The organism is Streptomyces sp. NPDC058198 (genome assembly GCF_042882605.1).
Taxonomy (GTDB): domain Bacteria; phylum Actinomycetota; class Actinomycetes; order Streptomycetales; family Streptomycetaceae; genus Streptomyces.
The window spans coordinates 327231-380988 of record NZ_JBHVVP010000005.1 but is presented as its reverse complement, the minus strand read 5'-3'; the positions used below and the strand labels follow the sequence as shown (position 1 = coordinate 380988).

Annotated in this window: 57 protein-coding genes, 1 tRNA gene, 1 pseudogene and 1 riboswitch (2 of these 60 only partly in view); of the genes and pseudogenes, 34 read left to right on the top strand and 25 right to left on the bottom strand. The window is 69.2% G+C overall.

The features are described from left to right. Together ACFVWW_RS20670 and ACFVWW_RS20665 are read right to left on the bottom strand one after the other, a co-directional pair. Positions 1-289, bottom strand: partial view of an isochorismatase family protein gene (locus ACFVWW_RS20670; RefSeq protein ID WP_384185038.1) — the 5' portion only. Its footprint begins 329 nt before the window's first position; the window shows 289 of its 618 coding nt (coding positions 1-289); its start codon is at positions 287-289; the stop codon falls past the left edge of the window. A gap of 166 nt (positions 290-455) precedes the next feature. Next, positions 456-1784, bottom strand: a complete 1329-nt coding sequence (locus tag ACFVWW_RS20665) for a nicotinate phosphoribosyltransferase (protein WP_384185035.1) — start codon at positions 1782-1784, stop codon at positions 456-458. Between the two features lie 186 nt (positions 1785-1970). Here ACFVWW_RS20665 and clpS point away from each other — a divergent pair, with 186 nt between their 5' ends. From clpS to ACFVWW_RS20625, 8 genes and pseudogenes are all read left to right on the top strand, one after another. Then, positions 1971-2276: an ATP-dependent Clp protease adapter ClpS gene (gene clpS / locus ACFVWW_RS20660; protein WP_384185032.1), complete on the top strand. Its 306-nt coding sequence runs from the start codon at positions 1971-1973 to the stop codon at positions 2274-2276. Continuing rightward, positions 2276-2854, top strand: a complete 579-nt coding sequence (locus tag ACFVWW_RS20655) for a DUF2017 domain-containing protein (protein WP_386877677.1) — start codon at positions 2276-2278, stop codon at positions 2852-2854. The genes clpS and ACFVWW_RS20655 overlap by 1 nt, the downstream gene beginning before the upstream one ends. Positions 2855-3264: 410 nt before the next feature. After that, positions 3265-4728 (top strand): amino acid permease, encoded by a 1464-nt coding sequence (locus tag ACFVWW_RS20650; RefSeq protein WP_386877676.1) that lies wholly within the window; start codon positions 3265-3267, stop codon positions 4726-4728. A 129-nt stretch (positions 4729-4857) separates the two neighbouring features. Then, entirely contained in the window at positions 4858-5271 is a 414-nt protein-coding gene (locus ACFVWW_RS20645; RefSeq protein WP_384185026.1) for a Mov34/MPN/PAD-1 family protein, read from the top strand. A gap of 211 nt (positions 5272-5482) precedes the next feature. Continuing rightward, a pseudogene (locus ACFVWW_RS20640) lies at positions 5483-5656 on the top strand (histidinol phosphatase); the annotation flags it as partial. Positions 5657-5725: 69 nt separating this feature from the next. Continuing rightward, positions 5726-5842, top strand: a complete 117-nt coding sequence (locus ACFVWW_RS20635) for a putative leader peptide (protein ID WP_384185023.1) — start codon at positions 5726-5728, stop codon at positions 5840-5842. 102 nt (positions 5843-5944) lie between these two features. After that, the gene (locus ACFVWW_RS20630; protein WP_384185021.1) at positions 5945-6247 is read left to right on the top strand and encodes a MoaD/ThiS family protein; all 303 of its coding nucleotides are present in this window, start codon (positions 5945-5947) and stop codon (positions 6245-6247) included. Further along, positions 6247-7197 carry a PLP-dependent cysteine synthase family protein gene (locus ACFVWW_RS20625; RefSeq protein WP_384185018.1) on the top strand — a complete coding sequence of 317 codons (951 nt, stop codon included), beginning with the start codon at positions 6247-6249 and terminating at the stop codon, positions 7195-7197. The genes ACFVWW_RS20630 and ACFVWW_RS20625 overlap by 1 nt, the downstream gene beginning before the upstream one ends. Before the next feature lie 52 nt (positions 7198-7249). On the opposite strand, the gene ACFVWW_RS20620 is transcribed toward ACFVWW_RS20625, so the two are convergent. Further along, positions 7250-7753, bottom strand: coding sequence for a type II toxin-antitoxin system PemK/MazF family toxin (locus ACFVWW_RS20620; RefSeq protein WP_384185015.1), 504 nt, complete (start codon positions 7751-7753; stop codon positions 7250-7252). A 236-nt stretch (positions 7754-7989) separates the two neighbouring features. Between ACFVWW_RS20620 and ACFVWW_RS20615 the strand changes: the two genes are divergently transcribed. Then, positions 7990-8742 (top strand): MBL fold metallo-hydrolase, encoded by a 753-nt coding sequence (locus tag ACFVWW_RS20615; protein ID WP_384185012.1) that lies wholly within the window; start codon positions 7990-7992, stop codon positions 8740-8742. A gap of 114 nt (positions 8743-8856) precedes the next feature. On the opposite strand, the gene ACFVWW_RS20610 is transcribed toward ACFVWW_RS20615, so the two are convergent. Continuing rightward, positions 8857-10122, bottom strand: a complete 1266-nt coding sequence (locus tag ACFVWW_RS20610; RefSeq protein WP_384332665.1) for a PTS transporter subunit EIIC — start codon at positions 10120-10122, stop codon at positions 8857-8859. A 229-nt stretch (positions 10123-10351) separates the two neighbouring features. After that, on the bottom strand, positions 10352-11644 hold the full coding sequence (locus ACFVWW_RS20605; RefSeq protein WP_384185007.1) for a PTS transporter subunit EIIC: 1293 nt from the start codon (positions 11642-11644) through the stop codon (positions 10352-10354). A gap of 229 nt (positions 11645-11873) precedes the next feature. Here ACFVWW_RS20605 and ACFVWW_RS20600 point away from each other — a divergent pair, with 229 nt between their 5' ends. The 4 genes from ACFVWW_RS20600 (at position 11874) to rdgB (ending at position 14298) form a co-directional block, all read left to right on the top strand. After that, the gene (locus ACFVWW_RS20600) at positions 11874-12107 is read left to right on the top strand and encodes a PTS glucose/sucrose transporter subunit IIB (RefSeq protein WP_319678156.1); all 234 of its coding nucleotides are present in this window, start codon (positions 11874-11876) and stop codon (positions 12105-12107) included. Positions 12108-12412: 305 nt separating this feature from the next. Then, positions 12413-13150: a ribonuclease PH gene (gene rph / locus ACFVWW_RS20595; RefSeq protein WP_384185004.1), complete on the top strand. Its 738-nt coding sequence runs from the start codon at positions 12413-12415 to the stop codon at positions 13148-13150. Between the two features lie 96 nt (positions 13151-13246). After that, the gene (locus tag ACFVWW_RS20590) at positions 13247-13663 is read left to right on the top strand and encodes a hypothetical protein (RefSeq protein ID WP_386877675.1); all 417 of its coding nucleotides are present in this window, start codon (positions 13247-13249) and stop codon (positions 13661-13663) included. A gap of 32 nt (positions 13664-13695) precedes the next feature. Then, positions 13696-14298, top strand: a complete 603-nt coding sequence (gene rdgB, locus ACFVWW_RS20585) for an RdgB/HAM1 family non-canonical purine NTP pyrophosphatase (RefSeq protein WP_384332671.1) — start codon at positions 13696-13698, stop codon at positions 14296-14298. Between the two features lie 97 nt (positions 14299-14395). On the opposite strand, the gene ACFVWW_RS20580 is transcribed toward rdgB, so the two are convergent. Then, positions 14396-14479 (bottom strand) — tRNA-Leu (locus tag ACFVWW_RS20580). A 67-nt stretch (positions 14480-14546) separates the two neighbouring features. Further along, the gene (locus ACFVWW_RS20575) at positions 14547-15299 is read right to left on the bottom strand and encodes an SDR family oxidoreductase (RefSeq protein ID WP_386877674.1); all 753 of its coding nucleotides are present in this window, start codon (positions 15297-15299) and stop codon (positions 14547-14549) included. A gap of 159 nt (positions 15300-15458) precedes the next feature. Here ACFVWW_RS20575 and ACFVWW_RS20570 point away from each other — a divergent pair, with 159 nt between their 5' ends. Further along, the gene (locus ACFVWW_RS20570; RefSeq protein WP_386877673.1) at positions 15459-16292 is read left to right on the top strand and encodes a helix-turn-helix transcriptional regulator; all 834 of its coding nucleotides are present in this window, start codon (positions 15459-15461) and stop codon (positions 16290-16292) included. On the opposite strand, the gene proP is transcribed toward ACFVWW_RS20570, so the two are convergent. Together proP and bcp are read right to left on the bottom strand one after the other, a co-directional pair. Further along, on the bottom strand, positions 16287-17702 hold the full coding sequence (gene proP, locus ACFVWW_RS20565; RefSeq protein ID WP_386877672.1) for a glycine betaine/L-proline transporter ProP: 1416 nt from the start codon (positions 17700-17702) through the stop codon (positions 16287-16289). The genes ACFVWW_RS20570 and proP overlap by 6 nt on opposite strands. 86 nt (positions 17703-17788) lie before the next feature. Then, positions 17789-18256, bottom strand: coding sequence for a thioredoxin-dependent thiol peroxidase (bcp, locus tag ACFVWW_RS20560; RefSeq protein WP_386877671.1), 468 nt, complete (start codon positions 18254-18256; stop codon positions 17789-17791). A 139-nt stretch (positions 18257-18395) separates the two neighbouring features. Between bcp and ACFVWW_RS20555 the strand changes: the two genes are divergently transcribed. The 3 genes from ACFVWW_RS20555 (at position 18396) to ACFVWW_RS20545 (ending at position 19655) form a co-directional block, all read left to right on the top strand. Next, on the top strand, positions 18396-18716 hold the full coding sequence (locus tag ACFVWW_RS20555) for a DUF3618 domain-containing protein (protein WP_384184986.1): 321 nt from the start codon (positions 18396-18398) through the stop codon (positions 18714-18716). A gap of 122 nt (positions 18717-18838) precedes the next feature. Further along, positions 18839-19141: a GroES family chaperonin gene (locus ACFVWW_RS20550; protein WP_384185071.1), complete on the top strand. Its 303-nt coding sequence runs from the start codon at positions 18839-18841 to the stop codon at positions 19139-19141. Between the two features lie 91 nt (positions 19142-19232). Continuing rightward, positions 19233-19298, top strand: a riboswitch (guanidine-III (ykkC-III) riboswitch). Between the two features lie 36 nt (positions 19299-19334). Further along, complete coding sequence (locus ACFVWW_RS20545) at positions 19335-19655, top strand: DMT family transporter (RefSeq protein WP_384184983.1); 321 nt, start codon at positions 19335-19337, stop codon at positions 19653-19655. Positions 19656-19662: 7 nt separating this feature from the next. On the opposite strand, the gene ACFVWW_RS20540 is transcribed toward ACFVWW_RS20545, so the two are convergent. Further along, a complete protein-coding gene (locus ACFVWW_RS20540; RefSeq protein ID WP_386877670.1) occupies positions 19663-22170 on the bottom strand; it encodes a transglycosylase domain-containing protein in 2508 nt (835 codons plus the stop codon). Positions 22171-22408: 238 nt separating this feature from the next. On the opposite strand from ACFVWW_RS20540, the gene ACFVWW_RS20535 reads away from it, so the two are divergent. The 4 genes from ACFVWW_RS20535 to ACFVWW_RS20520 all read left to right on the top strand — a co-directional run bounded on the left by ACFVWW_RS20535 (position 22409) and on the right by ACFVWW_RS20520 (position 25927). Beyond that, the gene (locus tag ACFVWW_RS20535) at positions 22409-23209 is read left to right on the top strand and encodes an ABC transporter permease (RefSeq protein WP_384184977.1); all 801 of its coding nucleotides are present in this window, start codon (positions 22409-22411) and stop codon (positions 23207-23209) included. Positions 23210-23276: 67 nt separating this feature from the next. Continuing rightward, the gene (locus ACFVWW_RS20530; protein ID WP_389679886.1) at positions 23277-24128 is read left to right on the top strand and encodes an ABC transporter permease; all 852 of its coding nucleotides are present in this window, start codon (positions 23277-23279) and stop codon (positions 24126-24128) included. 88 nt (positions 24129-24216) lie between these two features. Continuing rightward, positions 24217-25221: an ATP-binding cassette domain-containing protein gene (locus tag ACFVWW_RS20525; RefSeq protein ID WP_384332686.1), complete on the top strand. Its 1005-nt coding sequence runs from the start codon at positions 24217-24219 to the stop codon at positions 25219-25221. A gap of 31 nt (positions 25222-25252) precedes the next feature. Next, the gene (locus ACFVWW_RS20520; protein ID WP_384184968.1) at positions 25253-25927 is read left to right on the top strand and encodes a DUF1707 domain-containing protein; all 675 of its coding nucleotides are present in this window, start codon (positions 25253-25255) and stop codon (positions 25925-25927) included. Positions 25928-26028: 101 nt separating this feature from the next. On the opposite strand, the gene ACFVWW_RS20515 is transcribed toward ACFVWW_RS20520, so the two are convergent. Further along, a complete protein-coding gene (locus ACFVWW_RS20515) occupies positions 26029-27402 on the bottom strand; it encodes an SGNH/GDSL hydrolase family protein (protein WP_386877668.1) in 1374 nt (457 codons plus the stop codon). 145 nt (positions 27403-27547) lie between these two features. On the opposite strand from ACFVWW_RS20515, the gene ACFVWW_RS20510 reads away from it, so the two are divergent. Continuing rightward, positions 27548-28987, top strand: a complete 1440-nt coding sequence (locus tag ACFVWW_RS20510) for a DUF445 domain-containing protein (RefSeq protein ID WP_386877667.1) — start codon at positions 27548-27550, stop codon at positions 28985-28987. A 39-nt stretch (positions 28988-29026) separates the two neighbouring features. Here the strand turns inward: ACFVWW_RS20510 and ACFVWW_RS20505 are convergent, their stop codons facing one another. After that, positions 29027-29932 (bottom strand): LysR family transcriptional regulator, encoded by a 906-nt coding sequence (locus ACFVWW_RS20505; protein WP_384332695.1) that lies wholly within the window; start codon positions 29930-29932, stop codon positions 29027-29029. 155 nt (positions 29933-30087) lie between these two features. On the opposite strand from ACFVWW_RS20505, the gene ACFVWW_RS20500 reads away from it, so the two are divergent. Continuing rightward, positions 30088-30789 carry a type 1 glutamine amidotransferase domain-containing protein gene (locus tag ACFVWW_RS20500; RefSeq protein WP_386877666.1) on the top strand — a complete coding sequence of 234 codons (702 nt, stop codon included), beginning with the start codon at positions 30088-30090 and terminating at the stop codon, positions 30787-30789. A gap of 65 nt (positions 30790-30854) precedes the next feature. On the opposite strand, the gene ACFVWW_RS20495 is transcribed toward ACFVWW_RS20500, so the two are convergent. Together ACFVWW_RS20495 and ACFVWW_RS20490 are read right to left on the bottom strand one after the other, a co-directional pair. Further along, on the bottom strand, positions 30855-31511 hold the full coding sequence (locus tag ACFVWW_RS20495) for a hypothetical protein (protein ID WP_386877665.1): 657 nt from the start codon (positions 31509-31511) through the stop codon (positions 30855-30857). After that, positions 31508-34237, bottom strand: a complete 2730-nt coding sequence (locus tag ACFVWW_RS20490; protein ID WP_386877664.1) for a hypothetical protein — start codon at positions 34235-34237, stop codon at positions 31508-31510. Before ACFVWW_RS20490 ends, ACFVWW_RS20495 begins: the two co-directional genes overlap by 4 nt. A gap of 259 nt (positions 34238-34496) precedes the next feature. Between ACFVWW_RS20490 and ACFVWW_RS20485 the strand changes: the two genes are divergently transcribed. Beyond that, positions 34497-35303 (top strand): class I SAM-dependent methyltransferase, encoded by an 807-nt coding sequence (locus ACFVWW_RS20485; RefSeq protein WP_386877663.1) that lies wholly within the window; start codon positions 34497-34499, stop codon positions 35301-35303. 110 nt (positions 35304-35413) lie between these two features. Here the strand turns inward: ACFVWW_RS20485 and ACFVWW_RS20480 are convergent, their stop codons facing one another. Then, positions 35414-35719: a hypothetical protein gene (locus ACFVWW_RS20480; protein ID WP_386877732.1), complete on the bottom strand. Its 306-nt coding sequence runs from the start codon at positions 35717-35719 to the stop codon at positions 35414-35416. 194 nt (positions 35720-35913) lie between these two features. Between ACFVWW_RS20480 and ACFVWW_RS20475 the strand changes: the two genes are divergently transcribed. Then, positions 35914-36327, top strand: a complete 414-nt coding sequence (locus tag ACFVWW_RS20475) for an alpha/beta fold hydrolase (protein ID WP_386877662.1) — start codon at positions 35914-35916, stop codon at positions 36325-36327. Between the two features lie 294 nt (positions 36328-36621). On the opposite strand, the gene ACFVWW_RS20470 is transcribed toward ACFVWW_RS20475, so the two are convergent. From ACFVWW_RS20470 to ACFVWW_RS20455, 4 genes are all read right to left on the bottom strand, one after another. Then, the gene (locus ACFVWW_RS20470) at positions 36622-36747 is read right to left on the bottom strand and encodes a hypothetical protein (RefSeq protein ID WP_386877661.1); all 126 of its coding nucleotides are present in this window, start codon (positions 36745-36747) and stop codon (positions 36622-36624) included. Then, positions 36744-37412 (bottom strand): ABC transporter ATP-binding protein, encoded by a 669-nt coding sequence (locus ACFVWW_RS20465; protein ID WP_386877660.1) that lies wholly within the window; start codon positions 37410-37412, stop codon positions 36744-36746. The genes ACFVWW_RS20470 and ACFVWW_RS20465 overlap by 4 nt, the downstream gene beginning before the upstream one ends. A gap of 28 nt (positions 37413-37440) precedes the next feature. Next, the gene (locus ACFVWW_RS20460; protein ID WP_386877659.1) at positions 37441-39420 is read right to left on the bottom strand and encodes a bacteriocin-associated integral membrane family protein; all 1980 of its coding nucleotides are present in this window, start codon (positions 39418-39420) and stop codon (positions 37441-37443) included. A 237-nt stretch (positions 39421-39657) separates the two neighbouring features. Then, complete coding sequence (locus ACFVWW_RS20455) at positions 39658-39957, bottom strand: lactococcin 972 family bacteriocin (protein ID WP_386877658.1); 300 nt, start codon at positions 39955-39957, stop codon at positions 39658-39660. Positions 39958-41184: 1227 nt separating this feature from the next. Here ACFVWW_RS20455 and ACFVWW_RS20450 point away from each other — a divergent pair. The 3 genes from ACFVWW_RS20450 (at position 41185) to ACFVWW_RS20440 (ending at position 42648) form a co-directional block, all read left to right on the top strand. After that, positions 41185-41565, top strand: a complete 381-nt coding sequence (locus tag ACFVWW_RS20450; RefSeq protein ID WP_386877737.1) for an alpha/beta fold hydrolase — start codon at positions 41185-41187, stop codon at positions 41563-41565. A 99-nt stretch (positions 41566-41664) separates the two neighbouring features. Further along, on the top strand, positions 41665-42180 hold the full coding sequence (locus ACFVWW_RS20445) for a hypothetical protein (protein ID WP_386877657.1): 516 nt from the start codon (positions 41665-41667) through the stop codon (positions 42178-42180). A gap of 240 nt (positions 42181-42420) precedes the next feature. Then, positions 42421-42648 carry a hypothetical protein gene (locus tag ACFVWW_RS20440; RefSeq protein ID WP_386877656.1) on the top strand — a complete coding sequence of 76 codons (228 nt, stop codon included), beginning with the start codon at positions 42421-42423 and terminating at the stop codon, positions 42646-42648. An 18-nt stretch (positions 42649-42666) separates the two neighbouring features. Here the strand turns inward: ACFVWW_RS20440 and ACFVWW_RS20435 are convergent, their stop codons facing one another. Together ACFVWW_RS20435 and ACFVWW_RS20430 are read right to left on the bottom strand one after the other, a co-directional pair. Continuing rightward, positions 42667-42867 (bottom strand): DUF397 domain-containing protein, encoded by a 201-nt coding sequence (locus ACFVWW_RS20435; protein WP_386877655.1) that lies wholly within the window; start codon positions 42865-42867, stop codon positions 42667-42669. Then, positions 42864-43418, bottom strand: a complete 555-nt coding sequence (locus ACFVWW_RS20430) for a DUF5753 domain-containing protein (RefSeq protein ID WP_386877654.1) — start codon at positions 43416-43418, stop codon at positions 42864-42866. Before ACFVWW_RS20430 ends, ACFVWW_RS20435 begins: the two co-directional genes overlap by 4 nt. 93 nt (positions 43419-43511) lie before the next feature. On the opposite strand from ACFVWW_RS20430, the gene ACFVWW_RS20425 reads away from it, so the two are divergent. After that, entirely contained in the window at positions 43512-43850 is a 339-nt protein-coding gene (locus ACFVWW_RS20425) for a hypothetical protein (protein WP_386877653.1), read from the top strand. 95 nt (positions 43851-43945) lie between these two features. Further along, a complete protein-coding gene (locus tag ACFVWW_RS20420; RefSeq protein ID WP_386877652.1) occupies positions 43946-44887 on the top strand; it encodes a YDG/SRA domain-containing protein in 942 nt (313 codons plus the stop codon). On the opposite strand, the gene ACFVWW_RS20415 is transcribed toward ACFVWW_RS20420, so the two are convergent. Both ACFVWW_RS20415 and ACFVWW_RS20410 read right to left on the bottom strand, forming a co-directional pair. After that, on the bottom strand, positions 44884-48021 hold the full coding sequence (locus ACFVWW_RS20415; RefSeq protein WP_386877651.1) for a DUF3427 domain-containing protein: 3138 nt from the start codon (positions 48019-48021) through the stop codon (positions 44884-44886). The two genes, ACFVWW_RS20420 and ACFVWW_RS20415, sit on opposite strands and share 4 nt — an antisense overlap. A 103-nt stretch (positions 48022-48124) precedes the next feature. Continuing rightward, complete coding sequence (locus ACFVWW_RS20410) at positions 48125-49123, bottom strand: SEC-C metal-binding domain-containing protein (RefSeq protein ID WP_386877650.1); 999 nt, start codon at positions 49121-49123, stop codon at positions 48125-48127. 298 nt (positions 49124-49421) lie between these two features. On the opposite strand from ACFVWW_RS20410, the gene ACFVWW_RS20405 reads away from it, so the two are divergent. From ACFVWW_RS20405 to ACFVWW_RS20395, 3 genes are all read left to right on the top strand, one after another. Then, positions 49422-49748, top strand: a complete 327-nt coding sequence (locus ACFVWW_RS20405) for a DUF6412 domain-containing protein (RefSeq protein WP_384332764.1) — start codon at positions 49422-49424, stop codon at positions 49746-49748. A 114-nt stretch (positions 49749-49862) separates the two neighbouring features. Further along, positions 49863-50627 carry a YidC/Oxa1 family membrane protein insertase gene (locus ACFVWW_RS20400; RefSeq protein WP_386877649.1) on the top strand — a complete coding sequence of 255 codons (765 nt, stop codon included), beginning with the start codon at positions 49863-49865 and terminating at the stop codon, positions 50625-50627. Between the two features lie 200 nt (positions 50628-50827). After that, positions 50828-51688, top strand: a complete 861-nt coding sequence (locus tag ACFVWW_RS20395) for a fumarylacetoacetate hydrolase family protein (RefSeq protein ID WP_386877648.1) — start codon at positions 50828-50830, stop codon at positions 51686-51688. 104 nt (positions 51689-51792) lie between these two features. On the opposite strand, the gene ACFVWW_RS20390 is transcribed toward ACFVWW_RS20395, so the two are convergent. Both ACFVWW_RS20390 and ACFVWW_RS20385 read right to left on the bottom strand, forming a co-directional pair. Next, the gene (locus ACFVWW_RS20390) at positions 51793-52341 is read right to left on the bottom strand and encodes a heme-degrading domain-containing protein (protein ID WP_386877647.1); all 549 of its coding nucleotides are present in this window, start codon (positions 52339-52341) and stop codon (positions 51793-51795) included. Next, a complete protein-coding gene (locus ACFVWW_RS20385; protein ID WP_386877646.1) occupies positions 52338-53429 on the bottom strand; it encodes a Gfo/Idh/MocA family oxidoreductase in 1092 nt (363 codons plus the stop codon). The genes ACFVWW_RS20390 and ACFVWW_RS20385 overlap by 4 nt, the downstream gene beginning before the upstream one ends. A gap of 56 nt (positions 53430-53485) precedes the next feature. Here ACFVWW_RS20385 and ACFVWW_RS20380 point away from each other — a divergent pair, with 56 nt between their 5' ends. Next, positions 53486-53758: the 5' portion of an ROK family protein gene (locus tag ACFVWW_RS20380; RefSeq protein ID WP_386877645.1), read on the top strand. Its footprint extends 843 nt past the window's final position; only the first 273 of its 1116 coding nucleotides appear in the window; the start codon lies at positions 53486-53488; the stop codon falls past the right edge of the window.

Below are 53758 nucleotides of genomic sequence, written 5' to 3'. Positions count from 1 at the left end.
CCGAGGCGACGGCCGGGGCGAAATTGGGGTGGAAGCCCACGCCCTCCGTACCGGCGACGCAGTGCACCGGCCAGGTGTGGACATAGTCCGGGACGGCTGGGGCCGTGGCGAAGTGATCGCCCGGATCGATGTGGTGGTCACGGGTGGCGACCACATGCCGGTAGCCGGCCGGCGCCTGGCCGATCAGATCGGTGATGGCGGCGGCGACATCGGCGCCCCCCGCCACCGCGAGGCTGCCGCCTTCACAGAAGTCGTTCTGCACGTCGACGACGATCAATGCGCGGTGCATGGCGGGTGTCCTTCAGTGGGGAGCGGGGGAGCGGGTGTCGTTCCGGGGCGGTTCGAGCGTAGAGACCCGGGCCGCGAGGCGGGAGGGGGTACGGGACCGCCCGTACCCCTGTCCGGCACGGACCGCCCTCGCTCCACGCCTGCCCGCCCAAGCCATGGCACACGCCTCACAGGTACTCGGTCGGGATCACCGGCTCGCCCCGCGAGAGCTGTATCGCCGACATCGGCAGCCCGGCACGCGCGGCGATGTGCCGCTCGCGCACGGCGTCCAGCGGCTCGCGCGCCACGATCTCGCCGCCCTTGACCAGCTGCACCAGCAGCTGCCGGTCCAGCAGCTCCGGCGGTACCGGGCCCGTGCCGATCACCTCGGCCTCGGCGTACCCCTCCGCGTCCAGGCGCCGCGCCGCCCACTTGCGGCCGCCGATCGAGGTCTTGCCGCCCAGCGACTTCTTCGCCACCGGCTGCAGTGGGGCCTTCGGGTCCGCGGACCGCGCGCGGGCGACGATCTTGTAGACCATGGAGCAGGTCGGCTGCCCGCTGCCGGTGACCAGCTGCGTGCCGACGCCGTACGCGTCCACCGGCGCCGCCGCCAGCGAGGCGATGGCGTACTCGTCCAGGTCCGAGGTCACCACGATCCTGGTGTTCACCGCGCCCAGCTCGTCGAGCTGCTGCCGTACCCGGTGGGCGACCAGCAGCAGATCGCCGGAGTCGATACGGACCGCTCCCAGCTCCGGTCCCGCGATGTCCACGGCGGTCCGCACGGCCTCGGCCACGTCGTACGTGTCGATCAGCAGCGTCGTCCCCCGGCCGAGCGCGTCGACCTGCGCCTGGAAGGCGTCGCGTTCGTTGTCGTGCAGCAGGGTGAAGGCGTGCGCGCTCGTCCCCACCGTCGGAATGCCGTAGCGGAACCCGGCCGCCAGGTCCGAGGTGGTGTCGAAGCCGCCGACGTACGCGGCGCGCGAGGCGGCGACCGCGGACAGCTCGTGCGTACGGCGCGCGCCCATCTCGATCAGCCCGCGCCCGTTCGCGGCCGCCGCCATCCGGGAGGCCGCGGCGGCGATGGCCGAGTCGTGGTTGAGGATCGAGAGGATCACCGTCTCCAGCAGCACGCACTCCGCGAAGGAGCCCTCCACCCGCAGGATCGGCGAGCCGGGGAAGTACACCTCGCCCTCCGGGTAGCCCCAGATGTCCCCGCTGAAGCGGTACGAGGCGAGCCACGCGAGCGTCGCCTCGTCGACGATCCCGTGCTCCCGCAGAAAGCCCAGTACGTCCGCGTCGAAGCGGAAGTTCTCGACGGCGTCCAGCACCCGGCCGGTGCCCGCCACCACCCCGTAACGGCGCCCCTCGGGCAGCCGCCGGGTGAAGACCTCGAAGACGGAGCGACGGTCGGCCGTGCCTGCCTGAAGTGCCGCCCTGAGCATGGTCAGCTCGTACTGGTCGGTGAAGAGCGCGGTCGACGGCACGTCCACCGGCAGCCCAAGGTCCGCAGTGTTCATATGACGGATGCTACCCCCCATACTCGTCACTCTGACGATTTCTAAGAGGCCGTTTGTGCGACAGGCCCTCCTGGGTGGCAGCATGGGTCATGTGAGGCTGTGAACCCCGGGGTGCTGTGCCCCCGTGCCCCGGCAGACCCCGCACGCCCCGGCACGCCCCGGCAGAGAAGAAGGTCGTCCCGAACCGTGAGTGTTGCTCCGACTGAGATCGAACGCCCCGAATCGGCCGAGGAGACCTTCGCGGTCCCCGAACCCGATGTGCCCTGGGTGACGATCGTCCACAACGACCCGGTCAACCTCATGAGTTATGTGGCGTACGTCTTCCAGACCTATTTCGGCTACTCCAAGGACAAGGCGCACAAGCTGATGCTCGACGTCCATCACAAGGGACGCGCGATCGTCTCCAGCGGCAGCCGCGAGGAGATGGAGCGCGACGTGCAGGCGATGCACGGATTCGGACTGTGGGCGACCCTTTCGCAGGACCGCGCCTGATGGCCGGGCACTTCGAGGCGATCCCGGGCGGCGGAGCGGCCGTCGCGCTCGACGAGGTCGAGATCTCGATCCTGCGCTCGCTGGCCGTACAGCTGCTGGAGCTGATCGGGCCCGGCAAGGAGTCGGCCCAGGGCGAGGACCCGCTCGCCGCGCTCTTCGCCGTCGGCCCGAGCGAGCCGCCCGCCGACCCGGCGCTGGCCCGGCTGTTCCCCGACGCGTACGGCGATGACGACGACGAACTGCGGGAGTTCTCCTCGGAGTTCAGGCGGTTCACGGAGAACGATCTGCGCGGCCGCAAGCGCGAGGACGGCATAGCGGTCGTCCGCACGCTGGACGCGCTCGCGGCGGAGGGCGAGGGCGGCGCCGTACTCAAGCTGACCCCCGACGACTGTCTGCACTGGCTGGGCGCGCTCAACGATCTGCGGCTGACGATCGGCACCCGCCTGGAGGTCACGGACGAGGACGAGGGCGGCGAGCTGTACCGGCTGCCGGACTCCGATCCGCGCAAGCCGATGGTGATGGCGTACCTCTGGCTCGGGGCACTCCAGGAGACGCTCGTCGAGACGCTGATGCCCTGACGGACCGCGACGGACCCGGCCGGATCCCACGACGGACCCGGCCGGATCCCACGTCGATCCGGCCGGTCCCGGCGTCGTCCACCGGCCGTCTCACGGCCACCCGGCGGCCCTCTTCCGCACGCTCAACTGACCCTCAATTCGGGATAACGATCCCGTCACCGCACCGGCGACCTTTGCGATTCCGGGGGAGATTTGTCCGCTTCTCCTTGTGGGCTGTGCCACAGCGCCGTCCGCGGAACGCCCCTTCCGCCGTGATAGATCTTCACGATCCCCCGGGGGCGCCACCCCTGTCCCCGGGGGAGCTGACACCGGCTACCCGCCGGTAGCACTCCATCGCATCCGGGGGGAACCGGGAACTGATCACGGGCCGAGCGTGGCGCGGATCAGTATGGAGAAAGGGCAGCACCACCATGACCTCTGCGCAGGTCGACAGGGAGTACGGCGGCGAAGGACCCGGCGGCCCGACCGAGGGCGGCCCGGCCGAAGAGGGCTACGAGCGCGGACTCGGCAGCCGTCAGGTCCAGATGATCGCCATCGGCGGCGCGATCGGCGTCGGTCTCTTCATGGGCGCCGGGGCGAACATCGCCAAGGCCGGACCCAGCATCATCCTCATGTACGCCCTCGCCGGCGTCGTGATCTTCTTCATCATGCGGGCGCTCGGCGAGCTGCTCCTCTACCGGCCGGTCTCGGGCTCCTTCGCGGAGTACGCCCGGGAGTTCCTCGGCCCGTTCTTCGGATTTGCCACCGGCTGGACGTACTGGCTGATGTGGGTCGTCACCGGCATGGCGGAGCTGACCGCCGCCGCGATCTATATCCACTTCTGGTTCCCGCAGATCCCGCAGTGGGTCAGCGCGCTGGTGTTCCTCGTGGTGCTCTTCGGTGTGAACCTGATCTCGGTGAAGATCTTCGGTGAGGTCGAGTTCTGGTTCTCGATGATCAAGGTCACCGCGATCATCGGCATGATCGTCATCGGTCTGGGGGTGCTCACCCTCGGCTTCTCCGACGCCGGTGACACCGCCCATGTCTCCAACCTCTGGGCGCACGACGGGATCTTCCCGAACGGCATCGGCTCCAGCCTGATGACCCTTCAGGGCGTCATGTTCGCCTACCTCGCCGTCGAGCTGGTCGGCGTCACCGCGGGCGAGTCCGAGAACCCGGAGAAGACCCTGCCCAAGGCGATCAACACACTGCCCTGGCGCATCATCGTCTTCTACGTCGGCGCGCTCACCGTCATCCTGGCGGTCGTCAAGTGGACCGAGTTCTCGGCCGGCACCAGCCCGTTCGTACAAGCCTTCGAGAAGATGGGCATCCCGCTCGCGGCCGGCATCGTCAACTTCGTCGTGCTGACCGCCGCGCTGTCCTCCTGCAACTCCGGGATGTACTCCACCGGCCGGATGCTGCGCGACCTCGCCGCCAACAGCGAGGCGCCGAAGCTCTTCGGCAGGCTCAACTCCCGTAAGACCCCGGCGTTCGGCATCACCGTCTCCGTCGCCCTGATGGGCATCGGTGTGGTCCTCAACTACATCGTTCCGGAGAAGGCCTTCGGCTATGTGACGTCCGTGGCCACGGCGGCCGGCATCTGGACCTGGATGATGATCCTGGTCAGCCATATCCGCTACCGCCGCGCCGTGGTGGCGGGCCGGCTGCCGGCCTCGTCCTTCCCCGCCCCGGGCGGCGCGCTGTTCAGCTGGGTCGCGGTGGCCTTCCTGGCCCTCGTCACCTGTCTGATCGCGTACGACAAGGACGCGCGCGTCTGTCTGTATGTGGGGGCGGTCTGGGCGGTGGCCCTGGCGGTCGGCTGGCAGTACCTGAAGAAGCGCCCGCGGATCACGGACAGCGACGACACCCCCGAGTACGCCTCCGCCACGGAGTAGCGGCACGGCTCCGCGACCGGCTTCCGAGGCTCGGTCCGCTCGCAGCGGCACGTCCGGCCCGGTGGCCCCCCGGATCTCCGGCCAGGGGGCCACCGGGTCCGTGCAGACCGTCGGTCTTATATTTCCACCATGCTGACCATCACCCAGGCCCTGCACGACCAGATCGTCGCGCACGCGCGGCGCGACCATCCCGACGAGGCCTGCGGCGTGGTCGCGGGGCCCGCCGGGACCGGACGCCCGGAGCGCTTCATCCCCATGCTCAACGCCGCACGCTCGCCCACCTTCTACGAGTTCGACTCGGCGGATCTGCTGAAGCTCTACCGGGAGATGGACGACCGCGACGAAGAGCCCGTGATCATCTACCACTCGCACACCGCGACCGAGGCCTACCCGTCCCGTACGGACATCACGTACGCCAACGAGCCGGGCGCCCACTACGTCCTGGTCTCCACCGCCGACTCCGACGAGGCGGGCCCCTTCCAGTTCCGCTCCTACCGCATCGCGGAGGGCGAGGTCACGGAAGAGGACGTCGAGATCGTCTGACAGCGAGATGGTCCCGCCACTGTGACCAAGCTCTGCTTGGCAGCCAGGAACTGACCTGCCGCCCTTCTCCCACCAGCCAGGGGACGCGGAAATCCCCCGGAGGAGGCTCAGGGCCTGTCGTACCGCACGCCGCGAGGACGGCCGTCGGCGCCACCCGTCGCGCCCTGCTGCCGGTGGCGGCGCTGGGCGGCGCCGACCTGACCGTTGCCCCCAGCCGTCCCCGCTCGTCCTCGACGAGCCGGCCAACCACCTCGACACTTCCGGCACCCCCCGCGAGGTCCTCACCGCCGAGCTGCTCGCGGCCGTCTACGGAGTGAAGGCCGAGGTCAGCACCCACCCCGTGACCGGCGCGCCGACCGTCGTCCACCTCCCGCCGTCCGCCTGACGAACGTCGATCGTCCGCCAGGCGAGATCACATGCCGGGCCGCGGACCGGGAATCGATACGATGAGCGCATGGTTTTCCACGACGTGAGCGACAAGACGCCGAGCACCCCGCTGCTCGTGGCGCGGCTGCACGTCGACCTGTGCCGCCTCGCCAGTGCCATCTGTACCGACAGCGCTGCCGGCTGAGCGACGGCCCCGAGCGCAGCTTTTCCGTTTCCGCACCACCCCCTCGCGCGGGGGCCCGAGCCGCGCGCCCGTCACGCCATCTCCCGAACAGGAGCCCATGTCATGGCCATCGAGGTCCGCATCCCGACCATCCTCCGCACGTACACCGACGGAGCCAAGGCCGTCGAGGCCACCGGTGACACGCTCTCCGAGCTGTTCGACGACCTCGAGACCCGGCACGCCGGCATCCGGGAGCGCCTCATCGACCCGGCCGCGGGCAACCAGCTCCGCCGCTTCGTGAACGTCTACCTGAACGACGAGGACGTCCGCTTCCTCGACGGCATCTCCACCAAGCTCGCCGACGGCGACAGCGTCACCATCCTCCCGGCCGTGGCCGGCGGCGCGCCCGACGCGCACACGGCCTGATGCGGTACGACTCGGCGCTGGCGGCGGTCGGCAACACGCCCCTGGTCGGGCTCCCGCGGCTGTCCCCCTCGGACACCGTCCGGATCTGGGCCAAGCTGGAGGACCGCAACCCGACCGGCTCGGTGAAGGACCGCCCCGCCCTGCACATGGTCGAGCAGGCCGAGAAGGACGGACGGCTCACGCCGGGCTGCACGATCCTGGAACCCACCAGCGGAAACACCGGCATCTCGCTCGCCATGGCGGCCAAGCTCAAGGGCTACCGCATCGTCTGCGTCATGCCGGAGAACACCTCCCAGGAGCGCCGCGACCTGCTCGCCATGTGGGGGGCGGAGATCGTCTCGTCCCCCGCGGCGGGCGGCTCCAACACGGCCGTACGGGTCGCCAAGGAACTGGCGGCCGAGAACCCCTCCTGGGTGATGCTCTACCAGTACGGCAACCCCGACAACGCGGGCGCGCACTACGCCACCACGGGCCCGGAGATCCTTGCCGACCTGCCCTCCGTCACCCACTTCGTGGCGGGCCTCGGCACGACGGGCACGCTGATGGGCGTCGGCCGCTTCCTGCGGGAGCGGAAGCCCGACATCAAGATCGTCGCCGCCGAGCCGCGCTACGACGACGTGGTCTACGGCCTGCGCAACCTCGACGAGGGCTTCGTACCCGAGCTGTACGACGCGTCCGTCCTCACCACGCGCTTCTCCGTCGGCTCCGCCGACGCGGTCACCCGTACCCGCGAACTCCTGCAGCAGGAAGGTATCTTCGCGGGCGTGTCCACCGGCGCCGCGCTGCACGCCGCGATCGGCGTGGGCAAGAAGGCGGTCAAGGCCGGCGAGAGCGCGGACATCGTCTTCGTCGTCGCGGACGGCGGCTGGAAGTACCTCTCCACGGGCGTCTACACGGCGGCCACCACGGAAGAAGCGATCGAAACGCTGCACGGCCAGCTCTGGGCGTAGGCCCTGTCGGGTCGATGTTCGCGGGCCGCCAGCCGGGCCGTCAGCGGGGCCGTCAGCCGGCCAGATGCCGGACCCGGTCCCACAGGGCCGGGTCCGCGGCTCCCGCGCGGCGGCGGAATTCCTTCAGCCGCACATCCCGCAGCTCGTTCGTCTCCAGGAAGCTCGGGCGCCCCCGGGTGTCACCCACCACATCGGGCGGCAGCGGAATCACCCCCGGCCGCTCGTCGTGGTTCTTCGTGGTGATCTTCGCGACCAGCACGGTCCCGCCCCGTACCGACAGCACCAGACACGGCCGGTCCTTGGACCCTGGCCCGTCCTCGAACGGCACGTCCGCCCACCAGATCTCGCCCGGCTGAGGCCGCGGCTTCCCCTTCGGCGTCCGCCGGGGCCCCGCGGGACGTCCCGACGGCCGGCCCGCCGGACGCCGCGTCGGCCGGCCCGGAGGGCGGCTCCGTCCGCCCGGACGGCGCGGGCCGCGGCCCCGTCCGTCCACCACCGAGGCGATCAGCGCGATCAGCACCACCGCGACCAGCGCGAGCCACCAGGACGTATCCATCCCCCGAAGGTACCGGCCCGCCGCCCGCGCCGCGCCCCCGCCTCATCCGGCCGCCCCGCCCGCCGCGACACACGTACACCGCCCGCGCGCCGGCCATCCGAACCGGTGACAGAGCAGGTGAGTTCGCACACAACGAGCCACTGTGGAGGAGCGACCAGCCCTTTCGCGCTTTACGCTCGACAAAAAACCGCACGACCCCCGTCGCCCCCCATCCATGCCACGGAGGTTCACGCTCCATGAAGCTCACCGTCGTCGGCTGTTCGGGTTCGTTCCCCTCCGTGGAATCGGCCTGCTCCAGCTACCTCGTAGAGGCCGACGGCTTCCGGCTGCTCCTCGACATGGGTAACGGCGCCCTTGGCGAGATGCAGCGCCACTGTGGTCTCTACGACCTCGACGCCATCTTCCTCAGCCATCTCCACGCGGACCACTGCATCGACATGTGCGGGTACTTCGTCGCCCGCTACTACCGCTTCGACGGCGGCCGCTGCGACGCCATTCCGGTGTACGGCCCTGAAGGCACCGAGCAGCGCCTCACCACCGCCTACGCGGACACCCCGACGGACAAGTCCATGAGCGAGGTGTTCGACTTCCACACACTCAAGCCGGGCTCCTTCGACATCGGCCCCTTCTCGGTCCGTACGGAGAAGGTCGCCCACCCCGTCGAGACCTTCGCCATCCGGATCGAGCACGGCGGCCGGTCGCTCACCTACTCGGGTGACACCGGAGTCTGCGAGCCGCTGGTCGAGCTAGCCGAGGACACCGACCTGTTCCTCTGCGAGGCCGCCTTCACCCACGGCAAGGAAGACATCCCCGGCCTCCACCTCAACGGCCGCGAGGCCGGCGCCCACGCCGCCCGCGCCCGGGCCCGCCGGCTCGTCCTCACCCACATCCCGCCCTGGACGGACGGCAAGCGGAACCTGGCGGACGCCCGCGAGGTATACGCGGGCCCGGCGGAACTGGCCTCCGCCGGTGCGGTCTACGACATCTGACCGGCCATCGCGCGACCGTGGGCCCGGCCGCTGTCAGCAACGGCCGGGCCCACGGTGGTGTGCGGTGTGAGGTGTGCAGTGTGAGGTGTGCAGCGTGTGGTGTGCGCGCGGGGCCTACTTGGCCTCGGCCTTCTGCAGCTCGGCGAGTTCCTCGTCGGACTCGCGGCCCGGCGTCGGGATGTTGAACTTGGTGATCGCGAAGCGGAAGACCACGTAGTAGACGACCGCGAAGCAGAGACCGACCAGCGCCAGACCCCATGGGTTGCTCGCGATGCCCAGGTTGAGGGCGAAGTCGACCGCACCGGCCGAGAAGCCGAAGCCGTCCTTCATGCCCAGCGCCCACGTCAGTGCCATGGAGACCCCGGTCAGCACGGCGTGGATCGCGTACAGCGCCGGCGCGATGAACATGAAGGTGAACTCGATCGGCTCCGTCACCCCGGTGACGAACGCGGTGAGCGCCAGCGAGAGCATCATGCCGCCGACGACCTTGCGGCGCTCGGGCCGGGCGCAGTGGGTGATGGCGAGGCAGGCGGCCGGGAGGGCGAACATCATGATCGGGAAGAAGCCGGTCATGAACTGGCCGGCCGTCGGGTCGCCCGCCAGGAAGCGGTTGATGTCGCCGCTCTTGCCCTCGAACGTGCCGGCCTGGAACCACGGGAAGGAGTTCAGCAGGTGATGCATGCCGACGGGGATCAGCGCCCGGTTGGCGACACCGAAGATGCCCGCGCCGACAGCGCCGGAACCGACCAGCCACTCACCGAAGTTGTGCAGGCCCGTGCCGAGGACCGGCCAGATGTAACCGAAGACGATGCCGATGACCAGGCCCGCGAAGGCGGAGAGGATCGGGACCAGCCGGCGGCCGCCGAAGAAGCCCGCCCAGTCCGGCAGCTTCGTCCGGTAGAACTTCTGGTAGAGCAGGGCGACCACGATGCCCATGACGACGCCGCCCAGGACCTTCGCGTCGACGGGCGCGCTGGTCATGACGATCTTGCCGTCCACCACCGTCGAAACCTTGGGCAGGTTGGAGTCGGTGAAGGTCGCCAGCACATTCTTGAAGACCAGATAGCCCGTGACGGCGGCGAGAGCGGTCGAACCGTCCGACTTCTTGGCGAAGCCGATCGCGATGCCGACGGCGAACAGCAGCGGCATGTTGTCCAGGATGGCGTTGCCACCCGCGGCCATGAAGCCGGCGATCTTGGTGATGAAAGCCGGGAACGAGTCGCGGCCGAGCATGTCGGGATTGCCGAGACGCACCAGCAGGGCGCCCGCGGGCAGCACGGCGACCGGCAGCATCAGGCTGCGGCCGATGCGCTGCATCACGGCCATCACGCCGCTGCCCCTCTTCTTGTCCGCCGTCGGGGCGGCCGTGGCCGTGGTCATCAACGTCCTCCAGTGGGCACGGCGCAGCCAGGGGACAGGAGAGAAAGGGGGGACGGCGGCGCCTCAGGAACGCGGCGCGCACGCCGCGTGGTCTACACCACTCAGTGGTGTAGACCAGTTGTAACACGGTAGGCGTGGCGTAAGGAACAGCCGCATTCTGTGGCCTGGGTCATAGTCCATCAAGCACGGCATAAGCCCCATGGGCCCGCGAAGATCCGCCGGACAGGGCCTAGGGCTTCGTGTTCTGCTGTTCGCCCTCCTCCTCCAGTTCCTCGGGCTCACGCCCGGGCGTGGGGAGGTTGAAGAGCGTGATCGCGATGCGGAAGACCACGTAATAGACGACCGCGAAACACAGGCCGATCGGAATGATCAGCCAGGGCTTGGTGTCGAGGTGCCAGTTGACGACATAGTCGATCAGGCCCGCCGAGAAGCTGAAGCCCGCGTGCACCCCGAGCGCCCAGGTGATCGCCATCGACGCTCCCGTCAGCAGCGCGTGCGCGCCGTAGAGCAGGGGCGCCGCGAACATGAAGGAGAACTCCAGCGGCTCGGTCACGCCGGTGACGAACGACGTGAGGGCGACGGAGATCATCAGCCCGGTGACCCTCTTGCGGTGCTCGGGACGCGCGCAGTGTGCGATGGCGAGCGCGGCCGCCGGCAGGCCGAACATCATGATCGGGAAGAAGCCGGACATGAACTGTCCTGCCGTGGGATCCCCGGCGAAGAACCGGGTCAGGTCGCCCCGTACGACGGTGCCGTCCGGCGTCGTGAACTCGCCGGCCTGGAACCAGAAGAAGGTGTTCAGGAACTGGTGCAGGCCGATGGGGATGAGCAGCCGGTTGGCGACGCCGAAGATGCCCGCGCCCCACGCGCCCAGATTGATCAGCTGCTTGGCGAACGCGGTCAGCGCGTCGCCCACGGGCTCCCACAGCAGCCCGAAGAGCACCCCGAGGACCAGGCAGATGAAGGCCATCAGAATCGGTACGAGGCGGCGGCCGTTGAAGAAGCCGAGCCAGTCGACCAGCCTCGTCCGGTGGAAACGCTGCCAGACGACCGCCGTCAGCAGCCCGATCAGAATGCCCCCGAGCACGCCGGGATTCTGCGGAACGCCGTCGGGGGTCGCCTTGGTCACCGAGCCGCCGGCCGGAAAAGCGGCCAGGACGTTGTGATAGACGAGAAAGCCGGCGACCGCGGCGAGCGCGGTGGAACCGTCCGCCTTCTTGGCGAAGCCGATCGCCACACCGATGCAGAAGAGCAGCGGCAGGCCGAACGCCCCGTCCAGGATCGCGGTGCCGCCCAGGCTGAACACCTTCGCGGTCCTGTCCCAGAACGGGCCGTGCAGATAGGCGGAGAAGAGATTGCCGAGGCTGACCAGCAGCCCGGCGGCGGGGAGGACCGCCACCGGGAGCTGGAGGCTGCGGCCGATCTTCTGGAGCCCCTGGAACAGTCCGTTCCACCATTTCTTCCGCGGCCCGGCCGGCCTCGTCGGTTCCGGCCCCGGGGCCGCCGTGCTGTCGGCGCTCATCCGTGTCCTCCCGTCCGGAACGAGGCGGCTGCGACAGTCGGTCTCCGACTGGTGTAGACCACTTGCGGTACGCTTCCGGAACCCGGCCACGGGCAGGGCGGACACCGGTCATCGCCATCATTCGGCACACGTCGGTCACCCGCCCGAGAAGATGGTCCAACCGTGCGTTACCGTGACGAAACAGACCAGAGCTGTTTGCCAGAGCTGTTTGAGAGTCAGGGAGAAAGACATGGCCACCAAGGCTGAGAAGATCGTCGCCGGGCTCGGCGGGCTCGACAACATCGAAGAGGTCGAAGGCTGCATCACCCGCCTCCGCACCGAGGTCGTGGACGCCTCCCTGGTCGACGAAGCGGCACTCAAGGCCGCCGGGGCGCACGGCGTGGTCAAGATGGGCACCGCGATCCAGGTCGTGATCGGCACGGACGCCGACCCGATCGCCGCGGACATCGAAGACATGATGTAAGCCCGGGCCCCTCTTTTTTAGGGGCTCGGTTCGCCGGGCGCGGGTCGCGGTGCGGGTGCGGGCCGTTCGTCGGGGTGCGGGTGCCGGGGGTTCCGGAGGTCCGTGTCCGGACTGCATGATTTACGGCGCCGTGCGGGTACGTTGTCGGGTGCGGCCTGTCGAGCGCCACAAATCACGCTCTACGTCCGGACACGCACCTCCTGCACCCCCGACTCCCTCCCGTCGTCACCCGGCCGTCCGTCGACAGTGGCGCCCGGAGGCGAACCGCGCCCCGGTGGGACTTCGGGCCCCGATAGGCTCGCGGTATGTCTCGAATCGACGGCCGCACCCCCGAACAGCTCCGTCCCGTCACCATCGAACGCGGATGGAGCAAGCACGCCGAGGGCTCCGTCCTCATTTCCTTCGGTGACACCAAAGTCTTCTGCACCGCCTCCGTCACCGAAGGCGTCCCCCGCTGGCGCAAAGGCAGCGGCGAAGGCTGGGTCACCGCCGAATACTCCATGCTTCCCCGCTCCACCAACACCCGCGGCGACCGCGAATCCGTACGCGGCAAGATCGGCGGCCGTACCCACGAGATCAGCCGCCTCATCGGCCGGTCCCTGCGCGCCGTCATCGACTACAAGGCGCTCGGCGAGAACACGATCGTCCTCGACTGCGATGTCCTCCAGGCCGACGGCGGCACCAGGACCGCGGCCATCACCGGCGCGTACGTCGCCCTCGCCGATGCCGTCGCGTGGGCCCAGGGCAAGAAGATCGTCAGGGCCGGCCGGCGCCCCCTCACCGGCACCGTCGCCGCCGTCAGCGTCGGCATCGTCGACGGCGCGCCGCTCCTCGACCTCTGTTACGAGGAAGACGTCCGCGCCGAAACCGACATGAACGTCGTCTGCACCGGCGACGGCCGCTTCGTGGAGGTCCAGGGCACGGCGGAGGCCGAACCCTTCGACCGCAAGGAACTGAACGCGCTCCTCGACCTCGCCACCGGCGGCTGCACCGACCTCGCCGCGCTCCAGCGGACGGCCCTGGACCAGACACTCGCCGGGTAAAGAAGCAACCAAGAAGTCCCCCGGGGGCGTCTCTACCCGCACGGGCGCACGGGCCGAACCGTGCGCCCGTCCGTACCCCTGGGGAGGAACCGCGCCATGTCCGCGCTCATACGGTCCGCGTCCACGTCCGCGCCTGTTCGCCGGCGCGTCGCGCTGGCCCTTTCCGCCGCCGCCCTCGCCCTGCCCCTCACCGTCGGCTGTGGCGCCCTCGACAAGGCGCTGGACTGCGTCCAGACCGCCGACGCCATCGCCACCAGCGTCGACAGCCTCCAGCAGGCCGTCTCCAACGCGGGGAACAACCCGCTCAAGGTCGACGAGGCCCTCGACGACATCGACAAGGAACTCGGCACTCTCCAGGACTCGACCGACAACGCCGACCTCAGCAAGGCTGTCGGCGACCTCGGCAAGAGCGTCGACAACGTCCGTACGTCCATCGAGAACGGCGACACCGCCCCCGACCTCACGCCCGTCACCGACGCCGCGTCGGAAATCGGCAAGGTCTGCACCCCCTGAGAGGCGCGGCGGGCGGGACCGATACTGGGGGCATGACCCGCCTGATCCTCGCCACCCGCAACGCCGGGAAAATCATCGAACTCGAGGCGATCCTCGCCGACGCCGGTCTGCCCCACGACCTCGTCGGCGCGGACGCCTACCCCGACATTCCCGACGTCAAGGAAACCGGCGTCACCTTCGCCGAGAACGCCCTGCTCAAGGCGCACACCCTCGCCGACGCCACCGGCCTCCCCGCCATCGCCGACGACTCCGGCCTCTGTGTCGACGTCCTCGGCGGCGCGCCCGGCATCTTCTCCGCCCGCTGGTCCGGCGCGCACGGCGACGACGCGGCCAACCTCGCTCTGCTGCTGGCCCAACTCGCGGACATCGCTCCGCCCCACCGCTCCGCCCACTTCGCCTGCGCGGCGGCGCTCGCTCTCCCCGACGGCACGGAACGGGTCGTGGAAGGCCGCCTCCTGGGCACGCTCCGCGAATCCCCGGTCGGCACGGGAGGCTTCGGCTACGACCCGATCCTCCAGCCGGAGGGCGAGACACGGACGTGCGCCGAACTGTCGGCGTCGGAGAAGAACGCGATCAGCCACCGCGGCAAGGCGTTCAGGGCACTGGTCCCGGTGATTCGCGAGCTGCTCGGCTGACCTCGGTACAGCCGGCCTCGGTAGAGCTGACCTCGGTATATACGGCGAAGGCCGGGCACACACGCGATGTGTGCCCGGCCTTCGGTTCCACGGTCAGTGCGGCCGGTGGGATTCGAACCCACACAGGATTTCTCCCAGATGCCCCTAAAACACCCGCCGATACCAGTTGGGCTACGGCCGCTCGCCGCCAGCCATGGTACTAGGCAGCAGGCTGTCGGGGCACGGGGCCGCACACTCCGCCCGTCGGTTCAGCTCTGGGCGGTGGGCCGGATGACGACTTCGTTGACGTCGACCTCCAGAGGCTGGGAGATGGCGTAGTTGATCGCCTCCCCGATCGCCGCGGCGGGGATCGCGATCTTCATCATGTCCCGGGCGGCCTCGCGCGCGCCGGGATCGCTGATGCCCTCGGTCAGCTCGCTGTGCGTCAGACCGGGGCTGATCACGGTGACCCGCAGGTCGCGGCTCTCCTGCCGGAGCCCCTCGGACAGGGCGCGGACGGCGAACTTGGTGGCGCTGTAGACGGCCGCGGTGGGGTCGACGCGGTGTCCCGAGACGGAAGCGATGTTCACGATGTGTCCCGCGCCCTGCGCGCGCATGGCGGGGAGTACGGCGGCGATGCCGTGCAGGACGCCGCGGAGGTTGACGTCGATCATGCGGTTCCACTCGTCTACCTTCAGTGCGTCCAGCGTCGACAGCGGCATGACGCCCGCGTTGTTGACCAGGACATCCACGCGCCCGTGCCGCTCGTGCGCGGCTCGGACGAAGGCTTGCACGCTGTCCAGGCTGGTCACGTCCAGCTCGTGGTGGTCGGCGCTGCCGCCGATGGACCGGATGTCCTCGGCGATGGCGGCGATACGGTCGGTGCGGCGGGCGCCGAGGACCACCCGGTGGCCCGCCGCGGCAAGGCGTCGCGCGGTGGCCTCGCCGATCCCGCTGCTCGCCCCGGTGATCAGGACAACCTTGCTGTCGACGGTGGCGGTGGCGGTGGACGGGACAGTCATGAAATACCCCTTCGAAAACCCCGGCGGACGCCGGACGCGGTGGTGATCCGTCGCGGGCTTCGAGCATGGCCCGGATCCCGCCGGTGGGGCAGGACGAGGCTTCCTGGGTGCGGCACACCTAGGAAGGGACGAACGGAACGGACGACGTACGCTTTCGAAATGAGCGGGTACGGACTGGGCGAGTTCCTGAATGCGCGGCGCTCCGGGTTGCAGCCCGCGGACGTGGGGCTGCCGGGCTCCGGACCGCGGCGGGTCGCCGGGCTGCGGCGCGAGGAGGTCGCCGTCCTGGCCGGGGTCAGCGCGGACTACTACGCCCGGCTGGAACAGGGCCGGGAACGCAGTCCCTCGGGTCAGGTCGTCGACGCCCTCGCGCGAGCGCTGCTCCTGGACTCGGACGCCCGCTGGCACGCCTACCGGCTCGCCGGCCTCGTACCGAAGCCCGTCTCCACCGACCTGCCGGACGAGGCCGACCCCGCTCTCCGCGGTCTGATGGACGCCTTCCCCACGGCGGCGGCCTACATCATCAACCGCCGTCTCGAGGTCCTCGCGTCGAACGCGCTGGCCGACGCCCTGCTCTCCTCACTGGTGGATCCGCACCGCGTGGTCCGCTCCCTCTTCCTGGACCCCGCCGCCCGGGAGCTGTACGCGGACTGGCAGACCGTCGCGCGGTGCGCGGCCGAGGTCCTGCGGCTGGCCGCGGGACACCACCAGAGCGATTCCGGGATCGCCGTGGTCGTCGAGGAACTCCTCGACTGCAGCGACGAGTTCGAGGCGCTGTGGCGAGCCCATGGGGTCAGCGGCATCGGCCGCAGGTCCAAGACCTTCAACCACCCGGAGGTGGGCCGGATCAGGCTCACCTACCAGTCCTACGACGTCCAGGGTGCGCCGGGACAGCACCTGCTGGTCGGCACCGCCGAGCCGGGCAGCGCGGACGCCGACTCCCTCGCCCTCCTCGGCTCCCTGAGCGCCGTGCGGCGGACGAACGGGTCATAAGGCCCGGGCGTTGACCAGTTCGGCCGCTTCCGCCTCCGTCGCGACCGACGGCGGGGAGCCCGCCAGGGGCTGCCGGGCTGTTTCCTTCATGCAGGCCACCGAGACCACACCCACCAGCGCCGCCGCCATGGCGTAGTACGCCGGCATCAGGTTGTCGCCGGTGAGGCTGATCAGGCCCGTGATCACCAGCGGGGTCGTACCGCCGAAGAGGGACGCGGAGAGGTTGTAGCCGACCGAGAGCGCGCCGTACCTGACCTCCGTCGGGAACAGCGCGGGGAGCGCCGCCGACATCGTGCCGAGGAGGCAGACCAGGGACAGGCCCAGCATCAGCATGCCCGACGTGATCGCCGGGATACTGCCCTGTCCGATCAGCAGGAACGCCGGGAGCGAGAGGAAGAGGAACCCGAGCATGCCGGTCATCAGCAACGGCTTGCGGCCGAAGCGGTCGCTGAGCCTGCCGACCCGGTTGATGATCAGCATCAGGAAGACCATGACGCCCAGCAGGATGACCAGCCCGTGGGTCTCGCTGTAGCCGAGTTCGTCCGAGAGGTACGTCGGCATGTACGACAGCAGCATGTAGTCCGTGATGTTGTACGCGCCGACCAGCGCGACGCACAGGATCAGCGCCGGCCAGTACTGCCGGAAGATCCTGGTGAGGTCGCCCCTTGTGGTGGAGTCCTCCGGGTCCGGCGCCTCGGAGCCGCGCGCGCTGTCCGCCTCCAGCCTCTGGAAGGCGGGGGTCTCGTCGAGCCGCAGTCGCAGATACAGGCCGACCAGCCCGAGCGGCCCGGCGACCAGGAACGGGACGCGCCAGCCCCACGAGTCCATGGCGTCGGCGCCGAGCCCGGCGTGGAGCGCGGTGACCAGGCCCGCCGCCCCGACGTACCCGGCGAGGGTGCCGAACTCCAGGAAGCTGCCGAAGAAACCCCGGCGCTTGTCGGGGGCGTACTCCGCGATGAACGTGGACGCGCCGCCGTACTCGCCGCCGGTGGAGAAGCCCTGGACCAGCCGGAAGAAGATCAGCAGGACGGGGGCCCAGAAGCCGATCGTCGCGTACGACGGGATCAGGCCGATGGCGAAGGTGCCGATCGCCATCAGGATCATGGTCAGGGCGAGCACCTTCTTGCGGCCGATCCTGTCCCCCATCGGGCCGAAGACCATGCCGCCGACCGGCCGTACGAGGAACGCGACGGCGAAGGTCGCGAAGGAGGAGAGCAACTCGATCGTCGGATTCCCCGACGGGAAGAAGACGCGTCCGATAGTGACGGCCAGATAGCTGTAGATGCCGAAGTCGAACCACTCCATGGCGTTGCCCAGGGCGGCGGCCTTCACGGCCCGCCTGACCGCTCGCTCGTCGGTCACGGTGATGTCGGACCGGCGCAGCCGCGGGGTGTGTTCCTGCCCGGCCATGGCGTGCGGTCCTTTCCTCGACAGACCGAAGCCCCACCGGAGCGGGACTTCGGTCGCACGGCCGAAGGTGGCGGCCCGGACAGGGCCTAGATGCCGAGATCCTTGATGATCTTGGCGACATGGCCGGTGGCCCGCACGTTGTAGAGGGCCTGCTCGACCTTGCCCTCCTCGTCGACGACGATCGTCGAGCGGATCACGCCGGTCACGGTCTTGCCGTACATCTTCTTCTCGCCGAAGGCGCCGTACGTTTCGAGCACGGCCTTCGAGGGGTCGCCGACCAGGGTGACCTTGAGGCTCTCCTTCTCGCGGAACTTCGCGAGCTTCTCCGGCTTGTCCGGTGACACACCGATGACGTCGTAGCCGGCGCCGGCGAGCAGGTCGAGGTTGTCGGTGAAGTCGCAGGCCTGCTTGGTGCAGCCGGGGGTAAGCGCCGCTGGGTAGAAGTAGACGATGACCTTGCGGCCCTTGTGGTCCGCGAGCGATACGTCCTTGCCGTCCGCGTCGGGCAGGGTGAAGGCGGGGGCGGTGTCGCCGGGCTGGAGTCGCTCGCTCATGGTTCTCCTCGGTCGAGGTCGGGGTGTACGTGGCCGAGCGTAATCGGGGGTGCCGCCGGGTGCGGGGGCGGCGGAGCTGACAGACTGTCGATGAAGTATTGACGAAGGACCAACCGGACACGACGACGGAGGCAGCGCGGTGTCGGATTCCAGGACCCCGGCGCAGATCGAGGCGGACATCGTCCGCAGGCGCCGGCAGCTCGCCGAGACGCTCGACGAGATCGGGGTGCGGGTGCACCCGAAGACGATGGTCGGCGATGCGAAGGCCCGGGTGGCTGCCAGTGTGGATCACACGGCAGGGCGCGCATTCGTCGCCGTGAACAGAACGGTGTCGGGTGTGCGGGCGCAGTTCATCGGGATCGACGGCGGCCCGCGGCTGGAACGGCTGGTTCCGGTGGCGCTGGTCGTGGCCGGTGTCGTGGGGCTGCTCGCGGTGTCGATGAGGCGGCGCCGGGCCTGATACGGCCCTGGCGCGGGCCCGCGCGGCCGCCGTTCTGACGACCCCTGTGGCGTACGGCGCGGCCGCGGGCAGGTAGGTTCTGGGGCGTGAGCGAGAACACCCACGACAAGCTGCCCATCCGGATGCTCCATGACCGTGTGCTGGTCAGGACGGACATCCCGGAGGGCGAGCGGCGTTCCTCCGGCGGCATCCTCATTCCCGCGACGGCGGCGGTCGGCCGGCGGCTGGCCTGGGCCGAGGTGGTGGCCGTGGGGCAGAACGTACGGACGGTGAAGCCGGGGGACCGGGTGCTGTACGACCCCGAGGACCGCGCCGAGGTCGAGGTGCGCGGGGTGGCGTACGTACTGATGCGGGAGCGCGATCTGCACGCGGTCGCGGCGGACCGCTTCGAGGGGTCGGACGACTCCACGGGGCTCTATCTGTAGCCGTGCGCGCTGCTGCGGCGACTGGTCCGCAGCGCGTGGGGCGAGGCCTGGTGACCATGGTCACCAGGCCTTTTCGCTGCCCTCCCGGCGCCTTTTGCTACGGTGGAACGACCCCGACGAGACGCGCCGTACCGGGTGAACGGAAAGACGACGCACCTGTTGTCCGCGTTCATTTCGTGTCGGAGGTGCCGTCATGGCCTGGGTTCTGCTTCTTGTCGCCGGTCTGCTCGAAGTGGGCTGGTCGATCGGGATGAAGTACACCGACGGGTTCACCCGGCTGTGGCCGAGCCTGTTCACCGGGGCGGGGATCGTCGCGAGCATGCTGCTGCTGTCACAGGCCGCGAGGACACTGCCGATCGGTACTGCGTACGGCGTGTGGGTCGGTATAGGCGCGGCCGGTGCGGCGGTGCTCGGCATGGTGGTGCTGGGTGAGCCGGCGACCGCCGCCCGGATCTTCTTCGTCTGTCTGCTGCTGGTGGCCGTGGTGGGGCTGAAGGCGACATCAGGGCACTGACGCGGACTCAATGCCCTGGACCGGCGGCTGGGGTGGGTCCGGGGGCGGGTCCGGCGGCGGGGCCGAAGCCGAAGCCGGGGCCCTGCGTGCCGTTGTCGGACCGGGATCCGTTGCCCGTACCCCCCTCGCCGCCGTCGCCCGTTCCGCCACCGGTATTGGTGCCCCCGGTGGCCGCTCCGCCGCCTGTCTGACCTTGCGTCTGGCCCTGTGTCCTGCCCTGGAACTGACCCTGGGTCGCCTGACCCTGGGTCTGGCCCTGCGGCGGGGGCCGGGACTGGCCGCCGTCCGTGGCGCCGCCACCCGTCCGGCCCTGGTTCTGGCCGCCGTTGCTCTGCCCCTGCGTGCTCTGTCCCTGTGACTGGCCCTCGCTGTCGGCCCCCGGTGAATCCTGGGGCCGGTCGGGCTGCTCCGACTGCTCCTCGTCCGCGGGCGCCACCTCCTCCGCGCCGTCCTCCAGCCGCAGGTCGAAATCCCGCACCTCGGTGCCGCTGAGGGCGGCTGCCGTGAACTGGCCCCAGATCTCGGCGGGCGCCCCGCCACCGTTGACCCTGGCCTCGCCCATCGCCCCGTACAGCGATTTCTGCTGCGCGGTCTCCGGATCGGCGCCCATGATCGCGACGACTGTGGCCAGGTTGGGCGTGTAGCCGGCGAACCAGGCCGCCTTGTCGTCCTCCGCCGTGCCGGTCTTGCCCGCCGCGGGGCGGCCGGCGGACTGGGCGGCGGTGCCCGAGCCGCCCTCGACGACGCTCGTCAGCATGGACGTGGTGGTGTCGGCGGCCGCGCGGCTGATGGCCTGCTTCGTCTTCTGCTTGGGCAGCGCCACGGCCCTGCCGTTCTTGCTGACCTTCTCGACCATGACGTACCTGCCGTGCGCGCCGTGGTTGGCGAGGGTCGCGTACGCCTCCGCCATGTCCAGGGCGCTCGGGGTGGACGGGCCGAGCGCGATGGACGGGGAGGCCGTCAGGTCGGGGGTGGTCTTGGGCAGGCCGAGGGCGATGGCGGTCTTCCTGACCGTCGCCGGGCCGACATCCTGGGCCATCTGCGCGTAGACGGCGTTGACGGACTTGTCCGTGGCGGTTCTGACGGGGATGGGACCGTAGTCGACGTCGTCCTCGTTCGAGGGGGCGTAGCCGGTGGATCCCTCCGGGCCCTCGACCATGTGCATGTTGTCGCCGTCGTAGAGGGTGTTCGGGGTGATGCGCGTGCCGTCCTGGGTCTGGGAGCCGTGCTCGACGGCGGCGGCGAAGACGAACGGCTTGAAGGTGGAGCCGACCTGGTAATCGCGTCGGGTGGCGTTGTTGACGTACTGCTTGGTGTAGTCGATACCGCCGTACATGGCGACGACCTTGCCGGTCTCCGGTTCGATGGAGACGCCGCCGACGCGCACATTGCGGTCGGCCGCGCGGCTGCTGTCGAGCTTGGAGGTGACCTGGTCCCTGACGGCTCTGCCGAAGGCGTCCTGTTTCTTCCTGTGCAGCGTGGTGGTGATCCGGTAGCCGCCGGCGGCGAGCGTGTTCTCCTCGATGATCTTGTTGCCGGTGAGATAGTCCTCGACGGCCTGGACGATATAGCCGCGCTGTCCGGAGAGCCCGATGGTGGAGGGCCTGATTTTGCCGGGGACGGGGAAGCTCATCTCGGACCGGTCGTCCTCACTGAGCCACTCCTCCTTGACCATGCCGTCGAGGACGTAGTTCCAGCGGGCGAGGGCGGCCGTCTCGTTCTCGGGGTGGACGACGACGTCGAATTCGCTGGGGGCGTTGAGCAGTGAGGCCAGATAGGCGCCCTCGGCGGTGGTGATCTCCTCGATGTCCTTGCCGTAGTAGGACTGGGCGGCGGCCTGGATGCCGTACGCGTTGCGGCCGAAATAACTGGTGTTGAGATAGCCCTGAAGGATCTGTTCCTTGCTCTCCTCGCGATTGAGTTTGATCGCGATGAAGAATTCCTTGGACTTGCGGATGATGGTCTGTTCCTGGCCGAGGTAGTAATTCTTGACGTACTGCTGGGTGATGGTGGAGCCGCCCTGGGTGCCCTTGCCGATCACGGTGTTCCAGGCGGCGCGGGCCATGCCCTGGAGATCGACGGCGGGCTCGTTGTAGAAGCCGCGGTCCTCGGCGGCGAGTACCGCCCGCTGCACGGACTCGGGCACCTGGGTGAGCCGGATGCTCTCGCGGTTGATCTCACCGTCGCGGGCGATCTGGCTGCCGTCCTGGTACAGGTACACATTGGACTGGGCGGTGGCCGCGGCGTTGGCGGGCGGGATGTCGACGAGCATGTAGCCCGCGACGAGAACGCCGATCAGGACGAGCCCGCAGAACAGGAACCCACCGAGCAGTATCCGCCAGGTGGGGAGGAGCCTGCGCCAGCCGGTACGGCGGGGACGCTTGCCCTTCGTGCCGCTCGTTTCCTTCTTCCCCTTCGTGGCCTTCTTGGCCCGCCCGCCCCGCGGAAAGGACGCGGGTCCGGTGGCGGAGGGATCCCGTGGGGCCCAGCCCTGCTGCTGTGGCTCGTCGCTCATGTGTGTGGAAACTCCTCGGCCGCGGCCGGGGGTTCGCTCTCCGGCATAACGGTGTCGTATCAGGCGATTCGCCATACATCCTCAAGAAACGCTGTGCAACCCCAGGAAACACGTCCAGAACGGGCAAGCGGCGGCAGCTGGATATTCGGTCGCGAGGCCTGACCCCCGTGGACTAGGGTCGTGCGCTTTGGTGCCGGGCGGGCGCCGAGTGAGTTCCGGGCGAGGGGAGGGGACTGTTGTGCGGCTGTATGCCGTGGTGGCCGCAGGTGGGTTCCGTCGCTATGCGACGTACCGCGTGGCCACATTCGCAGGTGTGTTCACCAATACGGTTTTCGGCTTCATCGTGGCGTACGCCTATACCGCTCTTTGGGATGAACGTCCGCAGCTCGGTGGCTACGACCTCTCCCAGGCTGTCACCTATGTGTGGCTGGGCCAGGCGCTGCTGATGACGTGCGCGATGCTGGGCGGCGGCTTCGAGGACGAGCTGATCGAGCGGATCCGTACCGGCGCCATCGCCGTCGACCTCTACCGCCCCGCCGACCTCCAGCTGTGGTGGATGGCCGGGGACCTGGGCCGGGCGGCCTTCCATCTGCTGGGCCGCGGCATCCTCCCGATGGTCCTCGGATCGTTCGCCTTCGACCTCGCGTTGCCGGCGAATCCGCTGGTCTGGGTGGCGTTCCTGGTCTCCGTGGCGCTCGGCGTCGTGGTCAGCTTCGCGATCCGCTTCCTGGTCGCCCTGTCCGCGTTCTGGCTGATGGACGGGGCGGGGGCGCAGCAGATGGCGATGCTGGTGGGGATGTTCTTCTCCGGGCTGCTGCTGCCCCTCAATCTCTTCCCCGGTCTGCTGGGCGAGGTCGCGCGGGCGCTGCCCTGGTCCTCGCTGCTCCAGGTCCCGGCGGATGTCTTCTTCGGCAAACACACCGGGTGGGGCCTGGCCGGGGCGTACGCGTTCCAGGCCGGCTGGGCGGTGGCCCTGCTGGCGGCCGGCCGGGCGCTCCAGACCGTCGCGACACGGAGGGTGGTGGTCCAGGGTGGCTGAGGAGGCGTCAGAGCCGATGACTGAAGGGCCGATGTCCGGGGAGCCAATGTCTGGAGAGCCGGCGGCTGTGGATTCCGCGGAGCTGTGGATTCCGCGGCTGTCGCGCCGGGAGGCCCTGCGCGACGGCCTGCGGGCGTACGGCCTCATCGTGGCGATGTGGATGCGCTCGACGATGGCGTACCGCGCGTCCTTCGCGATGACGGCCTTCGGGAACTTCGCGGCGACCGCCTTCGACTTCGTGACGATCCTGCTGATGTTCTCCCATGTCGACGCCCTGGGCGGCTACTCGCTGCCCGAGGTGGCCTTTCTGTACGGGACGTCCGCCACCGCCTTCGGGCTCGCCGATCTGCTGCTCGGGTCGATGGACCGGCTGGGCCGCCGGGTGCGTGACGGCACGCTCGACACGCTGCTGCTGCGGCCCGTGCCCGTACTGGCGCAGGTGGCGGCGGACCGGTTCGCGCTGCGGCGGCTCGGCCGGGTCCTCCAGGGGCTGCTGGTGCTGGTCTACGCCCTGGTGGCGCTGGACATCGACTGGACGGCGGTGCGGGTGCTGCTGGTCCCGATGATGCTGCTGAGCGGGGCGGCGATCTTCGCGGCGGTGTTCGTGGCGGGCGCGGCGTTCCAGTTCTGGGCGCAGGACGCCTCGGAGGTGCAGAACTCGTTCACGTACGGCGGGACGACGCTGTTGCAGTATCCGCCGACGGTCTTCGCGAAGGACCTGGTGCGCGGGGTGACGTTCCTGGTGCCGCTGGCCTTCGTCAACTGGATGCCGGCGCTCTATGTCCTGGGCCGCGAGGACCCGTTGGGGCTGCCGGACTTCGTGGCGTTTCTGCCGCCGGTGGTCGCGGTGGTGTGCTGCGCGCTGGCCGGGGTCGCGTGGCGGCTGGGGCTTCGGTCGTACCGCAGTACGGGGAGCTAGCGGGGGTCGGCAGATGGCGGGGGCACGGGCAGGGGGCACGGGCAGGGCACGGGCTGGTCGTAGGAGAGCCGGATGGAGTGGAGCGTTCATGAGCACGGATGTCACAGGTGTCACCGACGCCACGGGCGGGGTCGCGGATTTCATCGAGCTGGACGGGATCGAGAAGGTCTTCGACGTCCGGCGCAGGGTGGGCCTGCTGCGCCGTGAGAAGCATCAGGTGCGGGCCGTCGACGGCATCAGCTTTCGGGTGCCGCGCGGCGAGATGGTCGGCTACATCGGCCCCAACGGCGCCGGAAAGTCCACCACCATCAAGATGCTCACGGGCATTCTGACCCCGAGCGGCGGCCGGCTGCGGGTCGCGGGCATCGATCCGTCCCGGGAGCGTACGAGGCTGGCGCAGCGCATCGGCGTGGTCTTCGGGCAGCGCACCACGCTGTGGTGGGACCTGCCGCTGATCGACTCGTACCGGCTGATGCACCGGATGTACCGCGTCCCGGACGCGCGGTTCCGGGTGAATCTGGAGCGCTGCGTCGAACTCCTCGACCTGGGCGAGCTGTTGGACGTTCCCGTACGGCAGCTGTCGCTCGGCCAGCGGATGCGCGGCGATATCGCGGCGGCGCTGCTGCACGACCCCGAGGTGCTGTATCTGGACGAGCCGACCATCGGGCTCGATGTGATCTCCAAGGCCAAGGTCAGGGAGTTCCTGCGGGATCTGAACGCGGAGCGCGGTACGACGGTGCTCCTGACGACACACGATCTGACCGATATCGAGCAGCTCTGCAAGCGCGTGATGGTCATCGACCACGGCAAGCTGCTGTACGACGGTGCGCTGGCCGGGCTGCACGAGGTGGGCGAGAGCGAACGGACGCTCGTCGTCGACCTGGAGCGCGAACTTCCGCCGATCGAACTGCCGGGCGCGCGTGCGGTGAAGGTGGAGGGGCCGCGACAGTGGCTGTCCTTCCCCGCGACGGAGTCCGCGGCGCCGCTGGTCGCCCGGATCGCGGCGGAGTATCCACTCATGGACCTGTCGGTGCGGGAGCCGGACATCGAGGCCGTCATCGCCAAGATGTACGCGGACCGATCTGCTGTGTGACGGAGGCCGCACCCTTGACTAGGCTGTCCGCATGACGAGCGAACGGTCTGAGACGCGTGCTTCCGATGCCGAGCGTGAACGGATCGCGGAGCGGCTGCGCGAGGCCGTCGCCGAGGGGCGACTCGACATGGAGGAGTTCGACGAACGCCTGGATGCCACCTTCAAGGCGCGCACCCATGGCGAGTTGGCGCCGCTGGTGAGCGACCTGCCCGCGCCGGGAACGACGACGGACGTGGCGCTCGCCCCCGAATCGGGTGGCTGGGCCGACCGGATCGGCCGGGAGCAGGCCACCTCCAAGGGAGCCTTCGCGTTCTGGGGCGGCTTCGGACGCAAGGGCACCTGGACGGTGGGCCGTAAGTTCACGGCGGTCGTCTTCCAGGCGGGCGGCGAGATCGATCTGCGCGAGGCGCGGTTCGAGGACCGCGACGTCGTGATCCGCTGCTTCACGATCATGGGCGGGGTCCATGTCACCGTACCGCCGGACATGGAGGTCGAGGTCAGGGGCTTCGGTCTGATGGGCGGCTTCGGCGAGGTGGGCGAGCGGCAGGTCAGCCCCGGGTCGCCGCGCGTGATCATCACCGGCTTCGCGCTGATGGGCGGGGTCGGGGTGGAGCGCAAGGTGCGGGAGTCGGAGAAGCGCCGCCTCAAGGAGGAGCGCAAGCGGCAGCGCCTGGAGAAGAAGGCGGACCGCAAGGAGCTGGACTGACGGGCCCGCCTGAGTAGCCGGGCCGGCCGACGGGGAGGCCCCGTCCGGTTCCGAACTCCCGTCCGGCTCGGAACTCCGGACTACCCTCCTGTCGCGCGGCGTTACAGCTGGGCCGGGGCCTTGTCGTCCAGGGCCTGGAGGTCGAGGTAGCGGCCCATCGCCCGGTAGCCGGCGTCGCTCGGGTGCAGGCCGTCGCCGGAGTCGTACACCGGCCTGAGCCGGTCGGGGGCGTACGGATCGCGCAGCGCCCGGTCGAAGTCCACGACATCGTCGAAGACCCGGCCCGAGCGGATCTCCTCGTTGACCCGGTCGCGTACGGACTCGGTGACCGCGTTGTACCCGCGGTGCGCGCCGAACGGCGTCAGCGTCGAGCCGACGACGCGCACCCCGCGGGCGTGCGCCTGCCGGGTGAGCTCCGTGAGCCCGGCCGTGATCCTGGCGGGGTCGGTCTCGCCGCTGCGCAGGATGTCGTTGATGCCGAGGTCGATGACGACGGTCTTGACGCCCGCCCGGCCGAGGACATCGCGCCCGAAGCGCGCGATACCGCTCGCGCCGTTTCCGTGACCCGCCGCGTCCCACAGGACACGGTTCCCGCTGATGCCCTCGTTGAGCACACCGATGTGCTGGTCGCGCAGCCGGGCCGCCAGGATGTCGGGCCAGCGGCGGTTCGCGTCCTGGCTGGAGCGGAGGCCGTCGGTGATCGAGTCGCCGAAGGTGACGATCGCGCCCCGCGCCTCGCGGTTGAGCACGTCGACGGCCGTGAGATAGCGCCAGACCGTGGTCGGTTCGGTGTACGCGGCTCCGTCGAGGTCCTGCGTACGGTCACCGGTCGCGAGGTACGAGGTCTGCAGCGCGTGCGGGTGGTACGTGACGGGCCCGCTGGGCGTCGGCGTGTAGAGCGTGACCAGCAGATCGCCGCCATACGGCACCCGCAGCGGCACCGGGTCGCTGGTGATCTGGCCGCCGGGCGGCAGGGTCACGGCCGGACCGCGGCCGAAGGTGAGCTGTCGCATGGTCCCGGCGACGGCTTCGGCGCTGCTCGCGCCGCCCCGGCTTCCCTGGCCGACTGCGACCGAGGCGCGGCCGATCAGCAGGGCGCTGGGGCTGTAGAGGTTGGAGAGGGTGATCCGGACGCTGGTGCCGCCGATGCTGGTGTGGACGACGTTACGGATGGAACGCCCGGGGTGACCGATGGGTGCGCCGGGTTCGGCCCCGGCGGGTGCGGCGGCCCAGGTGCCGGTCCAGGCGTCGGCGGAGGCGGGCGCCGCCCTCCCCACGGGCGTACGGCCCTGAGTACGGGCATCCCGCGAGCCGTCGGCCGGGCTGCCCCGGCCCGTACCCGGCCCGGAGGTCGTGCCCGAGGCCGTGCTCAGGCCGTTCTCCAGCAGGCCGTATCCGGCGATGATCGCGCCGCATACCAGCGCCACTACCCCCACAAGCGCCCCGAGCAGGGCAAATCCGCGATGTCTGGTCATGGCCCCCGTGTCCCCTCCCACCTACGTACAGAACACATCATCCGGCATCGCGCGGGAACTCGACGTCCGCCCCGGGAGTACCCCAGGGAGAGACAATGCGTACGGGTGGATCTGGGCACGACGCGTACGCGGACGGGTGGAGCGGATGGAACGTACGAATCCGAACAGAGCGGTGGAAGCCGGAGCTGGTGGCGGCACCGGCGGCACCGGCGGCGGCGCGGGGTCTCCGGGGGCGCCTACGCCGTCCGGGTCGCCGGGCTCGTCCGGCCCGCCAGGCCCGTCCGGCCCGTCCGGCTCTTCGGGTAAGCGCTCCCCCTTGGCGTCGTTCTCGTACACGGCCGCCGACGAGGAGAAGCGGCGCGGTGTCCGCCGTATGAAGACCACCGCCACCGGTCTGCTGCTGCTGGTGGCCCTGATCTATGTCCTCGCCACCTGGGCGAGGAACTCCGGCGTCGAGGGCTGGACCGGCTATGTCGCGGCGGCGGCGGAGGCGGGCATGGTGGGTGCGCTGGCCGACTGGTTCGCGGTGACGGCGCTCTTCCGGCGCCCCCTCGGCCTGCCCATCCCGCACACCGCGATCATCCCGAACAAGAAGGACCAGCTGGGCGCCTCGCTCGGCGCGTTCGTCGGGGAGAACTTCCTCTCGGCCGACGTCGTGAGGGCCCGGCTGCGCGCCCTCGGCATCGGTCGCCGGCTCGGTTCCTGGCTGGCCGAACCCGCCCATGCCGACCGGGTCACCGCCGAGCTGTCCACGGCGCTTCGGGGCGCGCTGACCGTCCTGCGCGACTCGGATGTCCAGGCGGTCGTCGGCGAGGCCATCACCCGCCGCGCCGACGCGGTGGAGGTCGCCCCCGGCATCGGCAAGACCCTGGACAAGGTCGTCGCCGACGGTGCCCACCACCGTGCCGTGGACCTGATCTGCTCCCGCGCGCACGACTGGCTGGTGCTCCACGGCGACTCGGTCATGGACGCGGTCCAGGGCGGGGCGCCCGGCTGGACGCCGCGGTTCGTCGACCGGAAGGTCGGCGACCGCGTCTACAAGGAACTGCTGCGCTTCATCACGGAGATGCGCGACATGCCCGCGCATCCGGCGCGCGGCGCCATCGACCGCTTCCTGCGGGACTTCGCGGCCGACCTCCAGTCCGACACGGACACCCGGGCCCGCGTCGAACGCCTGAAGTCGGAGCTGCTGGCCCGGCCCGAGGTGCAGGACATCATCGCGTCGGCCTGGTCCTCCGTACGCGCCATGATCATGTCCGCCGCGGAGGACGACCGCAGCGAACTGCGCCTGCGGGCGCGGGCCTCGCTGCTGTCCCTGGGCGCGCGCCTGGCGACGGACGACCGGCTGCAGGCGAAGCTGGACGGGTGGATCGAGGACGCGTCGGCGTACGTCGTCTCCACGTACCGCGGCGAGATCACCTCCCTGATCTCGGACACGGTCGCGAGCTGGGACGCCGACGACACCTCCAAGAAGATCGAGGCGCACATCGGCCGCGACCTCCAGTTCATCCGTATCAACGGCACGGTGGTCGGTGCGCTGGCCGGTCTGGTGATCTATACGATCTCCCGCGCGCTGGGCGCGTAAGCCACGGCCTTTCCCCGCCACGGTTTCCCCTCATGGCTCCTAGAGCGGTCCCCAGGTCCGTGCGCGCTCCCTGAGGCGGTCGTGGACGAGGGCGACGGCCGGATTGGCGAGACCGCCCGGCCGGGTGGCCAGGTAGAGGGTGTTCAGCGGCGCGGCCTCGGGCTGGTGAAGCACCTCGACCGAGCCGGTGGTGAGGGCCGGGTCGGCGAGATAGCGGGGGAGTACGGACACGCCCGCGCCGGCGATCACCGAGGCCAGCACGGCGCGCAGGTCGGGCACCACCACGGATACGGCGTTGGGCGGGCGGCGGCCGAACTCGCTGCGCCAGTAGCGCCGGATGATCGGCAGCTCCTCGCCGTACGCGACGAGCGACAGATGCGCCAGCGCCTTCACCGGCTCCTCGGCCAGGCGCGCGGCATCGATCGTGCGCGCCAGAGCCGGCGGGCCGACCAGCAGGAACTCCTCGTCGACGAACGGCGTCGCCACGAGGTTCCTGACGTCCGGGCGTACCGCCGAGACCACCAGGTCGAGGCGCGCGTTCACCAGCGCGGACAGCAGATCCTCCGCGAGGCCGAGAGTGACGCGCAGCCGAAGTCCCCGGCCGGTCAGCGGGGCCAGCGCGGGCAGCACGCGCGCGGTCATCAGCTCAGCGGCGCCGCCGATGTCGAGGCTGCCCAGGTCGGCGGCGTGATCCGGGCCGGAGGCGAGCGCGTGACGCAGCTGGTCGAGGGGCACACCGACGCGCCGTGCCAGTTCGTCGCCCCGGGCGGTGGGGCTCACCCCCTGCCGGGACCGTACGAACAGGGGCCCGCCGAGCTGCTCCTCCAGCCGCGCGAGCCGTCCGCTCACGGCGGGCTGCGTCAGTCCCAGCCTGGACGCGGCGGCGGTGATCGACCCGCCCCGGTGGATCTCCAGGAAGGCCGACAGCAGATCAAGATCGCGCACGCAACCCTCTTTCCATAAGGAAAGTTATGACGCGCGGAATCTTAACGGATGAATTTTGATGGTGGCCGCGGTTGTCCCCACTGTCGCGGGTAAGCCGCGAAGGGGCGGCGGTCACCGAATCCGCCCGGAACCGAGAAGGAACCGAGGAACACCTCATGGCAAAGATCCTGATGGTCATCTCCGCAGCTGACAGCCTGACGATGGCCGACGGCACGGCTCACCCCACCGGCTACTGGGCGGAGGAGGTCGCGGCCTCGCACCAGGTGCTGACCGACGCCGGGGTGCGGGTCGACATCGCCACCCCGGGAGGTGCTGTCCCCACTGTCGACCCGATCAGCCTCGATGAGCGCGGCGGGGTGGCGGAGGCCGACGCGAAGCGGTTCGGCGCGTACCTCGACTCGCTCGCGGACGTACTCGCAGACCCGCTGGTCCTGGCCGAGGTCTCGGCGGCCGACTACGACGCCGTGTACATCCCCGGCGGACACGGCCCGATGGCCGACCTCGCATACGACGCCGACCTCGGCCGGCTGCTCGACGAGACCGACCGGGCCGGCCGGATCGTCGCCGCCCTCTGCCACGGCCCTGCGGGTCTGCTCAGCGCGGTCCGGGAGGACGGCAGCTTCGTCTTCGCCGGCCGCACGCTCACCACGTTCACCGACGAGGAGGAGCACCAGGGCGGAGTGGGCGATGCCGCGCCGTACTTCGTCGAGGCGAAGCTGCGCGAGCGCGGCGCGGTCATCGACGCGGGCCCGGCCTGGACGAGCAAGGTCGTCGTCGACGGCAACCTCATCAGCGGCCAGAACCCGCAGTCGAGTGTCGACACGGCGAACCGGGTGCTCGCGGCGCTGAAGGCCTGACGGCGTCGGGGCCCGGACCAGGTCGTCCGGGCCCCGCGCCCAGTCACCACGGGGGAGTTGTCCGCTCAGCCGAGTCCTTCCAACACCAGTTCGCGAATCTCGGGTGGCAGCCCCTCGTCCATGGCCAGCCGGGCCAGGGCCTCGCGGCTTCTGGGGACTTTGCTGGTGAGCCGGAGCACCGATACGGCCTGCTCGGCGGCCATTCCTCGCTGGATGTACTGCTCGGCGAGCTCCATGGCCCATGGGGTGATCGCTTCGACATCGTCCACCATCAGCGCGCACCAGCGCAGCGTCTCCTCGGCGATCCAGCCGGTGATACGGATGGTCCAGTGCTCGGTGAAGTTGGTGGTGTCGAGGCCTCGGCGCGCGCACTCCGCCTCGGCCTCGGCCATGCGTTCCCGCGTCACGCAGCGGGCGTACGGCATGCGTGACCGCAGCACCTGCCGGATCTCGGTCCATTCGGGCCAGGACGCGTCCTCGTCCAGGTACTTCAGACGCACTTCAGGGGGAGGCTCGGGCGCGGCGAGGGGCTCCGCGGGAAGACACGCTTCCAGTACGGCGCGCGCGTAGGCGAAGTTCTCGTCGTTCTCCTCCGTTTCCGGAGGCCAGACGAAGCCGAAGTCCCAGGAGTACGGGAGGGCACGTACGGCCTCGGGGAGCAGAGGCGTCTCGTCCGCCGGAGCGTCGGCGGGTCGCCCGCGCCCGTGGTCTTCGGCCGTCACGAGACTCCCAGATATTCCATGGCGCTCTTCGGATCCTTCATTTTGCCGGAGTCACGGGCGGCCCGCTTCTCCGCGTCGGTCTTCGAGTTCCAGGCGGTGTCCAGATCCTTCAGCTGCTTGGGGGTGAGGTCCTGTCCGGCGATACGGGCCCCGAGGCCGTTCTTGGCGAAGGTCTGGGCGGGGGTGCCCGGAGGGGCTGTGCCGGTTTTCTTGTCCCGCTGGAAACCGTCGAAGATCTTGTCCCAGTCCTTCTGCGTCTCGATCTGGTAGCGGGCCGCGCGCGGCGGTGTCACGCCCTTCTCATTGGCCCATTTGGCGAGGTTCTCGGCCTGGTTGGGAAGGGACGCCGACGTGGTCGCGTTGCCGGTGTTCTTGACCTCCGCGACATGGACCGTGCCGTCCTTGCCCTTGTAGACGATGTCAGCGTCGTCGATCTTGCTGACGTCGACCGTGGTGCCGTCTCCGAGGTCCACCGACTGGCGGCCCTTCTTCGCGCCGACAGCCGCGTACACCTTGGTGCCCTCGGCGGCTTCCAGGTCGGCGGCGCGCCTGGCGGCCCGAACCTCCGCCATGGCTTCGGCCAGTTGGTGACGGTCGGTGGCCTTGAGGACGGTCCCGCCCAGGGAGCCACGGCTCTGGGTGTCGATGTTCTTGGTGTTGAGCGCGTCGGAGAGGTCGTTCAGCGCGGTTGCCAGCTCGTCCTTGCCGAATTCGCCGCGGCTGAGGTCGGGGTTGTCCTTGGCCCTCGCGGTGAGCTTGTCGATCCCGCCCTCGTTGAGGTTGAAGCGCTCATTCTTGGGTGTCTTCTGCTTGTCCTTGGCGTCCAGGATGGTCTGCTTCGCCCGGTCGGCCGCCGTGGAGAGTTCGGCCCCGTCGGCGGCCCGGTCGGCGTCGTCCGCTTCCTTCTGCGCGTCGCGCGCGTTGTCCGCCTCCGCGCCCTCGCATTTCTTGGGGCCTTCCGCGAGGACGATGAGGGGGGAGGAGGCGAGCCTCGCGGCCAGGATTCCCGTACCGGAGCCGGGTACGCCGCTGGGGGTGAAGGCCGCGCCGCCGCCGTACGGTACGAGCCTCGCGCCGCCCAGCGCGATGCTGCAACTGCCGGACTCCTCCGCCTTCTTTGCCGCGTCGTCGGCGTGCTGCTGCGCTTCGTCGGCCGCCTTGCGGGCGCCCTTGGCGTCGCCGAGGCCGGCTGCCTTGCGGGCCCGGCTCGCGGCGTCCTTGGCCTTGCCCGCGCCCTCGGCGATGGCCTGGGCGAGCTTGCCCAGCTTGCCGAGTTTGCTGCCCTTCCCCGCGACTTTGGCCACGTCGTAACCGGGGATGAAGAGCGAGCCGATATTCCAGATGACGGTCGTGGTGGCCTGGGTTTCCTCCCCCCGGTCCCAGGTCTCGCGTACCTCCTCGCCGACGAACATGTCATCGAGGACCTTGACGCCCGTGTCGACCGAGGCGCCGCCCCAGTCGGTCAGCGCGTCGAAGTAGTCGCCGTCGGCCCACTTGTCGGACGCGTCCTTGGAGTCCTGCGACCACTTGTCGCCGAGCGAGCTCCCGTAGTCGGCGATGCCGGAGATGGTGTCCAGAGGATGGACGACGGTGTCCCAGAGATCGGTGACATCGCCCCAGATACCGTCGACGAACAGGCCCTCGCCGACCTGCCCGAGCTTGTCGACGGTGCATCCGAAGAAGCCGGAGCACTCCTCTTTCTTCTCGCCGTCCGTGCCGTCGCCCGCGGCGTCGGCCTTCTCGTCCTCGACGGCGACGATGGGCTCGAAGGGGTCGGTGGGGTCGCCGGCCTCGTCGGGGTCATCGGCCCCGCCGGGACCGCCGGTTGTGCCGGAGTCGCCGGTCCCGCCGGGGTCACCGGCCGTGTCGGGGTCGCCGGTCCCGCCGGGGTCACCGGTCCCGTCCGGGTCGTCGGCCGCCCCGCCGGGGCCGCCGGTGGAGCCCGCGTTGTCCCCGCCGCCGGGGGTGCCCGCGCCCTCTCCGTCCCCGGGGGTGCTGCCGTCGGTGTCCCCGTCGGTGCCGCCTGTGCCGCCGCTGGTCGTACCGCCGACGACGGAGCCGTCCTCCGTCGTCGAGCCGGGCGGATCCTCGGTGTCGCCGGACGGATCCTCCGTGTCGCCGTCCGCCTCAACCGTCGAGTCGCCGCCGTCCCCCTCGGCGGGGCAGGACGCGCCGAAGGCCGAGCAGATGCCGGACTTGATGCTGCCGGCGATCTGACCGCCGGCTCCGCTCAGGACGAGAGCCAGCAGGACGGCCGAGACGACGGCGAGCAGACCGACGTACTCCACCGCCGTCTGCCCGCGGTCCCGCCGCCACGTGATCATGTGAGGCAGCGAGAACGGGGGACGCTCGGCCCGCTCCGACTCCGCCAGCCGGAACCACCCCCGGCTCTCCGCCCGGCACAGGAACACCAGAATCAGGACGGGCAGGAAGAGCTGGGTGAAACCCTGAACCGAACCGTCGCGGATGTTGGACAGGCCGCTGAGGGTCAGCCACACCTGCAGGGCGATCAGGCCCCACCACACCCGGACCCCGCCGGTCCACACCCGCCGCGCCAGCACCCACCCGACGGCCCCGGGCGCGGCCGCGTACGCCAGCAGCCCCAGCAGTGTGCCGTCCACCGCGTCCACGGCGGCGGCGGTGAGGAACAGCCCGAGGCCGCCCAGTACGGTCGCCCCGAACAGCACGTACAGCAGCCAGCGGGCCAGCGTGAGCGGCTGCGGCATGGAACGGCGCTGAGCGCCATGGACCTGCCATGATCCGCCGGGCAGTGGAACGCCACCATAAAAAGACATGCCTGACCTCAACTGCCGTAGCCGAAAGGGCCGTACATGGTGGCGCGCGACGCTCCACCCCCCACGGCCGATCGTACGACCGATGAACAGGCGTGCCATGGGCCCCGAGGACCCAATTCGGACTCAAATCCCGTTACGGTGAGCGCAGTTGATGTGATATCGGGGCTGCGGACGGTGCCGGGAGGTGGCGATGACGGGCTTCGATGAGAGCGAGCGGCTGATCTGGGCGGGACGGGCCGCCGCGTATGCCGGAAGCTTCGCCAGGCTGTGCGCCCATCCCGTGTCGCGGTTGCTGGACGCCGCCGAGGTAGGCCCGGGTGTGCGGGTGCTCGATGTGGGAACCGGGCCCGGGACCGTCGCCCGTGCCGCGCGTTCTCGGGGGGCGACGGTGACAGCGGTGGACGCGGAACCCAGCATGGTTGAGCTGGCCAGGCAGGCGGAGCCCGCGGCTGATGTCCAGGTTGCCGCCCTGCCGGACCTTCCTTTTGACGACGGGCAGTTCGATGCCGTCGTCGGCAACTTCGTACTGAACCACGTGGGCCGGCCCAAGACCGCGCTGGCCGAGTTGCGCCGCGTCGTGCGGCCCGGCGGATGGATCGCGCTGACGATCTGGGCGACCCCTCCCGCAGCGGGGCAGACACTGCTCGGCCTCGCCCTTCGGGCCGCGGGCGCGGTGCGGCCGTCCCACCTGCCGTCACTCGCGTCTGAAGAGGACTTCCCCCGAGACGAGAGCGGTCTGACGGATCTGCTCGGGGCGGTGGGTCTGCGGGACACGGACTGCGAGACGCTCCGGTGGGATCACCGTGCCAGTGCCGAGGAATGGTGGAGCGGTCCTGCGGCGGGTGTGGCGTTCACCGGACACCTCGTACAGAGCCAGACGCCCGAGATCCGCGCTGAGATCAAGCGCCATTTCGACGTGATCAGCCTGGAGTTCGCCGATTCCGACGGTGTGCTGACACTGCCGCACGCGGCCTTGCTGGCACGCGCGCGTCGCTGACGCGATCACCGCCGACCGCCGACCGCCGACCGCCGACCGCACGACCGCGATGTGCCGGGCGTCGCTCCGGGCACCACTCGTACGACCTCATCCCCCTTGCGGCGGACCGCTCAGCTCTTGGCCCGGTGAGTGACGGCCCAGGACGCCGCGGCGACCCCGCCCGCCACCGTGAAGACGGCGGGCCAGGCGCCGAGCTTCTTGGCGAGGGGATGCGACCCGGCGAAGGCGGCGACGTACGCGACGCTCAGCCCCACCGCGGCCTTCGTCCCGCCGGTCCGCTGCCACTGGCGCGCGGCCACGGCCCCGGCGGCCGCCAGCGCGACCCCGCCGAGGGGGCGCTTCTTGGTCCACCGGGCGATCCCGTACCCACCGATGATCCCGCTCGCCGCCACGGCCGCCGCCGGAATCTTCGCCATCGCTGCCATCGCTGCCATCGCTGCCGTCGCTGCTGTCGCCGCCGTTGCTGCCATCGCCGCCACCTTTGCCGTCTTTACCGTTCTGTACGTGATCGAGCCTAACGAGACGTTTCGTGGCAGGGGCCCCGGCCTCCGGGCCCGGCGGGTCGGCGTTGCCAGGACGCCGCCCGTACCCCACCGGTAGCGTCCGGCGTATGACGACGAGGGATACCGCGGCGGCGACGACGGCGGCTGCGACCGCGACGACGAGGACCGTGATCAGCGACGGCGTACGGCTGGCCTGCACGGATCACGGCGGTACGGGACGGCCCGTACTCCTGCTCCACGGCCTGGCCGGCCACACCGCCGAGTGGGATTCCCTCGCCTGGCTGCTCCTCCCCGCCCACCGCGTGGTCGCGTACGACGCGCGCGGCCACGGCGCGAGCGACCGCCACCCCACGGACGTCTCGCGCGCCGCCCACGTACGGGATGTCGTCGCCGTCGTCGGACAACTCCCCTTCGCGTCCGCCGACGCGGCGACCGAGTTCTTCGGCGGCGGCCCGGCCGGACGGGCCTGGGCGGCGGGCCTGGCGGAGCACCCCGACGGCCTGCGCCCGCGCGTCGACTGAACCCTCGCACAGTAACGGGCCGCACGGAGACTCCGTGCGGCCCGTTACTGTGCGAGCGGCAGGGTGTGTCGCTGGACCACTCCCAGCGGCGCCGTTCGCCGGAGTGCGGGTCATACAGAGCCCGCCCGCCGGAGCCAACCTGCCCGAGCTCCGTCTCAAGGACGGCGCCGGTGTCGATCTCGTCCTGCGTCCAGCCGGTGCACGCTCACCACGGTCGCTGCTTCTGGACCGGTGCGCACGACAGCCGACGACGCTACTTCTTGCTGCCGTGAGCGGCGGGCGAGTCAGCAGACGTCAGAAGATCCTCTCTCCGATCCGGCCGGCGATGGTGAAAGCGTGCGTGCCATAGACGGCGAAGACCGCGATAGCGGCAAGGGCGAATATTCCGAGAGGAACGGCCCAGGTGAGACGGATTTTCATGCGCGCTGCCTTTCTTTCACGGGCTCGGGCTGTGTCGTGCTTCCGACGGTCAGTACCGTGTCGCATTGGTCGCGGACCGCGTCGTTGTGGGTAGCGATGACAACAGCGCAGCCGTTGTCGCTCATGGTGCGCAGGATGTCGACGACCAGGGTGGTGTTGTCGTGGTCGAGTGCACCGGTGGGTTCGTCGGCCAGAACGAGGGCGGGCTGTTTGACGATGAGGCGAGCTAGGGCGACGCGCTGCTGTTCGCCGCCGCTGAGCCGGTGAACGTGTTCTTTACTCCGGCCGGCGAGCCCGACTTGCTCGAGCGCTTCAGCGATGGTCGGGGCCTTCGCTCTTTTCCTTCGCGGCTTCATGGCTACTTCGAGGTTGGCGGTGACGGTCGCGTTCTCGATCAGGGCGTAGTTCTGGAAGAGATACCCGAGGATGTCGCGCCGGTAGTGGCGGGCTGCGCGGGGGCTGAAGCGGGTGATGTCCCGGCCTTCGTGGCGGATCGCTCCTGAAGTGGCTTTGTCAAGGAGTCCGAGGCAGTTGAGCAGAGTCGATTTGCCCGAGCCGCTCGGACCGACCAGTGCGAGCAATTGGCTTTGGTGCACAGTGAAGCCGAGGCCGGACCAGAGGGTACGCGGGCCATAGGACTTGCTCAGGTTCTCGATCTCGATCATGCGGCGGCTCCGGCCGAACGGTACGACGTCATGCTTCTGCCGCTCCTTCCTTGACGATCCGACGGTGGAAGACGGCCAGGGCCACGACAACCGCCGTGACCTCGACGGCGACGAGTGTGGCGTTGGCGGTGAGGTCGAGGCCGGTGAGTTTGATGGGGGCTGAGGGCGCTCCCATAACCTCCTGAGACTGCTGGTTCTGCTGCCACACCTGGAAGGGCACCCAGACGGCGAGGAGCACGGCCAAGGCACCTTCAAGGATCAGCAGGGGGCGGTGGGTCGCGGTGAACCGCCAGCCGCTGATGTGCCGGGCGAAGATGTTCTGTGCGTTCTTCCGGGCGTGGACAACGCAGGCCCCGACTCCGGTGATGAGCAGTACCGCCACCGCCACCGCCAGGTTGAACAACTGGAGCCGGAAGTCGGCGACGAGATCGCGGAGGTTGAGAGCAGCATTCTGGCCGACCGGACTCATGCCCGTGACATAGGTCTCCAGATGGTGCTTCGCGATTCCGGCCGTGACGTCGTCCGGGTTCTTGAAGACGAGGCTCTGCTGGGAGGCGTAGGACATGTAGCTGCGGTCGCTCATGTAGGGCGATCCGTTGGGGAAGACGATGAGAACGGGATCACGTACGAAGGACTCGTCCGCACCGGGGTTGGTCCTGGCCTGCAGTCGGCCTCGCGGGTTATAGGTGAAGAGGCGTTGACCGTCCTGGATCTTGAGGGGGGCTATTCGGTCAGCCGGGACTTTCTCCGGCTTGCTCGGGTTCAACGAGCCCGGGACTATTGCCGTAAGCCGGTCGGTGTACCGTTCCAGGCCCTCGGGGATCAGCAGCCGTACCTGGGCGCGGTCGGCGGTCGTCGCAGGAAGACGCTGTCCGGCCGCGTTAAGGACTGGCTGTGCGGCAAGGTAGGACTCGTTGACGAGCATAAGATCACGATCGGGAAGTTCGTCCCGGTCACCTGAGTGCCGGAAGTTACGGTGTCCGATGACGATGATCTGCCCGTCCCCGTCGGCCTGGCGTAGCCAGCCCCCCACCTGCTGGTCGAGGGCTCTCATGCCGTCCTCGCTGGCGACACTGCCATTGAGGGCGATCGCCGTCGTATCTCCGATCTTGCGGTACGTCTCGATGCTCACTTCCCGGGTCAGGATGTTCTGGCCGGCCAGAACGACGTCACCGGCAATGCCTACCGCAAGCAGCAGAGCCGGAATCCGTACCAGGTAGGTGCTCACCGAGGCGGTCCGGGCGGGCAGCTCGCCCTTGAGAGCGCGCAGCAGCTCGGTCTGGAAAGTCAGCTGGAGGGTAATCGCGTGGGCGGCGAGGGCGATGAGGCTCAGCGTGGCGGTGAACCCCAGGGCGACGACAGCAAAGGTGCCGATCCAGGCCAGCCCGTTGTACGAGCCCAGAAACAGCAGGACCAGGGTGGTCACCGCGGCAAGGGCAGCCGCCCAGAACGCGGCCAGTTGACGCAGGTCCCGGAGCAGTATCCACCCGAAGCTTCTGCCCTGCAGCCGTTGCACTCCGTACGTCTTGGCGCTGAGCATGACGCCGGCACCCGTCATCGTCACCACAGCGAGGGCGACAACGAGGAAGGAACGGAGAAGCGCGCTGCCGCCGTAGACTGGAGTTAGCTGGTCGAGCGCGTACGGATGGTAGACCGCTGCCTCGAACCCGAGGCTGGTCAGGACCCGGACGAGTTTGGTGGCGGCCTGGTCCGAGCCGAAGACGTAGTAGTAACCGCGAGGGTCGCGATTGCCGAGTTCGGCGACCGGGTGTACATCGGTGCGGTAGTCACGATCGAAGGCGGGGTAGCCGTCGCTCAGCCAGTCGGAGCGGGGCCCGCCGGGAGCGAGATAGAGGTGTCGGCGGCTGTATGGCTCCGTGAGATCGGGGATCTCACGGGCGATCGTTGCCTGGTGGGACTCGGCGAACTCTGTCAGGACGCTTGTGACATGAGCGCCGCTGGTCGCCCCGTTCGAGTCCGTCACCCACACGACGGCTGAATGCCCCATCGCCCAGCGTCCGTCGAAGTCTCGGAGAAACAGGAAAGCGAGGACAGCAGAGAAGGCCAGCACAGCAGCGTGAACGAACTTGATACTTCGGTGCAGCATGCAGGATCCAGATCGGGGAGCGCGGCTCCGAGAGGACAGAGCGGACAGGCAACGGGTCGTCCGCAGGAAGACATGCCGTCTTCATTCTACGGACGACCCACTCACCTCACCTTGGGGGGCGGACAGGCCCGCCCCGGGTCAGCAGGTGGTGTTGTAGTAGGCCTTGTTCCCTGACAGCGCGACGTCGGCCTGCGCGAAGCTCCAGCTGCCCGCGGACGCCTCGTCGCTGTCGATGTACTTACCGACGGCGGTCGAGCCGTGGCACTTGCTCGGGTGGAGGTAGTCCGACCACACGACGGCGGTCCCGGCCCCGTGATCCCAGGTGCCGCCCTCCGCCGGGTACTCGATAGTTGCCAGCGCCGGAGTTGCGGCCACGATGACCAGTACACCGGCAGCTATGCCAGCCTTCAAACTGCGCTTGATCTTCACAGGAAGCATCCTCAACTCGCCTTGAGAGTGTCATGGGCATGTGCACTTTCCCAATTGCAATGACACCAAGTCAAGATTGTTTTCTCGTCGCAGAGTTGAGTGAGCCGCCACGTCGGGAGCCCACGGAAGTGTTCACACAAGCAATTTTTATATCCAGGCCTGTGCTATCTGCGATGGCACACTAGCCGTCGTCCGCTCGGCCTTCGGGTAGGCAGGACTTCTAAAACACGGACCAAGGGCTGTCCCGTAATCCCGACTAGCTCGGTGTCTCGAAGCTTTACACATGCACCCTCGCCCCGAGTCCTAGTCAGGCTTGCCCGTTGCGCCACTCGGTCGGCTGCCAGCCGTGAATGGCGCATTCTCATTCCCTGCAGTCTGGAGGAACACGGCCAGATCATGGTTGGAGTTAAGTGCGGCAGCGGCGGCCCCTGGCCGCTGGACTGGCAACGGCACTACCGGGTGCTCGCCGACCTCGCAGAAACCGAAGCCGGCGGCATCCTTCCCGCCATCGAGCCCGGTGTCCTCTTTGAGGGATACCGAGCTCACCTGCCTCCCCCCGTTACGCGCCGGACCAACTCGTGCAGGCTGCCGCTCGGGCCCGGTTTGTGTTGCGGTCTGGCCGGGGGCCCATGCCCTGACGCCCCGCCCAGACCGCAGGTTTCGGCGCAGTGTGTGTGACTACGAATCTGATCTGAATCGCGCGCCGGAATTCTGGCTCAAGACTCGCGCGACCAGGGGGGAAGGGTCGCGCGGACCTCAGCACTCAGTAGTACGTCAGGGGGCCCGATCTTGTTATACCTGCACCATGCGGGGGGTGTCGACGGTGGGCGCCGGGCCGGTAAAGGCGGCCTGGAGCGCGGCGTGCTCCTCGGTAGCACGGTGCACCGCTTCGACGATGATCGCGGCCTCGGCGACGGCGACGTCCCGTTCTTCGGCGGTGCCGGTACGAGGGCGTCATCTGTGTTCCGCACGGGGCCAGGACGTCGCGGTGAGCCTCGTAGGAGTGGCGGGCCAGGGGAGAAGACCGGGCATGGTCGTCATGCTCAGAGGAACGCCGCCCTGCCGGATTCTGTGACAGGGCGGCGCCGACCGGTTGCTACAGCTGCTCGACAGCGGCCAGTTCATCGAGGGCCGTCACGGTGGGAGCCTTGCCGTTCTGCAACTGCTGAAGGCGCTTCAGCGTTGCGGAGAGCATGGCCTGACGGCGGGCCAGGCGCCGAGCTTCTTGGCGAGGGGATGCGATCTGGCGAAGGCGGCGACGTACGCGACGCTCAGCCCCACCGCGGCCTTCGTCCCGCCGGTCCCTGGGCGGCGGGCCTGGCGGAGCACCCCGACGGCCTGCGCCCGCGCGTCGACCGGGACGTGATGGTCGCCTGCGTCGCGGAGAACGCCGAACGCTCGTTCTGGACGGAGTGGGACCGGGTGCGCTGCCCCGCCCTCGTCGTCCGCGGGGACGCGGGCTGGATGCCGGAGACGGAGGCCGACGAGATGCGCGTACGGCATCCGGGGACGGACGTACGGGTCGTCCCGGCCGCGGGCCACGATGTCCATCTGGACCAGCCGCAGGCGCTCCACGACGCGATCACAGAGTTCCTGGGACAGCGGAACGCGGGCTGAAGACCCCTGAACACCCCTGAACGCACCCGAGGACACAAGAGATCGTCACAGCCCGCCGACGCGTGTCCACTTCCGACCGTGCCTGGGCACGTAACCCTCATGCCCCGAACCACCAGCGCGGACGCGGCCATCGCCCAGCTGTCCCGTACCCAGACGCGCCTGGCGACCACCCGCCAGCTGCGCGCCACCGGCCTCGCCCCCAGCACCACCACGCGCCGGTGCGCACCGGCCGGCCCCTGGCAGCGCCTGCTGCCCGGCGTCGTCCTGATACAGACGGGCGAGCCCGACCGACGCCAACGACTGCTGGCCGCCGTCCTCTACGCGGACACCGAGACCGGCCCCCTGTCCGGAGCGACGTCCGTCCTGACCGGCGAAGCGGCGCTCGCGCTGTACGGGGTCCGAGACGCGGGGACCGATCGCGCCGACGTACTGGTCGGCACGCACCGCGGCTTGCGGGACAGATCGTACGTACGCCTGCGCCGCACCAGCCGCTGGCCGGCCACCCTGCTGGTCGACGGCATCCCCTGCGTACGCCCGGTCCGCGCCGCCTCCGACTTCGCGGCCCACGAGCCCTCGCAGGAACGGGTGCGCGCGATCCTCGCGGCGACCGTCTAGAAGTGCAGCTGCCACCCGGAAGACCTCCGCGCCGAACTCCGTGCGTCCCGCGCCCTGCGCAACCCGGCGGTCCGCGCCGTCCTGGACGAACTCCGCGCGGGCATCCGCTCCATCGCCGAAGGCCAGGCCCGCGACACCCTCCGCGCAGCCGGCGTCCCCCACCCCCTCTGGAACCCCACCCTCCTCACCCCGACAGGCACCTTCCTGGCCCGCCCGGACGCCTACTGGGCATTCGCCGGCGTGGCCCTGGAGATCGACTCGGAGGAATTCCACCTGGGCGTCACCGAATACCGCGCCACCCTCCGCCGCCGCCTGCTCCTGGAGGCCCACGGAGTAGACGTGATCAGCGCGGTCCCCGCCCTGATCCGCGACCACCCCCAGGAACTGGTAGCGGCGGTCACCACCAAACTCCACCTGGCCAAATCCCGCCCCACCCTCCCCCCAGTAATCGTCCGCCCCTACCTCTAACGCCCAACCACCAGCCAATCACCCAAACCCCCGCTCCCCCAAAGCACCAACAAACCCCGCCCACGCGCCATGAGCTATGCCGATGTGAGGCGCGTCCGGCCTCGCGGAGTCACGCACACCGACGGTCGTGCGCAGATCGGCAACCTCGACGCACTCGCCACCGGTGCCGTTGCTGTAGCTGCTCTTCTGCCACTGGGGCTCGGAAAGAGGCAGGTTCATCGGGAGTGCTCCTCCAAGGCTGAACGGATCAGCGAAGCTGACCGCTGTGGGCTCAGAGCAAGCGCCCTGAGGTGGTCGAACGCTTTCGTGTAGAGGCTCACATCCGTCGGGAGTTCGAGATAGACGGAGTCGGTCAGTCCCTCCCGATACACGACGTCAGGGTCCTCCTGCTCCGGGAAGCCGAGAATGGTGAACGGCCCCGTCGCCGGGTAGGCGCCGGCGTCGTACGGCAAGACCTGCACGGTCACGTTCCGCAACTTCCCAATTTCCAGCATACGTTCGAGCTGCTCGGCCATTGTCTGGCGGCCACCAATGAGGTGGAGGAGCGCGCTCTCGTGAATCACGGCCCAGAAGCCGGGTGCCCCGGCACCGTTGAGTAGTTGCTGCCGCCGCATGCGAACGTCGACGAGACGCTGAATCTCGTCCTGGGACTGATCGGCGGAGACGCGACTCAACTCAGCCGCGTACCCGGCTGTCTGCAACAGACCGGGAATGAACTCCCCTTGGTAGGTACGGAGATCAGAGGCGGCCTCCACGTCCGAGGGCTGCACGGCGCATTTCTCCGCATCGAGATGCGCGACCCGGATACACGAGCGCTGCCTACGCTGCTGGCTCCCGGGGTCGACGCGGAGTCGGGGCGAGGCATGACGATTGTCGAAGCGGTGACCGACCGCTGGGGTGTCATCCTCCGGGCAGACTCCAAGGTGGTGTGGTGCGAGCTGGCCACGAAACTCCGCTCGCAGACCGACCATGTCGAGGGACCGCAGGTCGCCAAGGCGGAGGCGCTTCTGACCGTCTACTGCCTGGGGGGCACCCTCAAGGCGTACCCGCGCGAGCGACTGAGTGTCGCGGTGGCTGAGGAAGCGGCGATCGACATGATCGCCGACCTCCTCCACTGGCTCCGCGCCCACGGCCGCGACCCGGACGAGATCCTGGATCGCGCCCAGATGCACTTCGAGGCGGAGCTGGAAGAAGCCGGCTGACCTGTTTTGGTCAAAGACCGATCAGTTTCGGACGCTCGTTCTAGGCCAGCAATGAAAACGATCAAAATCGATCGCTCGTTCGGCAGCATGTTCGCATGGTTGCGAACAGAGATGTCTACAGAGCTGTCTTCGGGCATGTGGGAGACATCCTGCCTGGAGCGCTCTTTGAGTCCCGGTGGGACGTCAAGGGTGCTCGGCTACACAAGGCGGAGCGCGACGGCATCTCATGGGGGCTTGATGGCGAGGATCAGCGCGCAGCCGATGCGATCGTGTTGAGTAAGGGCTATGAAGACGATCGAGACCAATGGGATGAAGTGCTCTACACGGGCGCTGGCGGTCGGGACGAGAACACCGGTCGGCAGGTAAAGGACCAGACGTGGGATAACTTTGGGAACGCCGGCCTCCGGCGCAGCCAGAACAAGGGCTATCCGGTTCGTGTTATCCGCGGATCCACGGGCGAGAAGACCTACTCACCCGCCGGTGGATACCGGTATGACGGGCTCTATCAGATCGTGAACTCGCGGCTTGAGCAGGGCAAGGCAGGCTTCCAGATCTGCAGGTTCGAGCTGCACCGCCTCCCGGACAATGAACAAGAGCTCACACCCCTTGAGGAGCAGGTTCAAGACGTCCTGTGTGGTGTTCCGCCCAGGCAGACCACCACGGTTGAGCGCATCGTTCGCGATACCGCGGTCTCTCGTAGGGTGAAGCGGTGGCATGACTACACGTGCCAAATCTGTGGACTGGCACTGACGGTTGGAGCCGACGGTGCCAGCTACGCGGAGGGGGCACACATCCAAGCCCTAGGCGGGCAGGATGGTGGCCCTGACGTTGACGGGAACGTTCTGTGCTTGTGTCCCAACTGCCACGTACGACTGGACCGCGGGGCCCTCTACTTGACCGATAACCTGAGGGTTGTCGATCGGTATGCGGAGGGCCTTACCCCTCGTTCGGTGTCGCTGAGGACCGTAGCGCAGCACCGCATCGAGCAGAGATTCATACGAGCTCACCGCCGTTTGTGGCGCATCGCGAGTTCTTAGCCGGCGGCGATGGCGGAGTAGGTCCAGACGTCCGCGGGAAGTGGCGCGCGCAGCTTCCAGACGATGCTCATCGGTTTGCTGCCCTCGTGCGAGACGTAGTCGGCAGGGCCGAGAAGCATCCATGGCTGCGGACCACCGATATCTGTCTTCTTGTAGCGGCGGACGAAAAGCAGCACGTGCGTGCCCTTGCCTTGGTGGGACTGGTAGCGAATACCTGTAGGTGAGGACTCGGATGTTTGGTTCTGTGACTCCCAGTGGAAAAGGGTGTCGCTCATCGCATAGTCCTTGTACCGCGTCTGCGGCGAGAAGTCCTTGTCGTCCTTCTCTAGCGTGATCAGCAGAGCGTCAGTCTTGGCCTGCTCGCACCAGCGCACGCCTTCGCGGAAGTGGCCCGGCATGAGACCGTCGATGCTGGATTCGCCGAGCGCCGCGAGGATCTCCTCACGGCTGTAGGAAGCATGCACGCGAAGCGGGAGGCCGCTGTGGTCGCCCGACAGGGCGGGCGTGACATGGTCCAGGCGATTGAGGACGTGTGCGAGTACCTGGCGCGACTCGCTACACACGGCGTCCTGGCGGCGCAGCGAGGCGAGGCCGGATTGATAGCTGTCGAAGCCGCCCAGCGGCCAGAGAGTGAAGAACAACATGCGTGCGTAAGCGCGATCCAGCTCGGCGAGTTCGTCGTAGGGCGGGGCATCGTCTTCCAGGAGGCGCGTGTAGGCAGCGGCTCGGGCCGGATCGTCTACGTGGAGGAAAGCCGAAACTCGCTTCAACAGTGCGGCCTCGCCTTCAGGCGCAGACTCGGGCAGGAGGTTCGCGCGACGCAGTAGTGCGGTCCAGGAGTGATTGACTCCCCGGTAGAGCTCTTTGATCTCACGTCCGCTCTCCGCCAGATAGGCAGAAAGGCGCGCCTCGCCAAGTTGCCTTACCTCGTTGGCGAGTTGGGCCACATTGACGCTGATCTGAGCGCGAATGTTGTCAATGATCAAATCCTTGGCCTTTGGCTCAAGAATGATCTGGCAGCCCGATGGCAGCTGGGGGAAGTCATGCTCGATGGCGGAGACTAGGCGATTGCGCGTGAGGTTGGTGAGGGATCGGAACTGCTCTTCGAAACGGAACTCTTTGCGGTGCTGCCCGATGAAGTCCAGCACCGTGAGGACAGCCTTTCCCTCGCAGCGGCGGAGGCCGCGTCCGAGTTGCTGCAAGAAGACAGTGGCGCTCGACGTCGGACGAAGGAGTAGCAAGGTATCGACGTCGGGAATGTCGAGCCCCTCGTTGAAGAGGTCCACGGAGAAGATCACTTGCAGCTCGCCGGCCCGCAGCGCGTTCAGCGCGGACCTACGTTGCTCTCCTGGCGTCTCGCCGGACAGTGCGACGGCATTGAGTCCTGCTTGCTGGAAGAACTCCGCCATAAAGCGCGCATGCGCCACAGATACGCAGAACCCCAGTGCCCGCATACGGCCTGGATCGGTGATCTTGTCCTCAACGGCCTTGACCACGAGGCGGGCGCGGGCGTCGTTGCCTGTGAAGAGATTGCTGAGCGCGGTGGCATCGTAGGAGCCGCGCTTCCACTGGATCGTCGTCAGATCAGTGGTGTCGGTGATCCCGAAGTAGTGGAAGGGTGAGAGGAGATCGTTCTCCAACGCTTCCCATAGGCGCATCTCGGCGGCGATTCGCCCGTCGAAGAACTCGTCCTGAATGTTCAAGCCATCCATACGCTCCGGTGTAGCCGTCAGGCCAAGGAGTTCTACGGGTGTGAAGTGGTCGACGATCTTGCGATAGGTCGGTGCCGTGCCATGGTGAAACTCATCGATGACGACAACATCAAAGTGATCACGGGACAGCTTTTCCAAGGTGCGAGCGTTGAGCGATTGGACGCTAGCGAAGACGTGGTTCCAATCAGAGGGGATTTCACCGCTGAACAGCAGCTCGCCAAAGTTCCCGTCATCGAGAACCCCTTGATACGTGCGGAGCGACTGTTCCAAGATCTCCTTGCGGTGAGCGACGAAGAGGAGACGCAGGTCTCGACCCAGCTTCCTGCGTAGCTTCTTGTAGTCGAGTGCGGCCATGACTGTCTTGCCCGTACCAGTGGCCGCAACCAGGAGATTGCGATGACGGTCATGGACATCCCGCTCTACCTCAAGGCGCTCCAGCATGTCCTGCTGGTGCGGATAGGGGCGTACTTCCAGCCCTGAGAGGGTGATGCTCCGACCGTTGCTGGCCGTGGCGCCGCCGCTGGCTTGTCGGAGCGCTTCATCGAGGCGATCTCCATGGACAGCAGGGTCGTACGACTCGAAAGCCGCCTCGCTCCAGTAGGAGTCAAAGGTGGCCTCGAACTTCTTCATGACATCAGGGGTCGCGATCGATGAGAGGCGAACGTTCCACTCAAGCCCATCGAGGAGTGCTGCCTTGGAGAGGTTCGAGCTCCCGACGTACGCAGTGTCGTACCCAGAACTGCGTCGGAACAGCCATGCCTTCGCGTGCAGGCGGGTGGAGCGCAGCTCGTAGTTCACCTTCACCTCAGCGCCGAACTCCTGGACCAGGCGATCCAGTGCACGTCGCTCGGTGGCGCCGATGTATGTCGTGGTGATGACCCGGATGGGCGCCCCCCGCTCGCGAGCTGTGCGGAGAGCACCCTCAAGGACGCGCAGGCCATGCCATTTTACGAAGGCACACAACAGGTCCACTCGGTCTGCAGTGGCCAGCTCTGCACGGAGTTCGAACCCGAGGTTGGGGTCCTCCGGAGAGTTGGTGAGCAGGGCTGTATCGGACAGCGGCGTGGCCGGGCGGATCGCATAGACCCCCGGTGCCTTTTGCTCCGCGATGGCCATAAGCTGCCGAGGCCCATCGGCAACCATGTCGACCCACTCGCGTGCGCCAGCCAAGATACTGACGGAATCGAGAATGTGGTTCGCCGCGTGGACACGCTCGGCGGCAGGCAACCCGCCGAGGACGCGCCGAACGGTGTCGGCAACATGCCGAGCCAAGACATGGGGCGTGGACTCGATGCCCACTTCGGCGTCGATCGCCCGCCACCCTGTGCCCTCCAGCTGCGCGAGACGGTCTTCGAGCCGCAACGTAATCAGCTGCTCGTAGAGCCCCGTTGCCGGAGATTTACCGTCCAGCGCGTCCGTCATCCAGGGATCCCCTCATCGAAGCCGCATGTTCGATTTCGATTTTTAGCAGCAGCCACTGACATTCCGCCGATGAAGGAACCACAGCCGGGCCTGCCACCTTGCCCTACGGCGTGCCGTGGCAGTCTCGGTAGGCCTTGGGGGAGCCGCACCAGCAGGTGGCGTTGCGGGAGGGGGGCCAGGGGGTGGCTCGGCCTCGGGCGGCGAGGGTGGTGGCGTATTGGGGGAGGAGGTTGGGGTCGGACGGGGTGGTGGCTTCCGAGGCGGCGAAGGCTTCGTAGGAGGGGACTGTGCCCGTGACGATGCCGAGGTTGGGGGTGCCGGTGGCGGCGAGTTCGCGCAGGGAAGTTTCGAGCTGGGTGAGGTGGGCCTCGTGGGAGGGGTACTCGGCGGTCAGGGACGGGTACGCGGTGAGGAGTTCGCGTAGTTCCGGTTCCGGCCAGTGGAGGACCGCTACGGGGAAGGGGCGGGACAGGGCCGTGCGGTAGGAGCCCAGTTCGGCGCGGAGGCGGGTGATCTCGGCCTGGAGTTCGGCGGGGTTGTCGGAGCCGAGGGACCAGAGGCGCTTCGGGTCGTGGAGTTCGTCCAGGGTGACGGACGCGGGGTTGACGCGGTCCGCCAGGCCGTCCCAGTCGTCGTGGTCCAGGCCGAGCATCCTGCGCACCCGGTGGCGGCCGATCAGCAGGGCGTGCGTCGGGTAGGGGACGTCCTCGCCGGGGGTGAGCAGCAGGTTGAGGGCCGTGGTGAAGGAGTCGTGGGCCGCTTCCAGCTCGTCGTGGGACTCCAGGGTCTCCGCGACGATCTCCCACGGGGCCGGATCCACCGGGGCCGCGGTGCGCAGGCCGTCGATGATCGCGTGTGCTTCGGCCTCGTGACCGTACTCCCAGAGATTGGCGGCCTTGAGCGCCTTCACCAGGTGGGGGCGGTCCGGGGAGGCCGCGAGGAGGGTGTCGTAGAGGCCGGTGGCGCGGTCGCGGGCGCCGGCCAGTTCCAGATGGGCCGCGGCCTGGAGGAGGAGGGGCTCATGGTCCTCGGGGTACCGGGCCGCGGTGCGCAGCAGGCGCTCGGCTTCCGTGGTGTGGTCAGCAGGCATGTCGGGGCGCATGGTGCACACCGTACTGCTGTACGGGGGCCTGGGCGGAGGGTTGTTCCGGCTCCGGAGGCCGCGCGGTCGGACGGCGGAGGCGAGGTGCGCCGGGAGGGGCCAGGGGAGTCTTCCGGTGTTTCGCGACCGTCCACATCTGCTTTGGCTGCCGGTCTCCTGGTCCCCTTCTTGCTGTCCCTTGTGGCGCTGCCGAGGACCTGCGACTCCTTCTGCTGTCGGAGGCCGATCGTGTATAACGGCTGAAGTGGCTTTTGTCGTACGAACGTGTCGGCAGCCAGGACGACGAGAGGGGCAGGACATGGTCGGCAGCGCACGGCGCCTGCTGCGCCCCGTCGGGCTGCTGCTCTTCCTCCTCGCCGAAGTCCTGCTCATCGAAGTCCTCCTCATCGACGCCGGCAGCCTCTCCGCCGCCGTCGCGCTCGCCGCCACCGCCGCGGCCGGCTCCGCGCTCGCCGTCTGCGCCGTCATCAGCGCGCGCTCGGTGCCCGCCGTACCGCACCAACGGGTACGGACGGCCATCCGCGACCGCGAGCAGCGCACCGCCTTCCTGCCCCAGCGAGATCCCGACGCCTCGGGCCGCAGCAGGCCCCGAGCACCCGGCCGTCGCCTGCCGACGGCCGCGTAGGGGCACACCTCCCGGTTCCGGGAGCCTGATCTCCGTACCCCGCGCGGGTCGTCATGCCGAGCTGCCTCGCAGCTGACTCCTTCCGGCACGACGAGACCCCACGGAGGGCTCACCTTGTCCGCGTTCATGTCTGTTTTCGCTCATCTGGTCGGAAGCATCGCCGACCTGCTCCAGCCGCTGTTCCACGCCGGCGCCGCCGCTGCGGCGATCATCCTCTTCACCGCCTGCGTACGGCTCGCGATCCATCCCCTCTCCCGGGCGTCCGCCCGCGGCCAGAAGGCCCGCACCAAGCTCGCGCCGCAGATCGCCGAGTTGCGCAAGAAGCACGCCAAGAGCCCCGAGCGGATGCAGAAGGCGCTCATGGAGCTGCACGCCAAGGAGAAGGTCTCGCCGCTGTCCGGCTGTCTGCCGAGCCTGCTGCAGATGCCCGCGTTCTTCCTGATGTACCACCTCTTCTCCAGCCGCCGGATCGGCGGCGAGCAGAACGAGCTGCTCGGCCACTCCCTCTTCGCCGCCCCGCTCGGCGACCGCTGGACGGACGCGCTCACGCACGGCGGGGTGCTCGGGGGAGCCGGGCTGGTGTACGTGGCCCTCTTCGCGATCGTCGCCGGCGTCGCCACCTTCAACTATCGGCGTACGAAGGCGCAGATGACGACCGCGCCTGTGCTGCCCGCAGGGCCCGACGGGCAGCAGGTCCCGGGCATGGGCGCGATGACGAAGATGATGCCGCTGCTGTCCTTCGCGACGCTCTTCACCGTCGCCGTGGTGCCGCTGGCCGCCGCGCTGTACGTGGTGACCAGCACCACCTGGACGGCGGCCGAGCGGTACTTCCTCTACCGGGACGCGCCCGTCGCCGGGGCGCTGGCCCCTGCCGTCTGACGGATACGGGGCGGTGCGAGGCGGTCGGGGGTGGTCCGGGACGGTCCGGGGCGGTCCGGGACGGTGGTCCGAGGAGGTCCCGCGCGGTCCAGGGTGTGAACGGGGCCTTGCGGAGTGATCCGATGTCTTGGACGATCGGCCAATCCCCCGATGGCCGCGCCCATCGGCCGGGCCGCGCTCGACCAGAGGGAGAACAGACCATGAAGTTGCTGCGTGTCGGTACGGCGGGGGCGGAACGCCCGGCGCTGCTCGACCAGGACGGGACGACCCTCCGGGACCTGTCCTCCCTGGTCAAGGACGTCGACGGAGCGCTGCTCGCCGACGATGCGGCGCTCGACCGGGTCAGGGCGGCCGCCGCGTCCGGCGAGCTGCCCGTACTCGACGCCGACGGGCTGCGGATCGGACCGCCGCTCGGCCGGATCGGCAAAATCGTGTGCATCGGGCTGAACTACCACGATCACGCCGCCGAGACCGGCGCCGAGATTCCGACCGAACCGATCATCTTCTTCAAGGCTCCGGACACAGTGATCGGACCTACTGACACCGTTCTCGTCCCCCGGGGCAGCCGCAAGACCGACTGGGAGGTCGAACTCGCGGTCGTCATCGGGCGCACCGCCCGTTATCTGGACTCGGCGGAGGAGGGGCTCGCGCACGTCGGCGGGTACGCCATTTCGCACGACGTCTCCGAGCGTGAGTTCCAGATCGAACGCGGGGGCACGTGGGACAAGGGCAAGAACTGCGAGACGTTCAACCCGCTGGGCCCCTGGCTGGTGACCTCGGACGAGGTGCCGGACCCGCAGGCGCTGCCGCTCAGGCTCAAGGTCAACGGTGAACTCAAGCAGGACGGGACGACCGCCGACCAGATCTTCGGGGTGGGGGAGGTCGTGCGGTACGTCAGCCAGTTCATGACGCTGTACCCGGGCGATGTCATCAACACCGGGACGCCGGCCGGGGTGGCCCTGGGCAAGCCGGAGCCGAAGCCGTATCTGCGGGCGGGCGATGTGGTGGAGCTGGAGATCGAGGGCCTGGGCAGCCAGCGCCAGGAATTCAAGGACGCGTAACGCCTTCGGCGGGAGGTGGTGGGCGGCGGGCCGGCGTACTCCCCGGGCGCCCGGGGAGTACGCCGCCCGGGGAAGTACGCCGCCCCGGGCGGGAACGGTGGGCGTCAGCCGCGCAGTCGTTCCAGCGCCTCGACCACCATCGCGTGGTCCTCGGCCTGGGGAAGACCCGAGACCGTGACCGTGCCGATGACGCCCGCGCCCTCCACCGCGATCGGGAACGAGCCGCCGTGGGCCGCGTACACATCCGGGTCGAGGCGGGACGACTGCTCGAAGGTGGTTCCGTTGGCGCGGAAGCGGCTGCCGACCAGGAACGAGCTGACGCCGTACCGTTCCACGACCCGCCGCTTGCGGTCGATCCAGGCGTCGTTGTCCGCCGTCGCGCCGGGCAGCGCGCAGTGGAACAGCTGCTGGGCGCCCCGGCGGATGTCGATCGCCACCGGCGCCCGGCGCTCGCGCGCCAGCTCCACCAGCAGACTGCCCAGCGCCCAGGCGTCGTCGTACGTGAAGCGGCTCAGGACCAGCCGCGCTTCCTGCGATTCGAGCTCGGCGACCGTGACGGCCGGGGCGCCCGTGACGGCCGGGGTGCCCGTGACGGCCGGGGTGCCCGGGGTGCCCGGGGTGCCCGGGGCAGTCTGGTTGCTCGGAGTGCTCATGCCCGGACCTCCAGCGTGACCGCGATGCCCTCGCGGGCCGAGCGCCGCGCCGCCTCCAGAACATCCAGCGCTGCCGCCGCCTCGCGCGCCGTCACCGGCGGCGCGGTGCCCTCGCGCAGCGCCGTGGCGATCCCCGCGTAGTACGCCGGGTAGTCGCCCGGCTCGGTCTCCACCGGGCTGCCGCCCCCCGTCAGCGGTGACTCGCCCGCGCCGACGCGGCCCCACTGCGACTCGGGCTCCACGCCCCACGGCGCTCCGTCGCCCGGCCGCCTGCCCTCGCGCAGGTCTGCCTCCTGCGGGTCCAGGCCGTACTTCACATAACCGGCCGCCGAGCCGAGCACGCGAAAACGCGGGCCGAGCTGCGCGGTGGTGGCGCTGGCGTACAGATGGGAGCGGACGCCGTTCGCGTGCGTGATCGCGATGAAGGTGTCGTCGTCGGTCGCGGCGCCCGGACGGCGTACGTCGGACTCCGCGTAGACCCGTACCGCCGGGCCGAACAGCACCAGCGCCTGGTCGACGACATGGCTGCCGAGGTCGTACAGCAGCCCGCCGATCTCCTCGGCGGCCCCCGACTCGCGCCAGCCGCCCTTCAGCTCCGGCCGCCACCGCTCGAAGCGGGATTCGAAGCGCTGTACGTCGCCGAGCTCGCCGGCCTCGATGAGGCGGGCGAGCGTCAGGAAGTCGTTGTCCCAGCGGCGGTTCTGAAAGACGGAGAGGAGCAGTCCGCGCTCCTCGGCGAGCGCCGCCAGCTCACGCGCCTCGGCGGCGCTGCCCGCGAGCGGCTTGTCCACGACCACCGGAAGCCCGGCCCGCAGGGCGGCCGTCGCGATCGGGACATGCGTCTTGTTGGGGGAGGCGATGACGATCAGATCGAGCTCGCCGGCCCGCTCCCACAGCTCCTCCGGCGCGTCCGCGAACCGTACGTCGGGGAACTCGGCGCGCGCCTGATGCCGGCGCTCCGGGTTGGACGTGACGACCGTGTCCAGGGCGAGGCCCTCGGTGGCGGCGATCAGCGGGGCGTGGAAGACGGAGCCCGCGAGGCCGTAGCCCACGAGTCCGACGCGCAGAGGGGTGCCGGTACCAGTCATGGAGCCACTTAAGCAACGCTGTTGCCAAAGTGCAAGAGCGGGGCACAATGGCCGATGTGAACAGGGGTAACGCGGGTAGCGGAGGTCACGCCGGGGCCAATCTCCCGGTGCTGCGCGGTCATAACGCGGCGCTGGTGCTCGACCTGCTGCGTACGGCGGGGGAGGGCGGCATCAGCCGGCTGGAACTCGCCGAGCGCACCGGGCTCACCCCGCAGGCGGTCAGCAAGATCACGGCCCGGCTGCGTACGGAGGGCCTGGCGGCGGAGGCCGGGCGCCGCGCCTCCACGGGCGGCAAGCCGAGGACGGTGCTGCGGCTGGTCCCGGCGGCC

Excerpts from the sequence above, each read along its gene's own strand:
- ACFVWW_RS20655 (WP_386877677.1), top strand. The coding sequence starts at position 2,276 with ATGGCCGGGCACTTCGAGGCGATCCCGGGCGGCGGAGCGGCCGTCGCG.
- ACFVWW_RS20450 (WP_386877737.1), top strand. The coding sequence starts at position 41,185 with ATGCGATCTGGCGAAGGCGGCGACGTACGCGACGCTCAGCCCCACCGC.
- ACFVWW_RS20645 (WP_384185026.1), top strand. The coding sequence starts at position 4,858 with ATGCTGACCATCACCCAGGCCCTGCACGACCAGATCGTCGCGCACGCG.
- ACFVWW_RS20545 (WP_384184983.1), top strand. The coding sequence starts at position 19,335 with ATGGCCTGGGTTCTGCTTCTTGTCGCCGGTCTGCTCGAAGTGGGCTGG.
- ACFVWW_RS20630 (WP_384185021.1), top strand. The coding sequence starts at position 5,945 with ATGGCCATCGAGGTCCGCATCCCGACCATCCTCCGCACGTACACCGAC.
- ACFVWW_RS20425 (WP_386877653.1), top strand. The coding sequence starts at position 43,512 with ATGACGATTGTCGAAGCGGTGACCGACCGCTGGGGTGTCATCCTCCGG.
- ACFVWW_RS20405 (WP_384332764.1), top strand. The coding sequence starts at position 49,422 with ATGGTCGGCAGCGCACGGCGCCTGCTGCGCCCCGTCGGGCTGCTGCTC.
- ACFVWW_RS20615 (WP_384185012.1), top strand. The coding sequence starts at position 7,990 with ATGAAGCTCACCGTCGTCGGCTGTTCGGGTTCGTTCCCCTCCGTGGAA.
- ACFVWW_RS20510 (WP_386877667.1), top strand. The coding sequence starts at position 27,548 with ATGGAACGTACGAATCCGAACAGAGCGGTGGAAGCCGGAGCTGGTGGC.
- ACFVWW_RS20590 (WP_386877675.1), top strand. The coding sequence starts at position 13,247 with ATGTCCGCGCTCATACGGTCCGCGTCCACGTCCGCGCCTGTTCGCCGG.
- ACFVWW_RS20605 (WP_384185007.1), bottom strand. The coding sequence starts at position 11,644 with ATGAGCGCCGACAGCACGGCGGCCCCGGGGCCGGAACCGACGAGGCCG.
- ACFVWW_RS20550 (WP_384185071.1), top strand. The coding sequence starts at position 18,839 with ATGCTCCATGACCGTGTGCTGGTCAGGACGGACATCCCGGAGGGCGAG.
- ACFVWW_RS20520 (WP_384184968.1), top strand. The coding sequence starts at position 25,253 with ATGACGAGCGAACGGTCTGAGACGCGTGCTTCCGATGCCGAGCGTGAA.
- ACFVWW_RS20420 (WP_386877652.1), top strand. The coding sequence starts at position 43,946 with ATGGTTGCGAACAGAGATGTCTACAGAGCTGTCTTCGGGCATGTGGGA.
- ACFVWW_RS20515 (WP_386877668.1), bottom strand. The coding sequence starts at position 27,402 with ATGACCAGACATCGCGGATTTGCCCTGCTCGGGGCGCTTGTGGGGGTA.
- ACFVWW_RS20470 (WP_386877661.1), bottom strand. The coding sequence starts at position 36,747 with ATGAAAATCCGTCTCACCTGGGCCGTTCCTCTCGGAATATTCGCCCTT.
- ACFVWW_RS20415 (WP_386877651.1), bottom strand. The coding sequence starts at position 48,021 with ATGACGGACGCGCTGGACGGTAAATCTCCGGCAACGGGGCTCTACGAG.
- ACFVWW_RS20490 (WP_386877664.1), bottom strand. The coding sequence starts at position 34,237 with ATGCCGCAGCCGCTCACGCTGGCCCGCTGGCTGCTGTACGTGCTGTTC.
- ACFVWW_RS20625 (WP_384185018.1), top strand. The coding sequence starts at position 6,247 with ATGCGGTACGACTCGGCGCTGGCGGCGGTCGGCAACACGCCCCTGGTC.
- ACFVWW_RS20435 (WP_386877655.1), bottom strand. The coding sequence starts at position 42,867 with ATGAACCTGCCTCTTTCCGAGCCCCAGTGGCAGAAGAGCAGCTACAGC.
- ACFVWW_RS20650 (WP_386877676.1), top strand. The coding sequence starts at position 3,265 with ATGACCTCTGCGCAGGTCGACAGGGAGTACGGCGGCGAAGGACCCGGC.
- ACFVWW_RS20475 (WP_386877662.1), top strand. The coding sequence starts at position 35,914 with ATGACGACGAGGGATACCGCGGCGGCGACGACGGCGGCTGCGACCGCG.
- rdgB (WP_384332671.1), top strand. The coding sequence starts at position 13,696 with ATGACCCGCCTGATCCTCGCCACCCGCAACGCCGGGAAAATCATCGAA.
- ACFVWW_RS20570 (WP_386877673.1), top strand. The coding sequence starts at position 15,459 with ATGAGCGGGTACGGACTGGGCGAGTTCCTGAATGCGCGGCGCTCCGGG.
- ACFVWW_RS20485 (WP_386877663.1), top strand. The coding sequence starts at position 34,497 with ATGACGGGCTTCGATGAGAGCGAGCGGCTGATCTGGGCGGGACGGGCC.
- ACFVWW_RS20385 (WP_386877646.1), bottom strand. The coding sequence starts at position 53,429 with ATGACTGGTACCGGCACCCCTCTGCGCGTCGGACTCGTGGGCTACGGC.
- ACFVWW_RS20665 (WP_384185035.1), bottom strand. The coding sequence starts at position 1,784 with ATGAACACTGCGGACCTTGGGCTGCCGGTGGACGTGCCGTCGACCGCG.
- proP (WP_386877672.1), bottom strand. The coding sequence starts at position 17,702 with ATGGCCGGGCAGGAACACACCCCGCGGCTGCGCCGGTCCGACATCACC.
- ACFVWW_RS20465 (WP_386877660.1), bottom strand. The coding sequence starts at position 37,412 with ATGATCGAGATCGAGAACCTGAGCAAGTCCTATGGCCCGCGTACCCTC.
- ACFVWW_RS20395 (WP_386877648.1), top strand. The coding sequence starts at position 50,828 with ATGAAGTTGCTGCGTGTCGGTACGGCGGGGGCGGAACGCCCGGCGCTG.
- ACFVWW_RS20445 (WP_386877657.1), top strand. The coding sequence starts at position 41,665 with ATGCCCCGAACCACCAGCGCGGACGCGGCCATCGCCCAGCTGTCCCGT.
- bcp (WP_386877671.1), bottom strand. The coding sequence starts at position 18,256 with ATGAGCGAGCGACTCCAGCCCGGCGACACCGCCCCCGCCTTCACCCTG.
- ACFVWW_RS20525 (WP_384332686.1), top strand. The coding sequence starts at position 24,217 with ATGAGCACGGATGTCACAGGTGTCACCGACGCCACGGGCGGGGTCGCG.
- ACFVWW_RS20620 (WP_384185015.1), bottom strand. The coding sequence starts at position 7,753 with ATGGATACGTCCTGGTGGCTCGCGCTGGTCGCGGTGGTGCTGATCGCG.
- ACFVWW_RS20610 (WP_384332665.1), bottom strand. The coding sequence starts at position 10,122 with ATGACCACGGCCACGGCCGCCCCGACGGCGGACAAGAAGAGGGGCAGC.
- ACFVWW_RS20540 (WP_386877670.1), bottom strand. The coding sequence starts at position 22,170 with ATGAGCGACGAGCCACAGCAGCAGGGCTGGGCCCCACGGGATCCCTCC.
- ACFVWW_RS20455 (WP_386877658.1), bottom strand. The coding sequence starts at position 39,957 with ATGCTTCCTGTGAAGATCAAGCGCAGTTTGAAGGCTGGCATAGCTGCC.
- ACFVWW_RS20600 (WP_319678156.1), top strand. The coding sequence starts at position 11,874 with ATGGCCACCAAGGCTGAGAAGATCGTCGCCGGGCTCGGCGGGCTCGAC.
- rph (WP_384185004.1), top strand. The coding sequence starts at position 12,413 with ATGTCTCGAATCGACGGCCGCACCCCCGAACAGCTCCGTCCCGTCACC.
- ACFVWW_RS20460 (WP_386877659.1), bottom strand. The coding sequence starts at position 39,420 with ATGGGGCATTCAGCCGTCGTGTGGGTGACGGACTCGAACGGGGCGACC.
- ACFVWW_RS20410 (WP_386877650.1), bottom strand. The coding sequence starts at position 49,123 with ATGCGCCCCGACATGCCTGCTGACCACACCACGGAAGCCGAGCGCCTG.
- ACFVWW_RS20635 (WP_384185023.1), top strand. The coding sequence starts at position 5,726 with ATGGTTTTCCACGACGTGAGCGACAAGACGCCGAGCACCCCGCTGCTC.
- ACFVWW_RS20500 (WP_386877666.1), top strand. The coding sequence starts at position 30,088 with ATGGCAAAGATCCTGATGGTCATCTCCGCAGCTGACAGCCTGACGATG.
- ACFVWW_RS20575 (WP_386877674.1), bottom strand. The coding sequence starts at position 15,299 with ATGACTGTCCCGTCCACCGCCACCGCCACCGTCGACAGCAAGGTTGTC.
- ACFVWW_RS20480 (WP_386877732.1), bottom strand. The coding sequence starts at position 35,719 with ATGGCGAAGATTCCGGCGGCGGCCGTGGCGGCGAGCGGGATCATCGGT.
- ACFVWW_RS20390 (WP_386877647.1), bottom strand. The coding sequence starts at position 52,341 with ATGAGCACTCCGAGCAACCAGACTGCCCCGGGCACCCCGGGCACCCCG.